General features: G+C 63.5%; 41 protein-coding genes, 1 tRNA gene and 6 pseudogenes. 18 read left to right on the top strand and 30 right to left on the bottom strand.

Translation table 11 applies throughout. From position 1 onward, the window contains the following. Nucleotides 1–1,306: 1,306 nt before the first annotated feature. The gene (locus QZT63_RS09210) at nucleotides 1,307–1,879 is read right to left on the bottom strand and encodes a Fic family protein (protein ID WP_290650531.1); all 573 of its coding nucleotides are present in this window, start codon (nucleotides 1,877–1,879) and stop codon (nucleotides 1,307–1,309) included. A gap of 709 nt (nucleotides 1,880–2,588) precedes the next feature. Between QZT63_RS09210 and QZT63_RS09205 the strand changes: the two genes are divergently transcribed. Continuing rightward, nucleotides 2,589–3,278 carry a restriction endonuclease gene (locus tag QZT63_RS09205; RefSeq protein ID WP_290650529.1) on the top strand — a complete coding sequence of 230 codons (690 nt, stop codon included), beginning with the start codon at nucleotides 2,589–2,591 and terminating at the stop codon, nucleotides 3,276–3,278. Between the two features lie 11 nt (nucleotides 3,279–3,289). Here QZT63_RS09205 and QZT63_RS09200 read toward each other — a convergent pair whose 3' ends face one another. The 3 genes from QZT63_RS09200 to QZT63_RS09190 form a co-directional block, all read right to left on the bottom strand. Beyond that, complete coding sequence (locus tag QZT63_RS09200; protein WP_290650527.1) at nucleotides 3,290–3,514, bottom strand: hypothetical protein; 225 nt, start codon at nucleotides 3,512–3,514, stop codon at nucleotides 3,290–3,292. Nucleotides 3,515–4,864: 1,350 nt separating this feature from the next. Next, complete coding sequence (locus QZT63_RS09195) at nucleotides 4,865–6,193, bottom strand: hypothetical protein (protein ID WP_290650525.1); 1,329 nt, start codon at nucleotides 6,191–6,193, stop codon at nucleotides 4,865–4,867. Between the two features lie 58 nt (nucleotides 6,194–6,251). Beyond that, nucleotides 6,252–7,031 (bottom strand): alpha/beta fold hydrolase, encoded by a 780-nt coding sequence (locus QZT63_RS09190; RefSeq protein WP_290650524.1) that lies wholly within the window; start codon nucleotides 7,029–7,031, stop codon nucleotides 6,252–6,254. Nucleotides 7,032–7,291: 260 nt separating this feature from the next. On the opposite strand from QZT63_RS09190, the gene QZT63_RS09185 reads away from it, so the two are divergent. Beyond that, nucleotides 7,292–8,242: a calcium/sodium antiporter gene (locus tag QZT63_RS09185; protein WP_290650522.1), complete on the top strand. Its 951-nt coding sequence runs from the start codon at nucleotides 7,292–7,294 to the stop codon at nucleotides 8,240–8,242. Nucleotides 8,243–8,823: 581 nt separating this feature from the next. Next, the gene (locus QZT63_RS09180) at nucleotides 8,824–8,973 is read left to right on the top strand and encodes a DUF1328 family protein (protein ID WP_290650542.1); all 150 of its coding nucleotides are present in this window, start codon (nucleotides 8,824–8,826) and stop codon (nucleotides 8,971–8,973) included. A gap of 13 nt (nucleotides 8,974–8,986) precedes the next feature. Here QZT63_RS09180 and QZT63_RS09175 read toward each other — a convergent pair whose 3' ends face one another. The 5 genes and pseudogenes from QZT63_RS09175 to QZT63_RS09155 form a co-directional block, all read right to left on the bottom strand. Further along, nucleotides 8,987–10,399: a DUF2254 domain-containing protein gene (locus QZT63_RS09175; protein ID WP_290650520.1), complete on the bottom strand. Its 1,413-nt coding sequence runs from the start codon at nucleotides 10,397–10,399 to the stop codon at nucleotides 8,987–8,989. A gap of 49 nt (nucleotides 10,400–10,448) precedes the next feature. Next, a pseudogene (locus tag QZT63_RS09170) lies at nucleotides 10,449–10,664 on the bottom strand (energy-dependent translational throttle protein EttA); the annotation flags it as partial. A gap of 78 nt (nucleotides 10,665–10,742) precedes the next feature. Further along, on the bottom strand, nucleotides 10,743–11,189 hold the full coding sequence (locus tag QZT63_RS09165; RefSeq protein ID WP_290650518.1) for a hypothetical protein: 447 nt from the start codon (nucleotides 11,187–11,189) through the stop codon (nucleotides 10,743–10,745). 172 nt (nucleotides 11,190–11,361) lie between these two features. Further along, nucleotides 11,362–11,664 (bottom strand): annotated as a pseudogene (locus QZT63_RS09160) (helix-turn-helix domain-containing protein); the annotation flags it as partial. Nucleotides 11,665–11,733: 69 nt separating this feature from the next. Then, nucleotides 11,734–12,360 (bottom strand): DJ-1/PfpI family protein, encoded by a 627-nt coding sequence (locus QZT63_RS09155; RefSeq protein WP_290650516.1) that lies wholly within the window; start codon nucleotides 12,358–12,360, stop codon nucleotides 11,734–11,736. Here QZT63_RS09155 and QZT63_RS09150 point away from each other — a divergent pair. From QZT63_RS09150 to QZT63_RS09130, 5 genes are all read left to right on the top strand, one after another. After that, nucleotides 12,353–12,733: a hypothetical protein gene (locus tag QZT63_RS09150; protein WP_290650514.1), complete on the top strand. Its 381-nt coding sequence runs from the start codon at nucleotides 12,353–12,355 to the stop codon at nucleotides 12,731–12,733. The two genes, QZT63_RS09155 and QZT63_RS09150, sit on opposite strands and share 8 nt — an antisense overlap. Nucleotides 12,734–12,744: 11 nt before the next feature. Continuing rightward, nucleotides 12,745–12,936, top strand: coding sequence for a hypothetical protein (locus QZT63_RS09145; RefSeq protein ID WP_290650512.1), 192 nt, complete (start codon nucleotides 12,745–12,747; stop codon nucleotides 12,934–12,936). 3 nt (nucleotides 12,937–12,939) lie between these two features. Beyond that, nucleotides 12,940–13,638 carry an alpha/beta hydrolase gene (locus QZT63_RS09140; RefSeq protein ID WP_366636535.1) on the top strand — a complete coding sequence of 233 codons (699 nt, stop codon included), beginning with the start codon at nucleotides 12,940–12,942 and terminating at the stop codon, nucleotides 13,636–13,638. Nucleotides 13,639–13,844: 206 nt separating this feature from the next. Continuing rightward, nucleotides 13,845–14,732, top strand: a complete 888-nt coding sequence (locus QZT63_RS09135; protein WP_290650539.1) for an FAD-binding protein — start codon at nucleotides 13,845–13,847, stop codon at nucleotides 14,730–14,732. A gap of 3 nt (nucleotides 14,733–14,735) precedes the next feature. After that, nucleotides 14,736–16,694, top strand: coding sequence for a primary-amine oxidase (locus QZT63_RS09130; RefSeq protein WP_290650510.1), 1,959 nt, complete (start codon nucleotides 14,736–14,738; stop codon nucleotides 16,692–16,694). A 227-nt stretch (nucleotides 16,695–16,921) separates the two neighbouring features. Here QZT63_RS09130 and QZT63_RS09125 read toward each other — a convergent pair whose 3' ends face one another. The 3 genes from QZT63_RS09125 to QZT63_RS09115 form a co-directional block, all read right to left on the bottom strand. Further along, a complete protein-coding gene (locus QZT63_RS09125; RefSeq protein WP_290650496.1) occupies nucleotides 16,922–17,326 on the bottom strand; it encodes a type II toxin-antitoxin system VapC family toxin in 405 nt (134 codons plus the stop codon). Further along, the gene (locus QZT63_RS09120) at nucleotides 17,323–17,565 is read right to left on the bottom strand and encodes an Arc family DNA-binding protein (RefSeq protein ID WP_290650494.1); all 243 of its coding nucleotides are present in this window, start codon (nucleotides 17,563–17,565) and stop codon (nucleotides 17,323–17,325) included. The genes QZT63_RS09125 and QZT63_RS09120 overlap by 4 nt, the downstream gene beginning before the upstream one ends. 494 nt (nucleotides 17,566–18,059) lie before the next feature. Continuing rightward, the gene (locus tag QZT63_RS09115) at nucleotides 18,060–18,275 is read right to left on the bottom strand and encodes a type II toxin-antitoxin system HicB family antitoxin (protein WP_290650537.1); all 216 of its coding nucleotides are present in this window, start codon (nucleotides 18,273–18,275) and stop codon (nucleotides 18,060–18,062) included. A 258-nt stretch (nucleotides 18,276–18,533) separates the two neighbouring features. Between QZT63_RS09115 and QZT63_RS09110 the strand changes: the two are divergent. Continuing rightward, nucleotides 18,534–18,827: pseudogene (locus QZT63_RS09110) on the top strand (ISNCY family transposase); the annotation flags it as partial. A 463-nt stretch (nucleotides 18,828–19,290) separates the two neighbouring features. On the opposite strand, the gene QZT63_RS09105 reads toward QZT63_RS09110, so the two are convergent. Both QZT63_RS09105 and QZT63_RS09100 read right to left on the bottom strand, forming a co-directional pair. Beyond that, nucleotides 19,291–19,899: an SEC-C metal-binding domain-containing protein gene (locus QZT63_RS09105; RefSeq protein WP_290650492.1), complete on the bottom strand. Its 609-nt coding sequence runs from the start codon at nucleotides 19,897–19,899 to the stop codon at nucleotides 19,291–19,293. 458 nt (nucleotides 19,900–20,357) lie between these two features. Further along, nucleotides 20,358–20,651 (bottom strand): annotated as a pseudogene (locus QZT63_RS09100) (transposase); the annotation flags it as partial. 27 nt (nucleotides 20,652–20,678) lie between these two features. On the opposite strand from QZT63_RS09100, the gene trxA reads away from it, so the two are divergent. The 4 genes from trxA to QZT63_RS09080 all read left to right on the top strand — a co-directional run bounded on the left by trxA (nucleotide 20,679) and on the right by QZT63_RS09080 (nucleotide 28,393). After that, nucleotides 20,679–21,005 carry a thioredoxin gene (gene trxA / locus QZT63_RS09095; RefSeq protein ID WP_290650490.1) on the top strand — a complete coding sequence of 109 codons (327 nt, stop codon included), beginning with the start codon at nucleotides 20,679–20,681 and terminating at the stop codon, nucleotides 21,003–21,005. A gap of 131 nt (nucleotides 21,006–21,136) precedes the next feature. Next, complete coding sequence (locus QZT63_RS09090) at nucleotides 21,137–21,997, top strand: DUF547 domain-containing protein (protein WP_290650489.1); 861 nt, start codon at nucleotides 21,137–21,139, stop codon at nucleotides 21,995–21,997. Between the two features lie 372 nt (nucleotides 21,998–22,369). Then, nucleotides 22,370–27,508: a RecQ family ATP-dependent DNA helicase gene (locus tag QZT63_RS09085; RefSeq protein WP_290650488.1), complete on the top strand. Its 5,139-nt coding sequence runs from the start codon at nucleotides 22,370–22,372 to the stop codon at nucleotides 27,506–27,508. A gap of 24 nt (nucleotides 27,509–27,532) precedes the next feature. Next, nucleotides 27,533–28,393 carry an aldo/keto reductase gene (locus tag QZT63_RS09080; RefSeq protein ID WP_290650486.1) on the top strand — a complete coding sequence of 287 codons (861 nt, stop codon included), beginning with the start codon at nucleotides 27,533–27,535 and terminating at the stop codon, nucleotides 28,391–28,393. Between the two features lie 197 nt (nucleotides 28,394–28,590). Here the strand turns inward: QZT63_RS09080 and QZT63_RS09075 are convergent, their stop codons facing one another. From QZT63_RS09075 to QZT63_RS09055, 5 genes and pseudogenes are all read right to left on the bottom strand, one after another. Further along, the gene (locus tag QZT63_RS09075; protein ID WP_290650485.1) at nucleotides 28,591–29,718 is read right to left on the bottom strand and encodes an aminotransferase class V-fold PLP-dependent enzyme; all 1,128 of its coding nucleotides are present in this window, start codon (nucleotides 29,716–29,718) and stop codon (nucleotides 28,591–28,593) included. A 101-nt stretch (nucleotides 29,719–29,819) separates the two neighbouring features. After that, entirely contained in the window at nucleotides 29,820–30,824 is a 1,005-nt protein-coding gene (locus QZT63_RS09070; protein ID WP_366636531.1) for an AI-2E family transporter, read from the bottom strand. A gap of 354 nt (nucleotides 30,825–31,178) precedes the next feature. Continuing rightward, nucleotides 31,179–32,492, bottom strand: coding sequence for a type II toxin-antitoxin system HipA family toxin (locus QZT63_RS09065; RefSeq protein ID WP_290650484.1), 1,314 nt, complete (start codon nucleotides 32,490–32,492; stop codon nucleotides 31,179–31,181). After that, nucleotides 32,492–32,743, bottom strand: a complete 252-nt coding sequence (locus QZT63_RS09060; protein WP_290650483.1) for a helix-turn-helix domain-containing protein — start codon at nucleotides 32,741–32,743, stop codon at nucleotides 32,492–32,494. The genes QZT63_RS09065 and QZT63_RS09060 overlap by 1 nt, the downstream gene beginning before the upstream one ends. Before the next feature lie 304 nt (nucleotides 32,744–33,047). Beyond that, a pseudogene (locus QZT63_RS09055) lies at nucleotides 33,048–33,320 on the bottom strand (nucleotidyltransferase family protein). Between the two features lie 83 nt (nucleotides 33,321–33,403). Here QZT63_RS09055 and QZT63_RS09050 point away from each other — a divergent pair. The 5 genes and pseudogenes from QZT63_RS09050 (at nucleotide 33,404) to QZT63_RS09025 (ending at nucleotide 35,770) form a co-directional block, all read left to right on the top strand. Then, nucleotides 33,404–33,649 (top strand): type II toxin-antitoxin system CcdA family antitoxin, encoded by a 246-nt coding sequence (locus QZT63_RS09050; RefSeq protein WP_290650482.1) that lies wholly within the window; start codon nucleotides 33,404–33,406, stop codon nucleotides 33,647–33,649. Next, nucleotides 33,649–33,947, top strand: a pseudogene (locus tag QZT63_RS20055) (CcdB family protein). The gene QZT63_RS09050 and the pseudogene QZT63_RS20055 overlap by 1 nt, the downstream one beginning before the upstream one ends. Before the next feature lie 862 nt (nucleotides 33,948–34,809). Then, nucleotides 34,810–35,148: a hypothetical protein gene (locus QZT63_RS09035; protein ID WP_290650477.1), complete on the top strand. Its 339-nt coding sequence runs from the start codon at nucleotides 34,810–34,812 to the stop codon at nucleotides 35,146–35,148. A 67-nt stretch (nucleotides 35,149–35,215) separates the two neighbouring features. Beyond that, nucleotides 35,216–35,350, top strand: a complete 135-nt coding sequence (locus QZT63_RS09030) for a hypothetical protein (RefSeq protein ID WP_290650475.1) — start codon at nucleotides 35,216–35,218, stop codon at nucleotides 35,348–35,350. Nucleotides 35,351–35,380: 30 nt separating this feature from the next. After that, complete coding sequence (locus QZT63_RS09025; RefSeq protein ID WP_366636516.1) at nucleotides 35,381–35,770, top strand: hypothetical protein; 390 nt, start codon at nucleotides 35,381–35,383, stop codon at nucleotides 35,768–35,770. Nucleotides 35,771–36,123: 353 nt separating this feature from the next. Here the strand turns inward: QZT63_RS09025 and QZT63_RS09020 are convergent, their stop codons facing one another. From QZT63_RS09020 to QZT63_RS08970, 11 genes are all read right to left on the bottom strand, one after another. Then, nucleotides 36,124–37,350 (bottom strand): DUF418 domain-containing protein, encoded by a 1,227-nt coding sequence (locus QZT63_RS09020; protein WP_290650474.1) that lies wholly within the window; start codon nucleotides 37,348–37,350, stop codon nucleotides 36,124–36,126. A gap of 917 nt (nucleotides 37,351–38,267) precedes the next feature. After that, nucleotides 38,268–38,344 (bottom strand) — tRNA-Pro (locus QZT63_RS09015). Nucleotides 38,345–38,401: 57 nt separating this feature from the next. Then, nucleotides 38,402–38,758 carry a MerR family transcriptional regulator gene (locus tag QZT63_RS09010; RefSeq protein ID WP_290650472.1) on the bottom strand — a complete coding sequence of 119 codons (357 nt, stop codon included), beginning with the start codon at nucleotides 38,756–38,758 and terminating at the stop codon, nucleotides 38,402–38,404. Then, entirely contained in the window at nucleotides 38,739–39,038 is a 300-nt protein-coding gene (ihfA, locus tag QZT63_RS09005) for an integration host factor subunit alpha (RefSeq protein WP_290650470.1), read from the bottom strand. Before ihfA ends, QZT63_RS09010 begins: the two co-directional genes overlap by 20 nt. 4 nt (nucleotides 39,039–39,042) lie before the next feature. After that, nucleotides 39,043–41,421 carry a phenylalanine--tRNA ligase subunit beta gene (pheT, locus tag QZT63_RS09000; RefSeq protein WP_290650468.1) on the bottom strand — a complete coding sequence of 793 codons (2,379 nt, stop codon included), beginning with the start codon at nucleotides 41,419–41,421 and terminating at the stop codon, nucleotides 39,043–39,045. A 113-nt stretch (nucleotides 41,422–41,534) separates the two neighbouring features. After that, nucleotides 41,535–42,566, bottom strand: a complete 1,032-nt coding sequence (gene pheS / locus QZT63_RS08995) for a phenylalanine--tRNA ligase subunit alpha (RefSeq protein WP_290650466.1) — start codon at nucleotides 42,564–42,566, stop codon at nucleotides 41,535–41,537. Between the two features lie 131 nt (nucleotides 42,567–42,697). After that, the gene (rplT, locus tag QZT63_RS08990) at nucleotides 42,698–43,057 is read right to left on the bottom strand and encodes a 50S ribosomal protein L20 (RefSeq protein ID WP_290650464.1); all 360 of its coding nucleotides are present in this window, start codon (nucleotides 43,055–43,057) and stop codon (nucleotides 42,698–42,700) included. A 23-nt stretch (nucleotides 43,058–43,080) separates the two neighbouring features. Beyond that, the gene (gene rpmI, locus QZT63_RS08985; RefSeq protein ID WP_290650534.1) at nucleotides 43,081–43,278 is read right to left on the bottom strand and encodes a 50S ribosomal protein L35; all 198 of its coding nucleotides are present in this window, start codon (nucleotides 43,276–43,278) and stop codon (nucleotides 43,081–43,083) included. Nucleotides 43,279–43,349: 71 nt separating this feature from the next. Further along, the gene (gene infC, locus QZT63_RS08980; protein WP_290650533.1) at nucleotides 43,350–43,892 is read right to left on the bottom strand and encodes a translation initiation factor IF-3; all 543 of its coding nucleotides are present in this window, start codon (nucleotides 43,890–43,892) and stop codon (nucleotides 43,350–43,352) included. A 9-nt stretch (nucleotides 43,893–43,901) separates the two neighbouring features. Further along, entirely contained in the window at nucleotides 43,902–45,827 is a 1,926-nt protein-coding gene (thrS, locus tag QZT63_RS08975) for a threonine--tRNA ligase (RefSeq protein WP_290650463.1), read from the bottom strand. 135 nt (nucleotides 45,828–45,962) lie between these two features. Then, nucleotides 45,963–47,557 (bottom strand): sensor domain-containing diguanylate cyclase (locus QZT63_RS08970; RefSeq protein WP_290650461.1); only part of this gene is annotated, 1,595 nt, incomplete at its 5' end.

Here is a 47,557-nt window from a genome sequence, read left to right as displayed (position 1 = left end):
GTGACGGTCTCCGCCGGCAGTCGGTCAGCCATGTGTTGCGCCACCGTGGCCAGGACGGGGCGATGCGGGTATGCGGTATCGGCCGTTGTCCGCCGCGCAGTTCACGGGGCAGAATTTCGTGATCGACGGTGGCATGACGCGCAAGATGATCTATGACGAATGGGTATATTCCGTCATTGCGTACCTCGCCCGCTACCCCCGACCATCGCCATCACCGATGCCCGCACCTTGTCCATCGGCGAGGAGGCAATTCACCCCGCGCAACACCGACTACCACACCTATAGTCGACACCTCCGCATACCCCTGGCGGGTGGGGAGTTCTTGCGGCGTGTTCTGCTGCCCATGCTCATCCGCGTTGATGCGCGTGCGCCACTGCGGCGATCTCGCCAATCGCTGCCGGCGGAACTGCCTGGAGCAGTTCGAGTCGCACTGGCTGCCAGAGAGACACAGGCCACGGCCGCCGGCCACACCGCCCCTGTGTGGAGGAAGGCCCTGCCCCGGTGTGCGTGTACCCGCGTTGCCGCCGAGGGAAGATGGCGTTGATCTGCCTCATTGCACCGAGCCAAGTGTTGCGAGGCACACTGCAGGAGAGGGGTAGAAAGCGATAGCGACGATGACGTGAAGCCAAATCACCCCCTGTCTGCGTTGCCCTGGCCGAGGCAGCACGGGGGAGCGCGCATGCGCTGTGCCCGAGTTGGAATTACTCGGCGACAGGCGCTATCTGGGGTGCAAGGCATTGGCGCGAGGATCCCGTCCGTGGAGCCCACGACCCTCCACGCGGCGAGTCCTGATCGTCATCACACGCTGCGACCATGCGCAGCACAGGCCTCATCCTCCTTGAGGCTCTGGCCTGCATCCCGACCGGCACGCCCCTCGGGGACCTTCCGGTCGGAAATTCTCCCGGATTGTGACCTCCCCCGTCGTGGGTGGTGGCACCTCCCGCGCGTCCAGCGCGGCCGTCTCTACCCAGGTGGTGATAGCCGCCGATGGCGCTGACGCGGGTCCGCGGGTATGCGAGACTGTAGGCATCAGATCGAGCACCAACCGAGTAACAGCCATGGGCGTGCCAACGACATCAACGCGGAAGAAGGTGAAAGTGCGCTCGAGTGCGCACAAGGCCGCCGTGCGTCGTTACTTGACGCAGGCGTCCCGGGAGTCGTTGGCGGCCGAAGGCATTGTGTACAGCGATCGGCAATGGAAACGGGTGGTCTCGGCTGCACGCAAGGGGCAGCCACCGCGCTCGGCCAATAAGGCAGACACGGCAATGACGGATCGCAAGGCGGTCTCCCAATCCCTTACCCAGGCTTACCGCCGCGTCAGCGCTCGCTCAAGCAAGCGGTCGAGGAAATAACGGCGCTCATCGTGGACGGCCTTGCGAACCGCGTAGTGATACCGCTTCCGCGCGCCGGAGCGTTGCAGGTGCCAATTCAGCCCGTACCCACGCTGTAAGGCGATCACCTCACACAGCTTCCGAATGATCCGGCCGTTACCGTCCGGAAAGGGATGGATGCGTGCCAGCTCGCAGTGTAGCTCACTCAGGGCCGCGAGCAGGGAGCGCCGTTCTTCCCGGGCCCTGCGAAGAAGCGGGTTGGCGAAACCCCGAAAGAACCTTTCCACTTGATGAGGGACTGCCTCGTGGGGCGGAGTCGGGAAATCCCTGCGTCCTACCCAGACATCCTCCCTCCTGAGTTCTCCTGCCCAGGGGAAGACATGGACCAGTAGCCGTGCGTGGAAGTCCTGCATGGTGTGTATGCTGATGCGCAGGGTTGGGTAGTGCTCCTCGATGTACTCATCGAGCCAAATCTGCCCTACCGACTCCAGGTGAGCTTGCTCGACCGTCCAGATGGCGCCGGCGATGTTCGGGTGAGCAGGCTGCATCCCGGGGCCACCGGCTACGTTTGCGGAGACGAACGCAAGCTCCCTACGCGGGAATTCTGTGTCATAGCCGCCCAAGCGGATGTGGACTTCAGCGGTGGCACGGTCGAGGAGCCAAGTGATGTCGCACAATCGTGCTGATGGTTCATGCCATACCACGTCACCGACTTGATACTGGGAGCGCGACGGATCCAGAGCGTGCATAGCATAAGGTTGGCCGGTTCGCGATTTCACGCCTCTGCGGCCTGTCCTGACCACGGCTCGTAACCAGGCAGCCCTCCTCTGGATGCCAGTACCAGTACCGGTACTGTGGGCACGTCCCCGTGCGCTTGAGATAGACCACGCCGCTGGATCCCCCGCTCGCTGCCCCGGCGCTAATGTGCTGCAGCCGCCGTCGAGTATGCAGCCATAGGATAACTGTCTATAGATCTTGGTGTTGGCGTTGTTGTCGCCCCAGTTTGAGCGAATAACACAGTGCGCGAATCGAGCAATGAGTAGAGGAGTGGATACGCTTCTGCGCAAATGCACGTGGCTTAGTCGTCACCGCCAAGCCGTGGCTGCTGCTGCGGCCCAGGTCCCTCGTGTGGCCAGCGGTTGCGGGCCTGTTCCCTGGTGCCGCTCGAAGTGCCGTTTGAACGCCGAATACGGTAGAAGATCGCTATTCATAACAAGGCGGATGGGACCATTTTGGGTCGGCGTAAGAGAAGGAAATATGGTGACCTGGCGATGCCGGTTCTCGGACTTGGTGCGCTCTGGATTGTCGCCAATCCGTGGAATACGTCTGCCTTGTTTAAGCGAGGGAGGGGATGCCGGAATTTCAGGCGTTGAATTGCCCGGCGAGTGGTCGCTACAACTTTTGCAAGCGCTTGAGTGGAAACGCTTTGAAGAGCTGGGTGCTGCCTATTTCGAGATGAAAGGTCATGCCGTGCAAATGACTGGCCTCGGAGCGGACGGGGGTGTGGACTGCTACCTCTACGGTCGAGGCGGCGGAGTGTCCAAACCGCTTGGCGCAGTTCAATGCAAAGCTCGGAGGTCAAGCCGCATCGGCGTAAGGCCTGTGCGAGAGTTGCTGGGTATTATGACTGATGTAGGCTGCCCGCTGGGCATATTCATCACAACCACTACGTATACCGCGGAGGCTGAGCAATTCGCCGTCGGCAAGCATATCCAGTTGCTGGTCGGCAACCGGTTTTTGAGCCTTATCCAGTCGTTGCCAGCGGATGAGCAGGGCGAACTGCTCGCACGCGCGACCGCCGGCGACCACTGGACTCCCTCCAGTCCGCGCTGTGGAACCAAGCTCATCCTGCGGACGGCCCGTCGCGGCAAGCGCGTCGGCAGCCAGTTCTGGGGGTGCAAAAACTACCCCGGATGTCGCTATACCATGCAGGTAGGAGCGGCATGAGAGACTTTGGCTCAGCGGCTTCCGTCTTCGAGCTCGCCGATACCAAGGCTCCAATCCATCAAATCGGGAACGTGGCCTGCAAGTATCTCCGGGGTGATGTCCGTGCCCGGGTGCAGGGCCTCCAGTACGATCGTGTGGAGGGTGTCGAAATCACGCGCATCCAGCCTGCGGAGGCAAATACCGCTTGCCCAATGGGCAACGTGGGTGATGTTGCCACTCGCGGTGATCGCCTTCACTGGCTCGGAGGCCACCAACAGCACGAGCAGGCAGGGAAGGCCGCGTCGTGCCTGCGCCGGTGCCTGAGTGATTCGGCTACCACGTAAGCCAAGATCGACCGTCTCTACCCAGCGCAGAACGGATTCCTCGATCAGGAGCTGTGCGCTGAGCTGCTTTGTGATGCGCTTGTTGCTTCATCGCCTATGTCAAACGACCTCAGCCGCCTCAGCTGCACTCGGGCACAGCCGCGGGACTAGCGCGGCAAGTTACGGGCCAAGGGCGTATAGGCGGCATAAACCACCTTTTTGGCGGCCGACAGTCTCGCCTGACCCATGCGGGCAGCCGCGGCCGGCGGTCACACCGACTCGACAATCGCCGCAGGGTAGCGTCCCGGCGCCCGAATCCATCCCGTTGACGCACTTGCGGGGTACGGCTCCGCCTCCCGCCGGTCTTTTGGACAGGCGAGGCCATTGCCGCACCGCCAGCGTCGCTGCCCCAAGGAGGGTCATCGTTGGGTCATCCCCTCTCGTCGAACAGCCCCGCTAGGGCGGCGGCCGGCGAGGCGCTCGCCGCAATGCTTCGCGCTCAGCCGCGTTCGCGTCCAGGTGTGTGAGAATCTTCTCGATCACCTCGGGAGACTCGATGCAGGCGATGACCCGCACTGCCCCGCCACACCCCGGGCAGGTTTCATCGGGTACAACAACATCCCTGTACCCGACCGCCTCGCGGCAGCCCGCGGTTGTGCAAATCGGCACTCCTGCCGATTTGTCGATGTGGATGCCGATATCGCAGCGCACCCGAAGGAAGCCATGCTCGAGCCGCCCGCACTTGAGATAGTCTTCGAACTCCTGCTGCAGGTAATGCGGTAACGGCCGGCCCTGCCCGGCCAGGTGGTCAGACTATCTTGCTAGCTCCACCACCCACTATATATTGGGTTGATGCTTCGCTTTGATGGTTTCGTAGGTGGCGGGCGGATTGATCACGGCCTGCTCCAGGAGCCGGCAGAACAACAACCCCCGCGATCGTGCTGAGCGGCGGTTGAAGCGCAAAGCGAACTCATCGAGATAGTGGTCCAATTGGGCGGGGTGCACTGAGCCTTGGTGGGTGCTCAGCAGCCATCGCTTAAGCAGCGCGGAGATCCGATGCACACCGGGCATGGCAAGATGCGCGGGCTCCCGGGCCCCGAAAAGAACGGTGGCCCCGCGTTCGTAGCCATATTCGTGTGGCTGATTGCATCGACAATGAACGGCATAATGTGTTCGCGATCTTTCTTCTCGACCCGGGCGAGACGCACACGGCCAAAGCCCTTGGGTTCATGAACCTACACGGCGATCACCACGATCGACTTGGCGAGATGCCGCCGATGCGGTCTATGTGAGCTTCGAGGCCGACAGAGTCGAAGGTGGCTTCGTGTCTGGCAGCGGCTGGCCGCGGGACGGTGACTGCGCCTCGGACGAGGCGAGGAGGCGGCAGAGGATACGCAGGCGTTCAGCGGCGCCCGGATCGGCGAGGTGGTGGACGATCTCGTCGACTGCGGTCTTGGAATCCTCGCGCACGGCGAGATAGCGCTCGATGTCGCCGCGACCAAGCAAGCCGGTGGCGGCGCGAAAAGCCTCGTAGCCCTCGCCGCCGAGGCGCTCGCGCAGCCAGGCTTGACCGATCCAGGCATGGAGCTGGCCGTAGCCGAGCCCGGTGCGCACGGCGAGATCCAGCGCGTCGGCGCGTGCGAGGTTCTCCATATTGTCGTAGCCCTCGCGCACCAGGCGCATTTCGTGCGCGTAGCTCATGCCGTTCAGCTCGCCAAGCGAGGTGGCGCGGTAGCTCCGAGTCGTCATGGCGAGCAGGGAGCTTGCAGTCTTCTCAAGCAGCAACAACGCCCGACTCGGGAAATAGCCGAGGAAGAACGCGATCACCGGCAAGGCATGCACGGATTGGCGGTAGGCCGCCGGGTCGCCGGCGGGATCGGCGCGGAGGATCGCCGGAAGGAGGAAGCCGAGCACGACTGCCAACAAGCTGGCGGTTACCATGCGCACACTCCCCTCAACGAACGTACTCGGGCTCAGGTCAACGGTGAAATAACTGCGCATCAAGTGGGTGAGGAAATAGACATAGGCGCCGAGAAAACCGAACTGGAACGCGGTCAGACTAACCACGAGGCGATTCTGGTAAGTCGCTGAGTCAGGCGGCTCCAGGATGAACGGCCCGAGCAGCAGCAGATTGGCGCCGGTATCGTAGCTGACGCCGGCGACCTCGCCGTCCATGCTGGGCTTGAGCAGAAGGATCGCCGAGGCGCCGAGCAGCACCACCAGCATTAGCGCCGCGACGCTGCCGAGATAGCGCCGGAAACGGAAGTTCTCCTGCACCCTGCGATGCACCGTCAGCTCTACTTCCGGCCAGTCGCGCGCCGGAATCTCGCGCGCGAGGCGCTGCTCTTTCTCCGCTGCCATGACGGCGACATACCGCCACACGATCACCGGGACAAACAGCACCGCCGTCGTCAGCAAGAGGAGATTGTACTGGAAGAAGACCGGATCGTGCCATTCTATGACGCGGGTCAGCGCCAGCGGCTCGCTCGCCACCACCAGTGCGAGTGCCACCACCACCGGCGGCAGGGTCAGCAACAACAGCCAGCCGTATTCGGAGGCCGGTCGGGCGGGCCGAAGGACGCCGTCCTCGGTTTCGGAACGTCTACGCGCCATGAGCATCCTCCCGGCCGCGACGCACATCAGGCACACCGGTCATGCGAGAAGGTCGCTATTATACGCCCATAGCCTGCGCCAGCGCCTGACGCAGGCCGTTCAGGTGATCGAAGGGGCGGCCCAGCTCCTCGACCTGGGGCGGCAGGCTCCAGCCGGCCAGCTCGAGATGATCGGCGCGCACGGTGATCGGCCGCGTGCCCCAGGAAGCTGAGGCGACGCAGACCATACCGTCATTGGGGCCTTCCTCGGCCGTTAGCATGCGGCCATAGGGGACCAGGGTGCGCGCCAGTTCCACCTCCGGGCGCTGCGCCACCACCGCGGTGTAGTGCACGTCATCCCGATCGGGCACCCGTTGATTGAACGCCGCCGCCGCCTCCGGGGTCAGGTCGAACAGCGCCCCGCGATCGAACATGCGCGCGAGGCGGGCGAGGCCTCGGGGCGTATGTATCGCCCAGTGTGCCAGCGAGGAGCCGCGATGCGGCGTGCCGAGCGTGAGCACCGCGATCACGCGCCGGCCAGGATCGCGGTGCCTGGCGATGTCGCGGGCATCGAGTCCGCCCATGCTGTGCCCGACCAGCACGATCTGCTCCTCGGGCAGGCCGGCCATGACCTTCGCAGCCTTGCCGGCACGACGCGCAACGCTGCCGGTTACAGACACGCTCGGTACCACGATCCGAAAGCCCGCCGCCTGCAATTCCGCGAACAGCGCCCGGCAATGCCGCCAGTACAGCCATCGCGGAAACACCCCGAGATAGCCGTGCAGGAACAAAATCGCAGTGGAGCGGCCGTCAGGGAGCGTCAGCCGTCGGGTCATCTCGAGCCACCCTCCGTCGGTCATCAGCGGCACCGGAAACCATCGATGTGCCTGAACATGCTCACGGGTTGCAGCCCCGCCTACCGTTCCGGCTCGCTGCCCGTGTGCCGTCGCGCTTCCAGCAAGCTCGAGGCGTTACGGATCATAGCGTATCTTCCTCTATCCACTGCGCGCCGACGCCCGAGAGAGCCTGGCTTCAGCGCCAAAATTTAATTGCTGAGCCCAACCACCACCAGCAGCGTAATGCGACGGACCATGGCACCGTGCGCGGGGTGACTCCAGTCATGATCGTGACAGGACTACAACTCGTTGCAGGCCTGACGCTCCTATATTTCGGGGCGGAATGGCTGGTGCGCGGCGCGTCCGCACTCGGCCTGCGGCTCGGCCTCACGCCGCTCGTCATAGGCCTCACGGTCGTGGCGTTCGGCACCAGCGCGCCGGAACTCGCGGTCAGCCTCGAAGCGGGTCTCGCCGGGCGTGGCGCGATTGCGCTCGGCAACGTGATCGGCTCGAACATCGCCAACATCGCGCTCATCCTCGGCATCGCGGCGCTCGTGCGACCGTTGTCGGTCCAAGCGCAGGTCATCCGTATCGAAGTGCCGTTGATGATCGGCGCTTCGCTGCTGTTGTGTGCGCTGCTGTGGAACGGCGTACTCGGCCGCGTTGAGGGGGCGGGCCTGGTCCTCGCGCTGGTCACGTACGTCGTGTACAGCGTGCGCGCGGCCCGCGCGGAGACCAACGCGATCGTCACCGCCGAATACGCGGACCTGGTACCGGCGGCGGTCCGGCCGCTGTGGCATTACGCGCTGCTCGCGGTCGTCGGCCTCGCGCTGCTGGTCACAGGCGCGAACCTTCTGGTTGACGCCTCGGTGGAGATCGCGCGTCATTTCGGACTGCGGGAGGCACTGATCGGCCTCACGATCATCGCGGTCGGCACGAGCCTCCCCGAGCTCGCAACGTCCGCGGTCGCGTCCAGACGCGGCGAAGGCGACATCGCCGTCGGCAACGTGCTCGGCTCCAACCTGTTCAACATACTTTGCGTGCTCGGATTAGCCGCGTTCGTCGTGCCGCTCGCAGTCGGCGACGTCTCGTGGGTCGACCTCGGCGTAATGGTCGGTTTCGCGCTGGTCGCGTTGCCGGTGCTGCGCAGCGGTTTCGTCATCTCACGCATCGAAGGCGCGTTGCTCCTCACAGGCTACGCGGTCTACCTCGGCTGGCTGGTGGCGAACGCGTGAACCTCGCCCGCGAGTTCCCCTACGACGGCATTATCCACCTGAACCATGCGGGTGTCGGCCCGTGGCCACGCCGCTGCGCGGATGCGGTGCAGCGGTTCGCCGAGCAGATGTGCACGCGCAGCCATGGCGGCGCGTTCCCGGACTGGATGGAAACCGAGGCCCGGCCAGTCGCCCGGAGACGCGCTCGAGGCGGCGTGCGACGAGCGCACCCGCCTCTTCACGGGGAGCACCGTGTAGTACGGCACCGGCTATCGCATGGACTGCCCCCGTCTCGGGCGCTACTGCAGCGCGCGCGGCATCCTGTTCTTCATCCATGGTAAGCGTCTGAGGAGCCAATGTCCGTCGCCGCCAGCCCGAAACCCCAAGAACTCTCCCCCGCCACTGCCCTTTTTGCGATCAGTTTCAGCCGTCAGGTCAGCTGAGGGCCTGCCGTGCCCTCCGGTTGCCAGCATCCCGGGTTGAACGCGGGGAACGTCAGCCGAACAGACCAGGCGGTGCCCGCGCTGCGGGCGACAGGGCCAGCGGCTCCGGGGCCATTCTTCCTTGCGACCCTGCTGCCGCCCGACGGCAATGCGGTAGGCATCAACGCCCGGCTGTTGCTGATCAGTGCGACCATCGCCGGGGGGCTCGGCTTCACCGGCATCGCCGGGGTGGGTACCTCGATCGCCCACATCCTCTTGGTGCTGTTCCTGATCCTGTTCGTGGTGTCGCTGATCTTCGCTCGACGATAGCTCGGACAGCGACTCAACGATAAGGCCGGGTGCGGCCAGGAAGGGCTTCGGGCAGGGTGAGTCGATGCTCGCCACTGACCAGCCTCTGGGTCACGAACTCACGATCCAGGTCGTGCCTGGCGGCGTTGGTCAGTACGGTAATCACGCGGTTGGCATGGGCCTGCAACAGGACAAGGTCTCTACCTTCTGCGTAAAGCGATAGTGACTTCAGTGCCTTGAGCAGGCTAAGGCCTATGGAGATATCGTCGCGGCCGTAGTGCAGTATGGGGGAGAAAACCCTGTAAAGCAGGCTGTCGAAGCCTTCGACGGGCCAGGTTACCCGAAGGGTGTCCCGGATATCCACCCAGGCATTGCCTGGGTGGCAATCGAGCCTCTGCCTCAGCAGGTCGGTCAATTGATTGATACAAAGTCGTGCGGTGCCGGGATCGTTGACGCCGGGAGAGAGCGCCTTGACGGCCACTTCCATGAGTTGTGTCATGCCGTGTAGATGAATGTCCTCTACCGATTCTCCGTCGCCGTAGACAAGCTGCGCGCGCAGTGATTCCTGCCATTCATCGCCTGGAGCGTGCATGCTCTCGACGTAGAACAATGGGAAGTTTGAGAGCGTGAAGTCGCCCGGTGAAAAGTTGAGATGGATGCTCCCGTCCAGCTGTTCAGCCAGTTCCGCAAGGTTGTCGAGATCGGCATGCTGGATAAAGCCGGTCCTTTGTGAGCGAACCACGAAGGCCTTGTCAGAAATGGTCGGTGGCCTGTCCAGCAGGCGATAGCGCTCGCTCTCTTGTTGTTCCTCCAGGTGCAACAGGGAGGCGTTCGTGGCCTGGTGAAGTCCCGTGACTACCGAGTTGATCTGCACGGTCTGAGACGCCTTGTGAATGAAGTAGACGAAAAGTCCCAGACAATGGATGACCATCCCCGCTCCCAGGTAGGTCCACAGGGAACGACCCAGGCTCGGCTCGTCGCCTATCGGCACCACCAGCAGCATCAGGATATACAGAATGGTGCCGAGATAGTTGCCTAGCACCCACTGGTGATGGCGTTCGGTTACGAGTCCGAAGACCAGCTTGTGTGAGAAGTTGCCGCCGGCCTGGGAAAGAACGGACATGACCATCGAGAAACTGAATACCACCAGCGATATCATCCCGGCGATCAGAGTCGAGAGCAGGATTCGCGGTGTATCGCTGTCGTCGAATCCCAGAAAATCAAGGGAAGCCGGTAGTGAGAACATCTGCGCCCAAGGCAGCACAGCCAGCAGCCCGAGCAGGAAATACCCCAGCGCCAGCATGCTGGGAAGGTAGGCGATGCTCTGGCGGAAAGCCTTGGTCACCTGCAAGGGGTAACGAAGCAGGCCGATATTCATGATGTCGGATACGCTTTTGGTGAAGAGCTTGTTTGCACAGTGAGGCAGGATCCGCCGGCTGGCAAGCAAAAGGCCCCACCTCGGTTGGGCCTTTTCTGCAGCGGCACGAGACGCCGCATCAGGCGTCGATGTGCTTGTACTTCATGCGGTGTGGGGTGTCGTCGCCCCCGCGCTTCTTGTGGTCGGCCTCATGCTCGGCGTCGTTGCTCTCGAAGAACTCCACGTGGGAGTCGCCCTCGAAGGCCCGGATATGCGTGGCGACGCGGTCCAAGAATCAGCGGTCGTGGGAGATGATCATGGCGCAGCCGGGGACGGTCAGCGAGGCCTCCTCCAGCACGTCGGCGATGTCGACGGTGGCGCCGATCACCACCTCGCCCGCCTTGCTCTTGGCCGGGCGGTCCTTCGAGCGCACTCACTGCAGCTCATGCTTGATCACCTTCTGCCGTGAGGCCTCTTGCTTGGCCTCCCGCTGCCGAGAAAGCCACCGCCCCCGAGAGTTCCTTCTCTGAGGAGCCGGTAACCGTGAGCGTGCCGCTCTCGCTGAAAAACAATCCGCCCCATCAGTGAGAAACACACTGCACCAGAACCCGTCGGACCCAAACATTGCAGCCTGGAAGTCCATGACGGGATGGCTTCCGGGAGATGGCCGTCCTGCCCCGTGGCGGTGGAGATTGATACCGTCGGGGCCGAGCGCGGCCAGGGACAGGACGAATCCACCCTCGTCCTCTGACGAGGAGAATGAGGCCACGCCTTCGAGGACGGTCGTGACCGTCCCGGTGAACTCGGCACGAAAGGTGCCGGGGCTGAGCCCCTCCACGGGTGATTCACCTTTGGGCTCACCGCGCTCGAAGTTGAACATAGGCCGACATCCTATAGGCACCGAGGGTAGCGCACGCGCGCTCTTACACCCGCAGGCCCGTCGTCCGCGGGTATCACGGTGACGGCATTCACCCGCCTTTGGATACAATGGTCCGACTCCCCTTTTCCGGGGGTTACAGGCCGTGGGAGCAGGTTATCTGCCCCGCCGTAATTCAGGGATCGCTATGGAGCGGCGCGGGTGGATTCACACCGGGAAACGCCGCCCAATCTGACTCGGGGCCCGGCAGGGCCCCTGACAACCGTTGCGACTGCCGACGGTACGCGCTGGGACTGACCCCGGTCATGCGCTTGAAGAGCCGGCGGAAGAACGCCGGCTCGACATACCCGACCTTCCAGGCGATTTCATCCACGGACAGGCGACTGCACGTTAGCAGGGTGCGCGCGGCGTCCACTCGCAGTTCCTGCACGTCGTGAATCGGTGTGTAGCCGGTCGCGTTTACAAAGCGGCGCTTGAACGTGCTCTGCGAAAAAAGCCGGACCGCAGGCTCGCGGTCTCCACCGGCGAGACCGCGTCAAAATGCCGGTCAAGCCAGTCCTGGGCGACATGGATCACCGCATCCCGGTGATGCCGGGGCGGGGTGAAGAGCACGAACGGCGCCAGCCCGTCTACCGGCCACTCTCAGTAGCAGAAAACGCGCAACCCGTTCCGCCGCGGCGTAACCCGCATGCCGAACAACCAGATACAGTGCCAGGTCATTCCAGGAACCATAGGCACCGGTCATGATGATCGTGCCTGTACCGCCGTACAGAAGCAGCAAGTGGTCCGGCCGCAACCGAACCCCCGGAAAGCGGCGATGGAAGAGATCCGCGTACGCCCAGTGCGTGGTCGCCTCGTGTCCGTCGAGGAGCCCGGTTTCCGCAAGGAGTAATACCCCCGAGCCGATAGCGCACAACATCGCCCCGAGGCCGTTCATCCGACGCACCCAGGCCAGCAGCTGCGGGTGCCCGCCGGGTCGCCAGTCAACCGGACTCACCGCCAGAGACGGCAAAATCACGATACTGACGCGGTCCACCGCGGTGATGGTCCCGTCCACCCGGAAGGGCAGGCTGTCACCGGCAGGCTGACTCAGGTCCGTAAGGATCCGTACGTCGAATGACGGGACTCCCGGCGTGTCGCCAACCCAGCCCGGACGCGAAGCGCTGTTGATCACGTCCGCAACACCGGCAACCGAGGAGTGCAGCGCCTCCGCGACCCCGACGATAGCGACCGAGCGTGAGCAAGGGCACATCGAGGCCCTCAGCGCACGCTACACAAAGGAGCCCCGAACCGACCGCTCGGAACTCGACCAGGCGCACGCCGACGCCATGCGCGAACTGGCGGACGCCTATCCCGACGACCTTGACGCCGCAACCCTGTTCGCGGAATCACTCATGAACCTGGTCCTCTGGGATTACTGGGATGAAAACGGCCAGCCACGAGCGGGGACCGCCGAGCGATACGCAGCTCAATGGAACCGGCCCCTTGGGGCCGCACCTACGTCAACCCTGACGATGACCGCAGGAATCAGTGAGCGGTTGGATTGAGGAGAAAAGGCATGCGTACATTAATCAAGATTCTGGCGATTCTCGCCATCGCCGCTCTGACCAGTCAGGTGATGGCACAGGAGACCCGCACGGTCGAGGTCAATGGCGTCACGTTGCATTATGTCGACGAAGGGCAGGGCAAGCCCGTTGTGTTCGCCCCCGCAGCCCTCGTCGACCACCGGGTGTGGGAACCCTACCGCTAAGCCATCGCCCGCGAGCACCGATTCATCACCTATACCAAACGCTATTTCGGCACCTATCCCTGGCCGGATGACGGCGAGCAGTTCTCCAGCGAAACCCATGCCGCCGATCTGGCCACTTTCATCCGGGCACTGGATGTCGGCCCGGTCTATCTGGTCACCTGGTCGTACAGCGGCGAGCTGGCCTCTATGGTGGCGCTGGAGCGCCCGGAACTGGTGCTCGGCATGGTGCACAACGGACCGCATGTCCCCTCGCTGGTCGCCGGGATGCCAGAGGAACTCCAGGCCGCCATCGCGGAGGAGCGCGAGAAGTACGCCCCGGGCATCGAGGCGCTGGAGGCCGGTGATGCGGTACAGGCCACCAGGCTGTTCGTCGAGGCTGTATTGATTCGTCCACCGGGCGGTTTCGAACAGGAACCCAAACACATGCGCACCATCTGGCTGGACAACGCCCGCACGCTGCCACCCTGGATGAACATGTCGCGACCTCCCATTACCTGCGATGATCTTGCGACCATCGAGCAGCCCACCCTGATCCTCAAGGGTGAGCACGCCGACCTCTTCTTCGAGTCGGTCGTCGACACCATGGCGCAATGCCAGCCGCAGACCGAGGTGCAGGTGCTGCCCGGGGTCAACCATGACGGGACGTTCAACGCCGTCGAGGCCTTCACAGCAGCCATTCTCGATTTCCTGGCCGAGCATTGAACCGAACGAGTACCACAATGAGCACCGCCACCACGCTGGACACCTTCCGAGCCGCCTTGCGCGGCAGCCTGATCCGGGGCCGGCGACCCCGACTATGATCAGGCCCGCCGGCTCTACAACGGCATGACAGCCAAGCGGCCGCGCTTGATCGTCCGCTGTGCCAATGCCGCTGACGTGATCGGCGCGGTGAACTACGCGATCAGGGCCTGACCGTGGCGGTGCGCGGCGGCGCCTACAGCGGCGCCGGGCTGGGTGGCTGCGACGACGGCCTGGTGATCGATCTGTCGGCGATGCACGGCGTCCGGGTCGATCCGACGATGCGCACCGCGCGGGTCGAAGGCGGCTGCACCTGGGGCGATGTGGATCACGCCAGCCATGCTTTCGGCCTAGCTACAGTCAGCGGCATCATTTCCACCACCGGGGTGGGCGGGCTCACCACCGGTGGCGGCCACGGCCATCTGACCCGCCAGTGCGGGCTGAACATCGACAATCTGCTGGAAGCCGATCTGGTGCTAGCCGACGGGCGCTTCGTCACCGTCAGCGACCCCCAGTACCCGGACCTGTTCTGGGCGATCCGCGGCGGCGGCGGCAATTTCGGCGTGGCGACCTCGTTTCTGTTCCAGCTGCATCCGGTGCGCCTGGTCAACGCCGGCCCGACGCTGTGGGAGCTGGAGCACTCGGCGGCCGTGCTGCGCTGGTACCGCGATTTCCTTACCGCCGCGCCTGAGTCGCTGAACGGCTTCTTCGCCTCCCTCAGCGTGCCGCCGGGGTCGCCGTTTCCCGAGCACCTGCACAACCGAATGATGTGCGGGGTGGTCTGGTGCCACAACGGGCCGGAACAGGAGGCCCGAGAGCTGCTCGCGGCGGTCCATGACGCGGCTGAAACATTGCCCGAAGCAAGCGGATCAGCGCGGACGATCCGCGATGGCGGGCTGAAAGGTGTCAATTTTCGACGATACTTGCAGAAAGGCCCGGTGGACGATCTACCGGTGACGGGGACGACCGGCCGGGTCAGTTCAGTTCAGCGCCGGACCCAAGGTACCCGCAGAACCAACGCGAACCACGCGGCCTGGAGCCGCATGCCGGAGAAGTGAACCATGGCGATTGCGAACGACCCCACGACCACCACCGAAGCCACGGGCGCCAACACCTTTCACCCACTGGACCCGTTGGGCCCGGAAGAAATGCGCGCCGCCGCGGCGCTGCTGCGCGAGACGTTCGGGCCCGAGGAGCTACGGTTCGAGCGCCTGGTCCTGGAGGAGCCGGACAAGGCAACGGTGCACGGCTGGCAACGGGGGCAGGCGGTGGATCGCCAAGTGCGGTTCGTGGTGTCCCGTCCCGGGAGCATCGGTGTCACCCTGGGGATTCTCTCCCTGACCGAGCATCGCATCCTGTCGCAGGAGCACCTCCCCGAGGCGCGCCCCATGATCATGCTGGAGGAGTTTATGAACGTGGAGGATACGGTCAAGGCCGATCCCGCGTTCGTGGAGGCCTGCCGACGCCGCGGCATTGAGGACATGTCGCTGGTGTGCGTGGATCCCTGGTCGGCGGGCAATTTCGGCGTCCCCGGCGAGGAGGGACGCCGGCTTTCCCACACCTTCGCCTGGGTGCGCAACCACCCCCGGGACAACTTTTACGCCCACCCCATCGAGGGCGTGAACGCCGTGGTGGACATCGACACCATGGAGGTGATCCGCGTGGACGATCACTACGCAGAGCGTGACCCCGTGCCAGTGCCTCGGGGCGAGTCCAACTACGAGGCGGACCTGGTAGGCCCCGCCCGCACGGGCATCAAGCCCCTGGACGTGGTGCAAAGCGACGGCCCCAGCTTCACCCTCGAGGGCAACCTGCTGCGCTGGCAGGGCTGGGACGTGCGCATCGGCTTCAACGCCCGTGAGGGCCTCACCCTGCATACCCTGGGCTACACCGAGGACGGTGGCGAGCGCCGCGCGGTGCTCTACCGCGCCTCCCTGGCGGAAATGGTGGTGCCCTACGGCACCCCGGAACCGGGCCACCGGCGCAAGAACGTCTTCGACATCGGCGAGTACGGCCTGGGCAAGCTGGCCAACTCCCTGACTCTCGGCTGCGACTGCCTGGGCGCGATCCGCTACCTGGACGCCTACGTCAACGGCATCGACGGCGAGCCCATGCAGATCGAAAACGCCATCTGCATCCACGAGGAGGACAGCGGCATCGCCTGGAAACACTGGGACTTCCGCACCGACCACACCGAGGTGCGCCGCCTGCGCCGGCTGGTGATCTCATCAATCTCCACCGTGGGCAACTACGAGTACGCCTCCTACTGGTACCTCTACCAGACCGGCATGGTGGAGTTCGAAATAAAGGCCACGGGCATCATCAACACCGTGGCCTGCGAGCCAGGCAAGCCCTCGAAGTACTCGAACGAGGTGGCTCCGGGGGTCGCCGGCCAGATCCACCAGCACCTGTTTTGCGCGCGGCTGGACACAGAGGTGGACGGGCCGGAGAACACGGTGGTGGAGTACAACACCAGCGCCGTGCCCCCCGGCCCCGACAACCCCTGTGGCAACGCCTTCTACGAGGAGGCGACGCCCCTGGTTTCGGAGCAGCGGGCACAGCGGCGCGCCAACGCCGAGACCATGCGCTACTGGAAAGTGGTCAATCGCAAACGGCGCAACGCCGTGGGTCAGCCCACTGCATTCAAGCTGCAGCCAACCGACACGGTCACTCCCTTCACCTACCCGGATTCGCCCTCCGGACAGCGCGGGGGCTTCATCCAGAATCACCTGTGGGTCACGCCCTTCCACAAGGACGAGCGCTACCCGGTGGGAGAGTTCGTCAATCACTCGCCGCCGGGCCAAGGCCTGCCCGCCTGGACCGCCGCCGACCGCACCGTCGAGGACACCGACGTGGTGCTATGGCACGTGTTCGGCCTGCACCACCCGGTGCGCCCGGAGGACTACCCCGTGCAGCCTTGTGTCAGCTGCGGTTTCAAACTGATGCCCTCCGGCTTCTTCGACCGTAATCCGGCCATCAACCTGCCGGCGGGGAAGAACGAAGCCAGTTGCTGCGTCTAGCAGGCTGCAAAAATTCCGAATTCAGCAGCCTGCTAGACGCTGAGCGGGGAGGCAGACTCCCCCGGGGTGCACGGTCAGGCCCCCGTGAGAGGATCGGGCTGCCGGATCTCCGGCCAGTGCTTACGCACGTAACCGGCCAGCGCATTGACACGCATGCCGCTGATACCCGCCACACACGCGAAGCTCAGCCGCCGCTTTCAGCGGTCGGTTGGTGCGCGTGGTTCGGGCTATTTGCGTCCGAAATCCTCTGGCGAAACAGCCAAACTCGGAAACGTTGCAATGACCTTTCGATCCGATGTGACCAGCGGGACCTTCAGCTCATGAGCGAGGCTGACGAACTCACAGTCGTACGCCGAGCAGCTGGACTCGCTGACGCATGCCATGACCTGAGCCGTATCCACCTCGTACTCGCGCCCCTGCACAAGCAGCTCGGCCTGCTGAAAGACTTCTAGTGCGGCCTCATAGGCGAGCAGCCCACGCCGCAGGTAAAGCGCCAGCACGTTGCGGAGCTCGCTCCGCCAAAGCAGCGGAACCGCCCATTCAGCATCTTGCTCCAAGACCCGTTCGGCGGCAGCGGTGTGCTCACCGGTGAGTAGGAGATACACCAGCAAGTTGGTATCGGCGGCGATCACGGCCGCCCTTCATCCCGCGCGGCACGAAGATCGTCGTCCGTGACGTACACGTTGGCCCCACGCGCCCGGACCTTTCTAACCTGCGCTAGCAGACGCTTCGGGTCAACCGGGCCGCTCTCCAGCGCCTGCTCAAGGCAGACGATCGCCTCGTTGTTCAAGCTGCGCCGATGGCGAGAGGCAGCTTCCTTTAGCCGCTCGTACAGCTCGTCAGGAACATTCTTCAGCGTCATAGTCGCCATGACACAACCTCCGCAGATCCAAAATGGATCCAATGTGGAAGCTGCACTCGAAACCGACAGAAGTCAAGCAGCTCGGCTACGTGACGACCTAAGGAAGCGCTGACCAATTCGGCCGGCGTGCTGTGAGTGCCGTCTGTGGCCCATTCACTGCCTCGGTAGCCGACTGCTGACCACGTCAGGTGGATCAGATAACGACCGCTGAGACGATGAGCCGGCCATATGGCGCTTTCCCTGCCCAGCGCGGAATTGTTCAGCGGTTCCCTAACGGCCAGGCTCAGGCGCGTGAGGCACGAATGCCGCCTTGGAGCCTATGGCATATCGTTACACACGACTCACGGCCCGGAGGCCTCATAGGCGACAAGTGCGAGGACGAAGTCGCGTGTGCGTTGGAGGCCGATACAGATACTCTCATTGCCGGGCGGGCCATCGTGCTTGCGGTTGAGGAAGCCGGCGAGCATGCGCACGATAGTGTCGAGCGGCGGCACTTCATGGGGTTATGCGGCATGGACCTCGACTACTTCTCCGTAAGAATGAGGCTCGGGGATTGGCTCTCCTTGTTCCTTGAGCTCCTGCAAATGGAATTCGATTGCCTCCTGGATCAGCCGCAGCGCCTCTTCCCGGGTTTCGGCTGCGGCAACACACCCCGGCAGATCAGGGACATAAGCTCCCCAGCTCGTAGAACCTTCCTCTACAACGACCGTATAGCGCATAAGAATCACCCACTTCTTGAGGCCAGCCTGCTTGAGCACATTATTCAGGGTGCCGGGCGGCACATCAATGCTGGGCTTTCCCGAGATCGTGACGGTTCCCGGCCTTGGTTGTATGTCTGAACTGCCGGTGGCTTCCACGTTGCCTCGTTTGGGGTTTGGGTCCAGCCATCCGCCTCGATCCGCTTGATCAGTGCCTTGACCTTCATTCATCCAGGTCCGTTGGCGCTCTGATTCATGCCACATAACGTTTGCCTTAACAGCAAAGACAACGTGCTTAAAGTAAAGGAGCGTGGCGTAAAGGATGTCGCTTTTCACAAGAAGCGCGGCCTGGACATTGAACAGATTCTCAAGAGCACCTGGGTGTACCGCAAGCTGCGCAACTTCCGCGCCGGGGTCGACGCGGGCATCTCCTGGCTCAAGCGTTGCTTTGCGCTTGCCCGCTGCACCTGGAAGGGCATCGACCACTTCAAAGCCTACGTATGGTCGAGTGTGGTAGCGGCGCACAACCTCGCGCTGTTCGCCCGAATGGGTGCAGCGCTCGCAATCAACTGATGCTCTGCAGGCCCGCGACAAACCATAACGGCCTCACGGCCTAGACTTGCCCTTGCGCCACCGCGCCGAGAATCGGCGCCGCGCGCGAGAACACCACGCGGATGCCCCTCTCAGCGCTCGCAGAAGCAGGCATAGGACTGAGCTTGTCGAAGCTGTACCAGCTTCTCAGGGTGCGCGACCACCCCTGCGGCCTAGAGAATTCTCTGTCTACGCTCAACCTGCTTTCTGCTTTGTCCGTGATCCTCCACTCCGCCACAGGTCCTAAACTCGATACGGGTGGGTGGCAGCCCTTTCCTGGTGGGCCCTTTCACCCCGCAAGATACGCCGAGCTTTGCTCGGCGCGATAACGCTGCACATCACCGCTGACAAAAAACAGAGCGGCGAAGGAGTTGCGCTCTTTGGAGTTCGAGGGCATTCGGCTTGTCATGCCACACTTTTGCTGCCGTGTTTTCAGAATCAACGATCATTCAATCTCTCCATATTGTGGTGGAGGTGTGCCTATTTCGCTTACTACTGTCGGAAGTTTTTTATCTCCATCATCTCTATCGCGTATTTTTTCAACTACAACTTCGTGAACCAACTCATCTCCGTAATCGAAAAGATACAAAAATGTTGAACCCGCCGCGAGGCCTAAATCTCTAATTTGAGTTTTTTCTGCCGACTTGGATGGCGCCCCCATGTCTGATACGAAGTGGTCGCCTACTGGACTACATGAATACTCATTCTCTGTGTCAAATAATTTCCCTCCAAAATAGAATGAGAACAGATGATCATTGTCCCAATCAAATGCATATTGAATATCCATATGAAGATTAAATAATGTATGGTTACCTTCTATTTCAAATGTTCTTGAGATTTCTTCCGACATCCCACGTAACCCCATTCGAATCAAGATCACCTTTACTCTATATACTTCCATTGGTTTTGATAGTAGTTCAACCAATTCAGCCCAAGTCGCTGACATAGATGCTGCTCTGGTTATTTCTGCATTCTTAGCTGGATCAAGATAACAGCATTTCTTGTATTTTTTTTCACTACCGCAGGGACACTTATCGTTTCGTTGTACTTTCATATGTCGTTGTGACTACCTTCTGATATATTTTGGCGCATAACGCCCGCCACACGGGCAAAGTTGAAGCGCAGCGTACACTTTGTCCCTGTGCTGGCGATTGTTATGCATCTCCATCGTAATCTCGAACATTCAAGTTTACTGAAGAAGGAGTATATTTTTCCACTCAAGCTCGGATAGTTCGTCCCACTCGACTAAGTTCTCGTCAACTTTAAGATCTGGCATCTATGCTCCTTTCTCAGAAACCTTGAAATGCATAACAGTTACTAGACGGGCATTCGCCGTGTTTAAACGCGGATGGTTGCCGCCTATCTCCAGCACCTAAATTCCGGCCGGAACAGGTCGGACTCCGATGGAGTCGAAAAGACCCATTTGCCGGCATGTTGCCACCCTTCCCTGCCCCCCGCAATCTCCCGCATGCCACTGACACGCCGGAGATAGGCGGCAATTTTCGGTCTATGCCGCTTGTGCTCGGTGATCCACTTGAAGAACAGCTCCACTTGCCATCGGTTGCGGTACAGCTCGGCGACCGTCAGCGCCGGCAGCGTGAAGTTGTTGGTCAAAAACACCAAGACCTTTCCGGTCTCGGAGTCGAGGAACTTGATGCGCCGAAGTTTCTCCGGATAGTAATCCGGCGTATGCACGCCGGTAAGCACCACGGTCTGATCGCAGCGCAGGCCGGTGCTCTTGTCCACCTCTGCGCAGTCGAGCCGGCGCAGCCGGGTATTCGATCTGGGCCGGATGACGAAGAAGGCAGCGCTGCTGTGCAACGCGAGGTTGTCATGGTAAACGAAGTCGACGGGCAGACCCTACGCCAGGACGTTCTGGAGAGTGATGAGCCGGTTCTGGTCGATTTCTGGGCGCCCTGGTGCGGCCCCTGCAAGGTGGTTTCACCGGTAATTGAGGCGATCGAAAGGGAGATGGTCGGGGAACTCCGCGTCGTGAAGATCAATGTTGACGAGAACATACACGTGGCGCGTGAGTACGGAATTCGCAGCATACCCACAATCATGCTGTTTCGCGACGGGCAGCCCGTGTCCCAACGGACCGGAGCGGCGGATCGATCCACGATCACCTCTTGGATCAATGAGACCCTGGCGACCTCGTGAGGTTCGACCGCGAAACGCCACCAGCATATGGCTGAATTCCGTAGAAATCCTACTACTGTCGGACGGCGGTGAGGTGGCACCCTGCGAAACCTAAACCCATGACTGGCATGACACGCAACCGAGACTGTCCAATGGTAGATGCACGCAAACTGATCCCGGGACTCTCTGCCCTTTTTCTGGCGGCCTGGACTCCTCAGGCATTCGGCGACGGTGTGGCGGCGGACGCCTTCGGCGACTACCAGGAACTACTGGACCGTTATCTGACCGAACGTCCCCTGGAAGATGGCGGTCTCGTCTCAGCCTTTGACTACCGGGCAGCTCTTGAAGATGACGACACCATGGAGTTGCTGGAACGGCAACGGGAACGCCTTGCCGGGTTCGACACCTCCGACATCGACAATCGTAAGACTGCCAACGCCTTCTGGCTGAATGCATACAACTTCTTCATGATCGCCCACATTCTCGAGGAGCGGCCGAACGGCGAACTGGTGGATTCGGTCTGGGATTACGGCGGGCGCATTAATCCGTTCCGCGACAACGTGTTCGAACGGGAGCTGTTCGAGGTGGGCGGCGAGACGTACAGCCTGGACGACATGGAGAAAGGGATTCTTCTCGGAGATGCGTACTGGGAACGCGGATGGGCCGAGGCTCGCGTTCACTTCGCGGTGAACTGCGCCTCGGTCGGTTGCCCTCCGCTCCGCACGGACATCTACACTGCGGAGAACGTGGATGATCTACTGACCGAGAACACGCGCATGGCCTTCAACACCCACTATCATCTGAGGGTGGAGGGGGAGACGCTGTATCTCACGGAACTCTTTGACTGGTACGAGGAAGACTACGTGCGCGAAGAGGGCTCGGTTCGCGACTTCATTCGCGCCTACGCAGACGACCACGTCATCGACGCGATGGAGGACACGACCCGGATCCGTCACATCGACTACGACTGGACCCTGAACGCCCCAGAGAACTTCCCCGAGTTCGACCGATAGTCGCCATCACTACATCCATTAGGCCCTCAAAGTGCGCGGTGTCCAGATCCAAGACACCGCCGCAGGATCGCCAGCACGTCGTCCCGCTGGATTGCTTGACTCATGGCATCCCTTAGACATTGTCATCGGTGACTCGTCGTTTGTTCATGCATGAACATACCCGAAACTCCCCCACGTCCAGCCTGCGGTAGCTGTTACTGCTTCCCTGCCCATCGCAACCCGCGCAGCATAGCGCTTGTTGGGGTGTGAGGTGCCGACTTCCGCTGTCGGACAGGTAGCAGGCATACTCCCTCACATGCAGCGCACACAGCAGACCGGTACTCTGAGTAAGCGCAGTCGGGACTGCAGAATTGGCAGGCCATGGAAGATGTAATGGCAAAGATCGCCTCCGACACGGAAGCCGGCAAGCGCCTGGCGCCCCGGGCGCTGTCGATCGATCTTGAGGTCGGCATCAAGGATCGCCGAATCCACAAGCTTGCCGCCGTGCGGGGCGACGGTGGCGAGGCGTTGACTGCCACCGGAGCGAAACAGGTTCGCGACGCGCTGCAGCAGCTGGATGCATTCGCCGAGGGCGTACGGTTTCTGCTCGGCCACAACCTGGTTGCTTTCGACCTTCCGCATCTACGTGCCGCCCGTGCCGACCTGGGCATCCTCGCCCTGCCCTGTGTCGACACGCTCCGGCTCAACCCGCTCGCCTTTCCGAAGAACCCCTATCACCGGCTGGTCAAGCATTACCAGGACGGCCAGATCCAGGGCGGCCAGCGGAACAATCCCGAACTCGACGCGCGCCTGGTGCTGGAGCTGTTCTCGGACCAGTGGGCGGCGCTGCGCGATCTCGCCCGGGCCGATCCCGTCCTGGTGTCGGGCTGGCACTGGCTGACCACCCAGGAGGATCCACGCAGGGGAATGGATTCATTCTTCACGACCATTCGGGGAACACGGCGCCCGGGCGACGAGGAAGCAGCCCGGGCGATCCGCCGGTTTCTTGATGGCCGGGCCTGTGTCACCCACGTGCACGAGATGCTGGCGAACGCGCATGATCAGGGCTGGCCGTTCGCCTTCGCTCTCGCCTGGCTGTCCGTGGCCGGGGGCAACTCGGTGATGCCGCCCTGGGTGCTCCACCAGTTCACGGATGCCGGCCGGATCGTGCGCGCACTTCGCGACCAGCCCTGTGGCAACCCTGAATGCGCCTGGTGCCGCGAGCGCCATGATCCCCGGCGGGAGCTGACACGCTGGTTCGGCTTCGCCGAGTTTCGGCCGGAACCGGCCGACGCCAGCGGCCAACCGCTGCAGGCGGAGATTGTGAAGGCCGCGATGGCCCGCGAGCACCTCCTCGGGATTCTGCCTACCGGGACGGGCAAGTCACTGTGTTACCAGATCCCGGCGCTGTCGCGGTTCGACAAGACCGGCGCGCTAACGGTGGTGATCTCACCGCTCGTCGCCTTAATGTCGGATCAGGTCTCGGGGCTCGAGGCCCGCGGGATCGGCTGCTGCGTAACCATCAACGGCATGCTGTCGATGCCGGAGCGCGCCGATGCCCTGCAACGTATCCGCATGGGTGACGCCGGTATCGTCATCGTCTCGCCCGAGCAACTGCGCAATCGGACGTTTCGCCGGGCACTCGAACAGCGCGCGATCGGTGCCTGGGTACTCGACGAAGCGCACTGCCTGTCCAAATGGGGCCATGATTTTCGCCCGGACTACCGCTACATCGGACGCTTCATCCGCGAGCGCGCGGGTAACCACGAGATCCCGCCGGTGATGTGCCTGACGGCGACGGCAAAGCCGGACGTGGTCGATGACATCGTTGACCATTTCCGGCACCACATCGGACTCGAACTGCACGTATTCGATGGTGGTGCGAATCGGAAAAACCTCGACTTCTCGGTCATCCCCACGAGCCGCGAGCACAAGCTCCCCCACATTCACGAGGTCCTGCGCCAGGAGATGCCTGAGCCTGTCGACGGCGGAGCAATTGTCTACTGCTCGACGCGCAGGAACACCGAGGAGATCGCCGATTACCTGCGCAACCAGGGGCTGGTGGCGGCACACTTTCATGCGGGCATGCCTCCGGAGGCAAGACAGGACACCCAGACACGCTTCATCGCCGGCGAGATCCAGGTCATCGCGGCCACCAACGCCTTCGGTATGGGCATCGACAAACCGGATGTCCGCCTGGTGATCCATGCCGACATTCCCGGCTCGCTGGAGAACTATCTGCAGGAAGCGGGACGCGCCGGCCGTGACCAGCGGCCTGCGCAGTGCATCCTCATGGAGACGGAACCGGACATCGAGCGCCAGTTCTCCATGTCCGCGCGCTCGCGGCTGACGCGGCGGGAGATCAATGCGGTATTGCGCTCGCTGCGCCGGTTGAAGCGCTGGAAGGGTGCCGAGGAGGACATCGTCGCGACGACCGGGGAGATCCTCGTCGAAGAGGATAGCGGCGCCTTCGAACGCGACACGGCGACCGACGATACCCGCGTCCGCACGGCGGTGGCGTGGCTCGAGGAAACCGCGCTGCTGTCGCGCGAGGAGAACTACGTCCAGGTGTTCCCGTCGTCGCTGCGCATTGGCTCGGCCGCCGAGGCGCACCGTCTAATCGCAAAGCGCATCGAACATGATGACTACCGCAAACAGCTGATGCACATCGTCGACGCCCTGCTGACTGCCGATGCGGACGAGGGGATTTCCACGGACGAACTCATGGCAGCCTCCGGGCTGTCCTCCCAGGGTGTTCGCACCGCACTCCATGATCTTGAGAGCCTTGGGGTCGCGAGCAATGACACAGCGCTGACCGCCTACATGCACGTCGCCGTGGAGGATTCCTCGCGCCGGCGACTTGAACAGGTCGTGGGGCTGGAGAAGGCGCTGATCGACGAGATGGTCGAACATGCGCCGGAGCTGACGCGAGGGGAAGCCTCCGTCCTGCATCTGCGTCATGCGAATCAGCGACTGAAGGATGCAGGCCATGAGCACTCGCTCCCGGACAAGCTGCATCGGCTGCTGAAGAGCCTCAGTGCCGATGGGCGCGGCGAGGATGGCGGTGGTGGCAGCATCGGCCTGCGCAGCTTCGATGCCGAGTCCGTGCAGGTCACCCTGAACCGGGAATGGGCAGCGCTGCGCCAGACGGCCGAGCTACGCCGCGATGCCGCCGCAGTCCTGCTCGCGCACCTGGAGGGCGCGTTGCCTGAAGGCACGCGCGGCAAGGACAAGCTTGCCGAGACGACCCTCGGCCAACTGGTGGCGGCCGTCAACGGCGACATTGCGCTGCAGGGCCGGATGAAACGACCGGAGCGACTCGTCGACCATGCCCTGCTCTGGCTGCATGAGCAGAATGTCATTCGCCTGAATAAGGGGCTGGCGGTGTTCCGGCCGGCGATGACCATTCGCCTGTCAGCCGAAAAGCGGCGTTTCAACAGGACCGACTTTCAGCCGCTATCCATTCATTACCAGAATCAGTCCACCCAGATCCACATCATGGCCGAGTACGCGCAGCGCGGGCGCGAGAAGATGGCCGAGGCGCTGCAGCTTGCCTTTGATTACTTCCGCCTGCGGCGCGACGAGTTCATTACGCACTGGATGCCCGGACGCGAACCGGAGCTGAAGCGCCAGACCACGCCGACTTCCTGGCGCGAGATCGTGGAGTCGCTGCGCAACCGCCAGCAGCAGGAAATCGTCACCGACGAACGCCAGCAGACCAACGTGCTGATTCTCGCTGGGCCGGGCTCCGGCAAGACGCGCGTGCTGGTCCATCGCATTGCCTATCTGATTCGAGTCCAGCGCGAACGCCCGCAACGCATCCTGGCCCTGGCCTACAACCGGCACGCCGCAGTCGAGATCCGCCAGCGCCTGCACGCCCTGGTCGCGGAGGAGGCTTCCGGGGTGACGATACTGACCTGCCATGCACTGGCGCTGCGGCTGACCGGCGAAAGCCTGTTCGCACGGCGCGACGTCGTCGACAAGGACTACTTCCGTGACATCCTTGCGCGCGCCACGAGCCTACTCCGGGGCGATGGCCTGCCGCCCGGGGAGGCGGACGCCCAGCGCGAGCAACTGCTGCGCGGGTTCCGCTGGATCCTGGTCGACGAATACCAGGACATCGGTCGCGAACAGTACGAGCTGATCTCCGCGCTGGCCGGGCGCACGCTGGAGGACGCCGACGGCAAACTCTCCCTGTTCGCGGTGGGCGATGACGATCAGAACATCTACGGCTTCGCCGGTGCTTCAGTGGAGTTCATCCGCCGCTTCGAGAGCGATTTTTCGGCCAAGCCGGCCTACCTGATCGAAAACTATCGGGCGACACGTCATCTCATCACGATGAGCAACGCACTGATCCAGCCGGCGCAGCAGCGGATGAAGGCGAAACATCCGATCGTGATTAACGCTGGCCGCCGGAACGAGCCCCCAGGCGGGCGCTGGGAGAAACTGGATCCGGTCGGCGGCGGGCGCGTGCAGTGCCTGCCACCGGTGGACGATCCGCGCCTGCAGGCGGTCGCGGTCATGAACGAGCTGGAGCGCCTGGCCGAGCTGGATCCCGACTGGGAGTGGACGCAGACCGCCGTCATCGCCCGGGAATGGAAATTCCTTGATCCCGTACGCGCCTGGTGCGAGCACCACGGCATCCCGGTGCAGCTCGCCCGTGATGAGGCGGCACCCTTCTGGCGGTTGCGCGAAACGCAGGCACTGATCCACTGGCTCGAGACACACGGCGACGATGAACCATTGATCGCTGCCAGCCAGGTTCGCACGTGGCTTGCGGACAAACCGGGAACGCACTGGTGGGACGTACTGCGGGAGGCGATCGATGGTTATGCGCTGCAGGTGACCGAGGCCGAGATGCCGTGGAAGAACCTGGTCGAATGGCTGGTCGAGTGGGGCCGTGAGCTGCGCCGCAAGCAACACGGCCTGCTGCTGTTGACCGCCCACCGGGCAAAAGGCCTGGAGTTTGCTCACGTCGCCATCCTCGACGGTAACTGGGATCGCCACGACCGCGGCGAAGATCCGGATGCACCACGGCGCCTTTACTACGTGGCCATGACACGGGCCATGGAGACACTGACGCTCGGCCGGCTGAATAGCGCGAACCCGCTGATCGCATCCCTGCCCGCGCTCGAGGCTTTGCAGATCCGCGACGACGCCTTGAGCGGCGAACCACAGCCATGGCTCGATCGCGAGTACACCCAGCTCAATCCCCGCGATGTCGATCTGAGCTACGCAGGCCGCCATGCACCCCGGCATCCGGTACACCACGCGCTCGCGGCACTGGAGCCGGGAGATACGTTGCATCTGCGCGAGGTCGATGGCCGCTGGGCGCTCTTTGATGACCGCGATCAGCAAATCGGGCGCATGGCACAACGATTCAGCATCCGACCGGGCCGGCGCCCGGCTGAAGTTCGAGTCGCCGCTGTTATCGTTCGCCGGCGCGAGGGCTCAGACGCGAATTACCAGCGCATGCTGCGGTGTGACCACTGGGAAGTGGCGCTACCCGAAGTCGTGTTCTTGCCTGAGTGATCCCCCTGCCACCGGAGACTGCAGATGATCGACATCGTCGAGGCCAACGGTGCACGCGTCGTCGAGGCCAACGGCGTACACATCCCGAAAATCGGGTTCGGTACGTTCCAGTTGGAGCCCGCTGTGGCGCGGGCACGGGTCCGCGATGCGCTTGTCACCGGCTACCGCCACATCGACACGGCGCAGATCTACGACAACGAGGAAGCCGTCGGCGCCGGCATTCGTGACAGCGGCGTGCCGCGCGAGGAGATCCTCGTTACCACCAAGGTGTGGGTCGACCGCTTCCGCGACGGTGACCTGCAGCGCTCGGCCGAGGAGAGCCTGAAGCGGCTCGGCCTGGATGACGTCGATCTGCTGCTCCTGCACTGGCCGAACCCGGATGTGCCATTGGCGGAGAGCGTGGGCGCGCTCAACGACGCCCGCCGGCGCGGCCTGACGCGGCACATCGGGGTGAGCAATTTCACCGTCGCGCTGGTGCGCGAGGCGGTGGCCGAATCCGATGCCCCGCTGGTCACCAACCAGGTGGAGTACCACCCCTACCTCGCGCAGGATGCGCTGCGCGAAGAGCTGGCGCGCCAGGACATGGCGCTGACTGCCTATTGCCCACTGGGCCAGGGGCGGATATTCCACGAGGGGGTGATCCGCCGCATCGCCAGGACCCACGGCAAGGAGCCAGGGCAGGTGGTCCTGCGCTGGCAATACGAGCAACCCGGTGTGGCTGCCATTCCACGCACGTCGAAGGCCGAACGGGTACACAGTAACTTCGACATCTTCGACTTCGAGCTGAGCGACTCCGAAATGGGGGAGATCGCCTGCCTCGCGCGCGCCGACGGCCGCATCATCAACCCGGCGGGCCGGGCGCCCGCCTGGGACAACCCCGGCTGAGGCGGGCTTGCCGGCTGAAGACATCGCAGACAGCATGCCGGGCGGTCGGATCAGGGCGGCCGACACCTTGCTGCCGGATCCGCCGCGCAAAATCGACGGCCTCAATCCCCCTGGCGAGCGTGATCGCCGCCCCCGGCGTGGCCCGCCTCTGAGGCTGCAAACGCAAGCCCTGCGGCGCCGGGAGGTGGGCAGCTCGGCTACACTACCCGGTCTAGGACTCCGCCCAGGCGCGCCAATGTGCCAGGCACGTCAGTCAGCTTATCGAGGCCGAACAAACCGAGCCGGAACGTCCGGAACCCCAGGCCTTCGCCCACCTGCAGCGGCACGCCAGGGGAAATCTGCATTCCCGCAGCCTGGAACCTCCGGCCATTGTGTAGATCGGGATCGTCGGTATAGCCGACCACCACCCCCGGCGCACCGAAGCCGTCGGCCGCCACGGAGACAATGCCCTTGGCGGCGAGCAGAGAGCGGGCGCCATCGCCCAGTTCCCACTGCGCTGCCTGCACCTGCGCAAGTCCGCGGGACTTGGTTTCCACCATGGAGTCGCGCAGCCCGGCCAGGGCATCGGTCGGCATGGTGGCGTGATAGGCGTGACCGCCATCCTCATAGGCCTTCATGATCGCGCGCCATTTCTTCAGGTCCATGGCAAACGAGTCCGAGCTGGTTTCGGCCAACAGAGCCTCGGCGCGCCGCGAGAACATCACCATGCCGGCCGACGGCGAGGCCGACCAGCCCTTCTGCGGCGCGGAGATCAGGATGTCGACCCCGGTCTCGGCCATGTTCACCCAGACACAGCCGCTCGCGATGCAGTCCAGCACCATCAGGGCGTCGACCTCGCGGGCGGCCTCGGCCAGGCCGCGGACATAGTCCTCGGGCAGAATCACCCCAGCCGAGGTCTCGACATGCGGCGCGAAGACCAGGTGCGGGCGCGTCTCGCGGATCCGGGTAACGACCTCGGCCAGCGGCGGCGGGGCGTAGGGACTGGGCACCGCATTGCCGGTCGGCCGTGCCATGACGACGGTAGCGTCGGCCGCCAGCGCTGAGGCCTCCAGGATCTGCGACCAGCGATAGGAGAACAGGCCGTTGCGCACGATCAGCGCCCGCTTGCCAACCGCATACTGCCGGACCACCGCCTCCATGGCGTAGGTTCCGCCCCCGGGAACCAGTGCGACGGCGGCAGCCCCGTAGACCTCGCGCAGCATGGCGTCGATATCGCGCATGACACGTTGAAAGGCCGCCGACATGTGATTCAGGGATCGATCGGTGAACACCACCGAAAATTCCATCAAGCCGTCGGGATCGATATGTGGGTGCAGGGCAGGCATCTAGGTACCTCCGTTGTTGAGTCCGAGGCAGGGTAGCGGTCGGAGACCGTGGAGACCAGCACGATCCCGCCGAGCAGCGGTCGCGCCGGCCCTGGGTCAGCTCAGCCCTTATGCTCCTCGTCCGGCAGGGGAACACCATCGCGCGAGAGCAACACGGCCACTGGGTGCAGAGACGGCACGTGCGCGCAGACGATCAGCAGCATGACCATGATCGGCACGGCCAGGAACATGCCGATGATGCCCCAGACTGCTCCCCAGAACGTCAGCGATAGGATGATGACGAAGGGGCTGAGATTGAGCGAACGGCCCATCAGGTTGGGCTCGAGGATGTTGCCCACGGCGAACTGGATCAGTCCAATGGTCGCGAAGAGCAGAACGACGAGCGTCCAGCTCTCAAATTGCACCAGCGCAACCAGCGTCGGGATCGCTGTGGCGATGATCGAGCCGATGTTGGGAATGAAATTCAGCAGCATGGTCAGCAGGGCCCAGGTTTCGGCGAATTGCAGGCCGAAGGCGCGCATGACCAGATAGACCACCAGTCCGGTTATCACGCTGACCGCGCTCTTGACCAGAATGTAGCGATGAACGCTGCGGGTGATCGAGCGGAACATACGCAGCAGATTGTCGGCCCGGGCCGGGTCGGGTTGCAGGCGGGCCAGCTTTTCGTGGAACCGGGCGCGCTCGGCGAACAGAAAGCCGATATAGAGCACGATCAGCACGGCGGCCGACAGGGCATAGCCCGCCGACCCGGCAAAGGCGCGAATATAGGCACCGAAATCAACCGCCTCGAAAGCCTGGCGAATGCCGGCGGCAGCGTCGTCGCCCAACCAGGCGGCCATGGTTGCGACCAACTGCTGGCCGCGCTCGATGTAGAGCGGTCCGGCGTCGATAACCGCTTCGATCTGGTCGGCGAGGATGCGCAGGACCACGAGCATCGCCGCGAGCACCAGCAAGATACTGATCAGGCTTGCCAGCCAGTTCGGCAATGCAATCGGCCCGAGCCGCAGGCGGGTCAGCCGGTCAACGGCGGCGCTGGTCAGGCTGAACAGCAGCACGGCGATGGCCAGCGGGATGAGGAAGTAGCGGCCCTGGACGAGGACCACCAGAACGATCGCGGCCGTCGCTACGGCCGCGAACCAGGAGGGCCAATTGATGTCGCGCCCTGGGGAAATGGTGCGCCTCCGGCTGTGGGGTCGGCGTCAAGGCCTATATCGGGGCTTGGACAGACAACGGTATGTCAGCCCGCAACCGAGCATGAGGGACTCCGTCCGCCGCTCAGGCGACCGGCTGGCCGATCCGGAGCCGATGCCGATAGCGATGCCGGGCGCCCAGTCGAGATCGAGGGTATCACCCGGCTTCGCCGCCATCCAACAGCGGCCCGCTGCACCGCAAGCCGGTGCCAACGATGAACCCCATGCCGAGGGGGAAGACCTCCTTAATGACGCGCGATGCGGACGCGCTTACGCGACTTCTTCCAGTTTGCGCACGCGCGCCGTAACCGCCTCCTTCACGGCGTCATGAATCGCAGGCGGGAAATCCGCCGGCAGTTCGCCTTCGACTGTCTCGATGGCCCCTGCAGCGGCAGCGGCCATTTCCGCGAGCGCATCGCGCACAAGTGCTTTAGGCAGCCCCGTCTTCTCACCTGTCTGTATGAAATGCCGCGCCTGGATTTCACTGATCTTGTAATGGCGGCGCGTGCCGACCGACATGGCAAGCCGCATTTGCTTGCGCTCAATTTGGCGGGCATCGAGGCTTGGCTGTGCCGTGAGCACATCGTAAAGGGGCGTGAGGTGATAGCTGCCACCGGGGGTCAGGAAAATGCTGAAATTCTTGGCGTGCCCATCGGTGGCACCGATCAGCCAGAACAATATCTGCGCCTTGAACACCGTGACCTGATCCGCGGCCGGGTTATCGCTGCCTTTCAGCAAATCCAGCACCTGGACCAGACCCGGGCCACCGTCGTTTTGATATTTTAGGGTCGGCGGTACCGAGAGGGCCTGGCAGCAGTCCTCCTGCGGCAGACGAAGCAAGCGTCCGTCCTTAGCCCAGCGCCGGTCGAACCGTTCGATCACAAGCGCCCTTGTCGCTCCAAACGTTCGAATCCCGGCATTGTTGACGGGTAGACCGAAGGCGGCGGCGAGCCTCAGGCAGTAATACTCGTTGTCGACGCTGTCCGAGAGATCTATGCCGTTAGGCAGCCGTCCGATCTGCGTCTTGAAAATGTGCGTGGTCGCCGTCGTGCCGTGCGGCTTGAGCCAGCGCCCCCCATGCCATAGCAGCGCGGTCTTTTCCTGGGCACCGGCGACAGAGATACGGAACGCATCCTCCCGGTCCAGACCCAGCGGTGCCTGCGCGAGGCCCATGAGCAGTTTCTCGATCGCGGCATCGTCCACGGGCTCGCCTGCAATGGCCGCGGTATCCGTGGCAATGTCGTCGTCGGGACTGATGAACTGCAGGGCGCCGACGCAGTCATGCCCGATGGCGGCGAGTAGACTGTAGGCGTCGGTGCCGGCGGCGCCGACCTTCTCGGCGACGCGCCGGCGGAGCGCACCTGAGTCCGGCAGTAGGTTGTCGAACACGGCGACAACCGGCTCGCCCCGGTAGGCATCCTCGCGCAAGGGCAGGGAGAGCGAGACCGGAAGCGCATGCTCCCAGTCCAGCCAGCTTTGATCATAGTGAAAGGCGATGGCGCCACTCGCCGCCTTGCTCAGGTGACCGACAAGACGGTTATTCAGGAGGACCCGCAGGGGCTCATGGCGCCGGCGGCGCGGCATCAGAAAATATCCTCGATATCGGCACCCCCGCCTTTCGATCGCGGCATAATCCGGAACTCCAGATCCAGCGCCGCGAGTACCGCCAGCATGGTCTCGAGCTTCGTAGCCGGATTGCCGGTCTCGATAAGCGAGATGGTCTCTTGGCGCAGTCCGGCCATCGCGCCAAGCTCTGACTGTGTAAGGCGACGCATCTTCCGCGCCCGGCGAACCAGGTTGCCGATTTGTTTCGGTGTGCGTGCGAGGTCGGCCATGATGTTCACCCCGACCGTATTATGTGCCGTATCCGATAAACTAGCAATATCGGGTATGGCGCATATGCTTTGTTTATGTGCCATACGCTATAAAATGACTTTATGCGGTAATCACCCCCAAATTACGGGTGCGAGTTGACATCGAGTCACTGTCCACCCTGCTTGGCGCGCACCACCAGATCCACCGCGGGCGTCCCGAACGAAGTCGGCCTGAACCAGGCCGGCGGTATAGGCCTGGACTTTCTCAGCGAAGGCAATCATGCCATCAAGGTGAAAGACCCATTCGCGTTGGGACGATTTGCTCTCAGACATGAATCGCTTCGCGTTCGACGTACGGCCGCAGCTCCGGGCGGGGCGCTTTGTCCGACACCAGGTCTACAGGGCAGCCCAGCAGGTCCTCCTGGTAGAACTACACGCCGAAGTACCGCTTTGCAGTCGCCGTGCCATCGAACTGCACAAGCACGTCGATGTCGCTCGTGTCCGTTGCGTCATCCCGCGCCACCGAACCAATCAGCGCCAGCTCTCTAACGCCATACTCGTGCGCCAGGCGAGTCTTGTGTGCGTGTCGCTGCCGCATTGGCGTGCGGAGTTTTGATGCGCATCGACATGCCCATACCTTATGTTCGGTATATTGGCGGAAAGTCAGTGCAGAGAGGACCAATGGCTCAAAAAACCCGCCCCAAGCCCCGCAAGCGCGCCACCAACGTATCGCTTCGTGAGGACTTGTTGGCAGAGGCGCGAGAACTTGGGGTGAACGTGTCGACGGCGGCAGAAATCGGGCTTGCACGGGCGATCGCGACCGAGCGCGAAGCGCGTTGGCTGCGCGAGAACCGGCAGGCGATCGAAAGCGCCAACGCCTATGTGGAGCGGCATGGATTGCCGCTCGGGCACTACCGTCAGTTCTGATGGGCCACTTCGGCGTTCATGCCAATCCGGATGAACGCGGCTATCTGCTCGATCTGCAGGCAAACCTCTTGGCGGATTACAACACGCGCGTCGTCGTTCCGCTGATGCCTCTCGATCATTCGCCCACGCCGGCTGCAGGCTGAACCCAGTTTTTCGTCTGGGACCTCAAGAATTTGCCATGCTGACTCAGTTCCTTTCGGCCGTGCCCGGCTCGGCCTTGGGCAAGCCAGTCGCCACTCTTGAAGACCGTCATACGGAAATCGTCGGCGCGTTAGACTTCTTGTTGCAAGACTTCTGAACAGGTTGGACCGGCCACCTCTGGCCGTACGTCGGCGCGTACGAGGCGTCGGGAATCCCCCGCCCTGCGGATCGCGGCAACCGCGCCGGGTATGGTGGGGCTTCGCCGGATCGTGGTCCGGGTTCCGTTGCCGGGTGAGGATTGATGCCGGTTGCTGCCGCATTGCCGATGTAGTGATGAAGGCCACCGTAGTCCCGCGGCGCACGATATTGAAAGTCGGGCAGCCTCCTGCATACCGAAACAGCGATGAACCAGCCTGCATGGAATCAGGATGAATTCAGGCTCCCCCACGTTCCGCTCGCGCCTGCAAAGCGGCGTGAATAGGAAGGCTTCACGAGGGGTTGCGCCCGGGAGCGTGAAACAGTATAGTTCTGCGCACTTAAAGGACCCGTAGCGAGGCAACAGAAAGACACGATGGACGATCCTTGTAGTCGATGTTGGAATTCCGGGGATATCCGCCTGAGCGGACCACGCCCGGCCGTCCTGCCCGCCTGAAGTCCTCGCCGCACCCGCGGCGCTTCTTCCAGGCCGGCACGGCCTGGTTCTCCTCAGAAAAGAAATATCAGCAACCGATTGCGGCAGCGCAAGCGCGGCTTTATCCCACGCGTCATCTGCGTTCGTCTGCGAGGAAATGCGGTTTTTTGACCGGCTGATGGGGTGCTTTTCTCTGAAAACACTGTTTCGGTATTTTCAGAGAAAGGCAGTGCGCGTCGGCCATGAGAAAATGTGTTTAATGGGAGCAACAATTCAGCAGCCTGGCCGTCTACTTCATGATCGCCGCCTGGCTGCTGCCGGTCAGCCTGTGAAACCATACACCCGGTCCGGGCGTGGAACGCCCGGACCACTGCCGGGAGGATGCACCATGACGGAAATCAACCGCGCCAACCTGGAATCCACGCTGCCCCGTGTCATGGCCCGTGAACTTGCAACGCTACCGGCCCAATCCTGCGTTGAAACGATCCGTGCCCTGCCCCGCTGGCGCGCCGCAGTCGTGTTCCTGGAAAGTCGGCCGGCGGACCGCTGCCGCCTGCTCGGCGCACTGGAGCAAGACGACCGCCAACGGCTGCTGGACTCGGTGTCGGACCAGGTGATCCGGGAAGTCCTGGCGCATGCCGATCCGGCGCTGGCCGCGGGACTGCTGGACGCCGTGGGTACCGACCGGCGCATTCGCCTTGAGCGAGGCCGCCGGCCCGCAGCCTAGATGGCTCCCCAGGCAGCCGACCGGCTCTCTGCGGCTTCCTGACATTCGCTATCAGACGGAGGTCACCATGGCCCGAAACCACGGCAACATCATCACCACGTGCGCGGGCACCGTCGCGCTGCTTGCCGCAACAGGTACCGCGCAGACCCAGGGCGAGTTCAGCGTTGGCGTGTTCAGCGACTACATCGACAACGGCGAGTAGCGCTCCGGCAACAACGCGGTGGTTCAAGGCGTGTTTGAACACGGTCATCACAGCGGGCTGTTCGTGGGTACGGCAGTCTCCAACCTGAGCAATGACAGCGCCGATGAATTCCACGGCTCCGAGATCATTCCGTATGTTGGCTACGGGTTGAGCGCCGGGCCGGCAAACCTGGAACTGGCCTACGAGTACATCGCCACCCCAGACACCTCCGGGGCACGCTATGAGGGCGAGACCATTCTCGGTGCCAGTATCGGGCGAGTGGACGCCGAGGTCGGCTATATCACCAACGCCCATGACCGTGATGCCGAAGGCAGTGTGGTTTACGCCATCGGCACCGGCTACGAGTTCATGCCTGGCACCAGCCTCGATGGCACCATCGGCTACGACGATCCGGACGACGAGAGCGGCGCGGCGTTCTGAGAAGTGGGCCTGACCCGCTCGGTGCAGCAGGGCGACATCTCCCTGACCTACGCCTCGCGGGATGAGAGCGATGCTCAAAACCTTTTCGTGGCGGGCTTCAGCACGAGCTTCTGATTCCACCCCGGCCGTGTAGGCCGCGGCGCGGGTGCGCTGTTACGGGCCTTCTGCGTCACAGCGCCGTAACGGGTCGCTGGCACCCTTCGCGGCTGGATGGCGATGACCCCGCCGCGAGAGGTGCCTCAATGGATCTGCTCAATCCTTTTCCTGGCGCTCACCCCGTGCATTGACCTCGTCCATCAGGCCTTCCATCGATTCATGCGCTCGCTTCATGCAACGGAACGCCACGTGGTCGGTTACGCGGCGATCTGGCGCCGTAGCGCCGGCCTCTCCCCTCTCACGCCCCACCGCCACAGCCACTCCACCGGGCCCATGTGGAAACGGCGAAGCCATGCCGGCGCCACGATCAGCAGAACCGCCCAGACGGCGAGTACGATCAAGAACTGGAGGATGCGGTCGGCCTGCCCGAACAGGCCCAGCCCGTGACCGTAGAACACGGCGACGCAGAGCACGCTGGTGAGGAGATAACAGCTCAGGGCGGTCTGGCCGACGGCGCGCAGCCGCCCCAGCAGCGGCGCCCAAAGACCGCGTTTGAGCGCCATCAGCACGCCACAAACCCAGGCCAGGGTGACCAGGGGCGCGCCGATGTGGTTGAACATGGCACCGAGATACAGTGAGGTCTTCATCTCCCAGCCTGTCGCCTGGTTGAAGACCACGCCCGCAATGACAATCGGCGGCCCGACAGCGGCGCCGAGCAGGCCCGTGCGGGCGTAGCGGCGCACCGACCAGGCGCCGGTGAGCAGCCCGCTTTTCAGCGCCGCCATCCCGGCGAGCATCAACCCGAGCACCCGCCAGCCCTCCTCCATCGGCAGGACCAGTAAATGCATGGTGGCTGCATCCGGGACGCGCTGGGCCATCTGACCAAGCCAGCCGCTGCGGTAGGCCTCCTGCTGCGCTGCGATGGCTTCGGCCGAAGGCTGCCAGTACGCCGCGACCGTGGCGTCGTACTCCGGTCCCGGCATGGCGTAGAGAAGCCCTGTCATCCCCAGCGCGACGACAAGGGGCACGGTGTAGAAGAGCGCGGCGAAGACCAGCAGGCGTCGGATCGACGCGTTGCGGAAGGCGAAGGCGATCATGCCGATCGCCGCATAGATGAACAGGATGTCCCCGTACCAGATGCCGTAGGCGTGGATCAGCCCGATCAGCGCCAAAATCCCCATCCGTCGCCTGTGCTGACGCCATGGCACTGCTCCGGCCGCCTCTGCCCGTTCCGCCATGACAACGATTCCCGCCCCGAAAAGCCCTGCGAAGAGCGCGAGGAATTTGGAGTCGAAAGCAATGTGGGACAGTGCCCACAGCCAAAAATCCACGCCTTCGAAGGTCCCTCCTAGCGTCGGGTTGATATAGGCTTGGCTGATCATCGAGAAGGCCTGGATGTTCATGACCAGAATGCCGAGTATCGCAAAGCCTCTAAGGACATCGAGACTGTCGATTCGATCGGTGCCTTGTCGTGATGCTGGCATGGGGGCAGCTCCAAGGTAGCGCGGTCTCACTCCTGCCGATCGACAAGCTAAAGATTGAGTGTAGCCAAGGACCTTTCGATCCGATGTGACCAGCAGGACCTGCAGCGCGCAAGCGAGGCTGACGAACTCACAGTCGTACGCCAAGCAGGTGACTCGCCGACGGATGCCATAACCTGAGCCGTATCCACCTCATACTCGCGCCCCTGCACAAGCAGCTGCGCCTGGCGGCGCTCGACCAGGCGGCGCGCGCGAGCGCTACGCATATGAGGTATCTCGCGTAAAGCTCGCTGGAGAAGGTCTATCCCCGCATGCGCAGGGCAACCGGTGCCATGCCCCCCAGGAGATGTTGCGCCGCATGGGACCCGCCGGAGATGCTCAACGCCACCTATCGGCTGGACCACACCATGGTGTCGATCCACCGCCTGCCGTCGCGGTAACATCAGGCGATTAAGTTCGAGCCCTTGACGTGGAGCTGAGTGGCAGCGAGACGGAGCCCTATGCGGCCCCGTCTCTCCTGCGGACATGCACCGTAGCGAACAGATGGTCTCTTTAATGCCGCCGCCGCGCTATGGTCGGGGGGCCACGCCGCGGGTGCTTCCGCATGAGGGGATCTATGGCGGGCGCTAGTCCGCATAATGGCCTTATGCCAACGTCCGGCTCGATGGGCCGTACCCTGAGCGATGGTCGATGTATGCAAATGGTTTCTCCCTGGAGCGTTTTCAGCGCCTCAAGGTAGCGGTAGCAATCCGCCTGCGCCTGTTACCTGCCCAGGTCATAGCCGTCGTGCTCGCAGAACTTTTCGTAGGTCGACATCGCCTGCTCCCCTGTCTTGGTAGGTGACAGGACCAGGCTGTGACTCTGGCGTGATTCGAAGAGGGAACCCGCTTCCTTGCGGTTTCCTAGCCTCTTGATTCGAATGGTCGGGGTGGCAGGATTTGAACCTGCGACCACCTGCACCCCATGCAGGTGCGCTACCAGGCTGCGCTACACCCCGAGAACGGATCGCAATGTTACACAAAAGCGTCGGGGTGGCCAAGCCTTGCGGATGTGACTACCGCTTGAGGGCCTGCGCGATCGCCTCCAGCTCCAACCTCACCTGGTGGATCACCTGCTGGCTCTGGTTGAGATCTTCCTTGGCATCATCGCCGGAGAGCCGCTGGCGCGCCCCGCCGATGGTGAAGCCTTCCTCGTAGAGGAGGGAGCGGATCTGTCGGATCAGAATGACGTCCTGACGCTGGTAATAGCGCCGATTTCCGCGGCGCTTCACCGGCTTGACCTGCGGAAACTCTTGCTCCCAGTAGCGGAGCACGTGGGGTTTGACGGCGCACAATTCGCTCACCTCACCGATGGTGAAGTAGCGCTTCGCCGGGATCGGCGGCAGTTCGTGGTTATTCGCCGGTTCCAGCATAGGCTTCCACTCGTGACTTGAGTTTCTGACCCGGCCGGAAAGTCACCACGCGCCGGGCAGAGATCGGAATCTCGTCGCCGGTCTTGGGGTTGCGTCCTGGCCGCTCGCTCTTATCGCGCAGGTCAAAGTTACCGAATCCAGACAGCTTCACTGCAGTGCCCTCTTCGAGGCACATACGGATTTCCTCGAAAAAGCACTCGACCAGCTCTTTCGCTTCGCGCTTGTTCAGCCCCAGCTCTTCGAACAGACGTTCAGCCATGTCGGCTTTGGTCAATGCCATGCGATCACCCTCTCAACTCTGCGTCAAGCTCGCTGCGCAGTTGGTCGACCACACGAGCCAGCAGCGCGTCCACATCGGTATCTGTAAGCGTGCGCGATAAATCCTGCAAAATCAAGCCTATACCCACACTTTTCGAGCCTTCCGGCACACCCTTGCCCTGGTAGATGTCAAAAAGCACAATATCCCGAAGCAACTCGCCCGCCGCAGCGCGTACGCAATCGCTCAGCGAGGCCGCGGAAATGGACGCGTCAACCACGATGGCCAGATCCCGCCGAATGGAGGGGAAGCGTGAGAGTGGCTGGAACGCCGGCAGGATCGCCTGCTGCATGGCTTCCAGGCGCAGCTCGAAGACAAACGCCGCCCCGTCGAGTTCCAGCGCCTCATGCAACGCCGGGTGGATGGCGCCCAGCCAACCCACAGCCTCTCCGTCGAGTTCGATGCGCGCAGCCTGCCCCGGATGCAACGCCGGGTGACGATCCGCCACAAAACCCACGGCCTCAGTGCGACCGGTCAAGGCGAACAGCGCCTCCACATCACCCTTGAGGTCGAAGAAATCCATGGGCCGGACCGGTTCCGCCCATTGCTCCGGCTGCGCCGGCCCCATGGCGATTGCCGAGAGCACCGGTTCCTGATGCAGGTCATCCAGTCGTCCGCGGAAGCGCAATCCGGTCTCGAACAGCCGCAGGCGCACATGCTGGCGGTGCCGGTTGTGCACCGCCGCTTTTACGAGCCCTGGCCACAATGAAGTCCGCATCACCGCCATGTCGGCCGAGATGGGGTTAGCGAGCGGCACGGGGGCGTGCTGCGGATCCAGCAGCTCCTGCAGCCGCGGTTCCACAAAGCTGAAGGTCACGGCCTCCTGATAGCCGCGGTCAACCAACACATGGCGCAGACGCGCGAGCGGCAGCACCCGCTCAGAGCGCGACTGAATCGTGACCGGCGTCGCTGGCCGGGTCTCCGGGATGCGCTCGTAACCGTAGACCCGCGCCAGCTCCTCGATGAGATCGGCCTCGATGCCGATATCAAACCGGTACGCCGGCACCGTAACCTGCCACTGCTCGCCCTCGGCGACGACCGTCATACCCAGCCGCTCGAGGATATCGGCGACCTGCTCCGGCGGCATGTCCATGCCGAGCAGCTGGCGGATGCGCCCCGCCCGCAGCAGGATTTCCCGGGCCGGCGGAATATGCGCGGGATCAGCCTGTTCGATCACCGGCCCGGGATCGCCGCCGGCGATGGCGCACAGCAGTGTGGTCGCCCGCTCCACGGCCGGGACCTGCCCGTGCGGGTCGACGCCGCGCTCGAAGCGATGGGAGGAGTCGGTCTGCAAGCCGTACTGCCGGGCGCGCCCGGCAAGCGCCTCTGGGGCGAAGAACGCGCTCTCGAAGAGGATGTCGACGGTGCCATCAGTAACCGCCGAGTCGGCCCCGCCCATGATGCCGGCCATTGCAAGCGGGCCACGGTGATCGGCAATCACCAGCGTCCCCTCGCGCAGTTCGACGACCTCTTCGCCAATCAGCTTGAGCCGTTCCCCGGCCACCGCCTGCCGCACGACGATACCGCCGTTGATCCGCGCCAGGTCGAAGGCATGCATGGGCTGGCCCAACTCCACCATGACGTAGTTGGTGACATCGACCACGGGTCCGAGGCTGCGCACACCGGCCCGGCGCAGGCGCTCCTGCAACCACAGGGGTGTCGCCGCGGTGACGTCCACGCCGCGAACCACCCGCCCGACATAGCGCGGGCAGGCTTGCGCGTCCTGAAGCGCGATAGGCACTGTGGTGTCGACCGCCGCAGGTACGGGGTCTGCATCCCGGGCGATGAGGTCGCCGCCGGTGAGCGCCGAGACCTCGCGGGCAACACCGTTCATGCCCAGGCAGTCGCCGCGATTCGGGGTAAGATCCACCTCGATGACGGCGTCATCGAGCTGCAACCACTCCCGCAGGTCACGGCCGAGGGGTGCATCGCCGGGCAGCTCCATGAGCCCGGCGGCGTCCTCGCTCAACCCGAGCTCCCGGGCGGAACAGAGCATCCCGCAGGATTCCACACCGCGGAGCTTTGCCTGCGTGATGCGCACCCCCCCGGGAAGCTCACCGCCAACCCGTGCCAACGGCGCCTTGAGGCCGGCCCGCGCATTGGGCGCCCCACAGACGATCTGCACGGACTCGCCGCTGCCATCATCCACCCGGCACACGGACAACTTGCCGGCATCCGGGTGCGGCTCGCAGCCCAGAATCTCCGCCACCACCACTCCGCGAAACGGCGGCGCGGCGCGCTCAATGCCGTCGACTTCGAGCCCCGCCATGGTCAGCCGGTGCGCCAGGGTCTGGGTGTCCAGGTCCAGGGGCAGCCACTCGCGTAACCAGGATTCGCTGATTTTCATCCAGACTCCTTGGGACCTGTTAACGCTTCTGCAATCACCCTACGACCAGGGATGCGCCAACAACGCCCTAGCTCAATCGCACATTCCGCGCGCCACCGATGCCCCGGAGCGCGCTAGCGAAACTGCCGCAGGAAGCGCAGATCGTTCTCAAAGAACATGCGCAGGTCGTTGACCCCGTAGCGGAGCATGGCCAGCCGCTCGACGCCCATGCCGAACGCCCAGCCGCTGTAGCGCTCGGCGTCAATGCCACAGTATTCGAACACCTTGGGGTGGACCATGCCCGAGCCCAGCACCTCAAGCCAGCCGCTGCCGCCGCAAACGCGGCAACCGCCGCCGCCGCAATGCACACAGCGAACGTCCACTTCAGCGGATGGCTCCGTGAACGGGAAGTACGATGGCCGGAAGCGAACTTCGAGCCGTTGCTCAAAGAAGGCCTCGAGAAAGTCGTGTAACGCGCCCTTGAGATCCGCGAAGCTAATGCCCCGATCCACCAGCAACCCCTCGACCTGGTGAAACATGGGCGAGTGGGTCAGGTCGGAGTCGCAGCGGTACACGCGCCCCGGGGCGATAATCCGCGCGGGCGCCCCTTCGTTTTCCATCACGCGGATCTGCACCGGCGAGGTATGGGTGCGCAGCAGCCGCGTGGCATCAAAGTAGAAGGTGTCGTGCATGGCCCGGGCGGGATGGTGCTCCGGGATGTTGAGGGCCTCGAAGTTGTGGTAGTCGTCTTCGATTTCCGGGCCTTCCACGACCCGAAAGCCCATGCTGGCGAACAATGCCTCGATGCGGTCCAGGGTCCGGGTCACCGGGTGCAGGCCGCCGGTTTCCTGGCCGCGCCCGGGCAGGGTGACGTCCACCGCCTCGCGCGCCAGCTGCGTCTCAAGGCCGGCCGTCTCCAGCTCGCGGCGGCGGGCGTCCAGCGCGGACTGGACTTCTTCCTTGGCCGCATTGATCGCCTGCCCCGCCGCCGGGCGATCCGCGGCCGGAAGCCGCCCGAGCTGCTTGAGTTGCCCTGTGAGCTGCCCTTTCTTGCCCAGGTAGGCCACGCGCACGGCATCGAGCTCCTGGCGCGTGCCCGCATCCCGAATGGCGGCGACGGCGTGCTGCACCAGCGTGTTGAGTTCCTCGAATCGTTGCGCGCTCATGGTCTTCCGCCGTCACGGCAGCGGCTCGGCACGCGAGCCACGGCACCATCACAAAAAAAGGGAAAGGTCTGGCCCACCTTTCCCTTCCTCCTCGGCTCCCGAATGGGGGCGGGATCCGGAGACGAGCCCGATCAGCCGTTCAGCGCGGCTTTGGCCCGCTCGGCCACGGCCGAGAAACCGCTCTTGTCGAACACGGCCATATCCGCAAGGACCTTGCGGTCCAGCTCGATGTCGGCCTTGTTCAGGCCGTCAATCAGGCGGCTGTAGGACAGCCCGTTGATGCGCGCGGCCGCGTTGATGCGCGTGATCCATAGGGCTCGGAACTGACGCTTGCGCTGGCGACGATCGCGGTATTGGTACTGGCCAGCCTTGATCACGGCCTGGTTGGCGACCCGCCAGCTGCGGCTACGGGCACCGTAATAGCCCTTGGCGCGGGCAAGCACCTTATTGTGCTTGGCGCGGGCGGTCACGCCCCGTTTTACTCGTGCCATTGTTCACACTCCCCGATGGACGATCAGCTGTACGGCAGAAGACGCCGCACGCCGGCGTGATCCTGCGGTGCGACCAAAGTAAATCCGCGCAGATTGCGTTTCCGCTTCTGCGCCTTCTTGGTCAAAATATGGTTGGCAAACGCCTTCTTGCGCTTGAACCGGCCCGTGGCCGTCCTCGCAAAGCGCTTCGCGGCGCCGCGGTTGGTCTTCATCTTTGGCATTGCCAGTCTCCAGTCAAAAAACAGCAGGCCAGCCCATTGGCTGGCCATGCGGTATTCCACCACTTGATGAATCAGCTCTTCTTGCGCGGAGCGAGCATCATGACCATGGTGCGCCCTTCCATCTTCGGGCGCTGCTCCACGGTGGCGATGTCTTCGAGGTCCGCCTCGACCCGCTCAAGGAGCTTCAGCCCCAGTTCCTGGTGGGCCATCTCGCGGCCGCGGAAGCGAAGCGTCACCTTGCCGCGGTCGCCGTCCTCCAGAAAACGCCGCAGATTTCTAACCTTCACGGAGTAGTCGCCCTCGTCAGTGCCGGGGCGGAACTTGATCTCCTTGAGCTGAACCTGCTTCTGCTTTTTCTTGGCGGCCTGCTGCTTCTTGCTCGTCTCGAACTTGTGTTTGCCGTAATCCATGATTCGGCAAACTGCCGTTTCCGGATGCGGCACCATCTCGACAAGGTCCAGACCGGCCTGTTCCGCCCGCTCGAGCGCCTCTTCGAGAGAGACAATCCCGGCCTGTTCGCCGTCCTGGTCGATCAGACGGACCTGCTCCGTACGAATCTTGTCATTGATGGGTTTTTCATCAACCGGTGCAGACCGCTTCCGCTTGTTCTTCAGAGCGATGCCTTATTCCTCCGCTGTACGACGAATACGCCGCGCCACTTCCGCTTCGAGCATATCGATCGCGGCCTCGAGCTTCATCGAGCCAAGATCCTCACCCGAGCGGGTCCGCACGGCAACAGAACCGGATTCCAGTTCACGGTCCCCGATGACGAGCATGTAGGGAACCTTCTGCAATGTGTGCTCGCGGATTTTAAAGCCGATCTTCTCGTTTCTCAAGTCGGCAGAGGCTCGAAATCCCCGAGTGCGAAGGGTTTTTTCCACCTCGCGGGCAAAATCCGCCTGACGATCAGTGATATTGAGCACCACCGCCTGTTCCGGAGCCAGCCACAGCGGCAGCGCTCCGGCGTGCTCCTCGATCAGGATACCGATGAAGCGCTCGAACGAACCGAGGATCGCCCGATGCAGCATCACGGGTTCGCGCCGGCTGCCGTCCTCGGCCACATAATGGGCGCCCAGGCGTCCGGGCAGCGCGAAGTCGACCTGGATGGTACCGCACTGCCAGACGCGGCCGAGGCAGTCCTTCAGCGAGAACTCGACCTTGGGGCCATAGAACGCGCCCTCGCCCGGCTGCAGCGTGTAGTCGAGCTCGGCATTCGCAAGCGCGGTCTCCAGCGCGGCTTCGGCCTTGTCCCAGACCGCATCGGCGCCCACGCGCTTCGGCGGGCGCGTCGACAGCGCAATGAGGATATCATCGAAGCCCAGCTCCCGATACGCACGGAAGACCATGTCGATGAAGGCGGCCACTTCCGACTGCACCTGCTCCTCGGTGCAGAAGATATGGGCATCGTCCTGGACGAAGTGGCGTACGCGCATCAGCCCATGCAAGGTCCCGGAGGGCTCGTTGCGGTGGCAGGAGCCGAACTCGGCCATGCGCAGGGGCAGATCCCGGTAGCTCTTCAGCCCTTGATTGAAGATCTGCACATGGCACGGGCAGTTCATGGGCTTCACGGCGTAAGTCCGGTTCTCGGATTCGGTGTAGAACATGTCGTCACCGAACTTCTCCCAGTGGCCGGATTTCTCCCACAGGCTGCGATCGACGAGCTGCGGTGTGCGCACCTCCTGGTAGTCGTGCTCGCGCAGCAGGTTGCGAATATAGTCCTCGAGCACGCGATAGATGCGCCAGCCCTTGTCGTGCCAGAACACCATGCCCGGCGCCTCTTCCTGCACATGGAAGAGATCCTGGGCCTTGGCAATGCGCCGGTGATCGCGCCGCTGGGCTTCCTCAAGCCGCTTGAGATAGGCCTTCAACGCCTTGCGGTCGCCCCAGGCGGTCCCGTAGATGCGCTGGAGCATCTCGTTGGAGGCATCCGCGCGCCAGTAGGCACCCGCCAGCTTGGTTAGCTTGAACGCCTTGCAAAAGCGCGTGTTGGGCACGTGCGGACCCAGGCACATGTCGACGTATTCCTGGTGGTAGTACAGGGCCATGCGCTCGACATCGGGCATGTCCTCAACCAGCTGGGCCTTGTAGTCCTCGCCGCGCTCCCGGAAGATGCGCAGGACCTCGTCGCGCGGCGTGACCTCCTTGATCACGTCGTATTCCTGGTCGATCAGCTCGGCCATCCGCTGCTCGATCTTCTCCAGATCGTCCGGGCCGAAGCCGGCGTCGTAGCGGATGTCGTAATAGAAGCCGTCCTGGACGACGGGCCCGATCGCCATCTGTGCTTCGGGATAGAGCTGTTTCACCGCCTGGCCGAGCATGTGGGCGCAGGAATGGCGGATGATGTCAAGGCCCTCGGCGTCCTTCGGGGTGATGACCTGAAGCTCGGCATCGTCACGGATGAGATCACAGGCATCGCACAGCTCGCCGTTGACTCGCCCGGCCAGGGTGGCCTTGGCCAGCCCGCTGCCGATATCGGCGGCAACCCGGGAAATGGTGACCGGTTCGTGGTACTCGCGGCGACTGCCGTCCGGAAGGGTGATGACTGGCATCGCTGATGTCCTGACAGTGGTGACCCATACGAGAGGCCACGTGTATTCGCGTGCGCTGGCGTGGAGTAAGCCACCGGGCATGCCCGACGCCAGCCTCCTGATGGGGCCGGGAGTATACCCGCCGGGGCCGAACGATCAAAGGGAGCCACCGTGCTCCATTACTCGTTCGACGCGGTTGCGGCCGAGGCGTTTCGCCCGATACACGCCCGCGTCCGCTCGGGCGAGCAACGATGCGGGCTCGACATTCGGGCCGGTGGCCGTCGCGCAGCCGATGCTCATCGTGACGATGGGGCACCCCGCCTCGCGTGTCTGCGGGATGGCTGCCGCTTCCACCGCCGCGCGGATGCGCTCCGCCACCAGTGCGGCTGCATCCGCATCGGCAAGGGGCAGAATGATGGCGAACTCCTCGCCACCATACCGGCAGATCAGGTCTTCCGCTCGCGTGACGCTGCCTTGCAAGAGTGCCGCGATCCGTCGCAGCGTGTCGTCGCCCGCAGGATGACCGAAGGTGTCGTTGAGCAGCTTGAAGTTGTCGACATCGAGCATCAGCAGTGACAACGAAGTCCGCGCGCGTCGCGCACGCGTGCTCTCCCGTTGCAGGCTGGCATCGAACATGCGCCGGTTGCCGAGCCCGGTGAGGGGATCGCGCGCCGCCTGCTCTTTCAGCGACGAGAGTTCGCGCGCGCGCTCGGCGATGTCCTGGAACACGGCGACGACCCCGTGCTCGACACCCCGCAGCGGCGCCACCGTGAGCGACACCGGCAAGCTGGTGCCATTGCGCCGGCGCAGCTCATGGCGGTCACTGCGGTACGTGCCCCCGGTGCGCAACACCTCCCAGCCGGGGATTTGGCTGGGCTGGCCTTTCACGCCCCCGGAGTCCCAGAACAGCGCGTTGGCCTTCGCACCAGTAATCTCGTCCGGCCGGTAACCCAGGAGCTCGCTTGCGGCTTGATTTACATAGCGAACGCGCCCGGAACCGTCGAGCACATAAACGCCCTCACCCATGCTCTCGGTGATGGCATTGATCTGCTCCCTCAAGGCACGCGCGCCCCGCCTGGAGCGCACCATCATCAGGCCCACATGGCCCAAAGCGCCGACCAAAAGAAACACCAGCGCCGCTGAAGCGGCAAGCTGGCGGCGCCACGCAATGATGGGGGCCGCATCACTCTCGGCGGCGGTATAACCGAGGGGCTCACCGCCAATACCCACCACTGGCGCCATGACCACCGCCACATGGCGGCCGTAGGCGTCGCGCACCAGGGCGGTCACCGGTTCGTTGCTGGGCAAACCTTCGGCCAGCGCCCGGCGCAGCGTCGTCGACTGTTCCAGCCAGTGCGGCAGGCGCGACCCAAGACTGCCTCTCTGGACAGGCTCGAGGAGCTCGGGATGGAGTGCGGTCGGCCGAAGGAACTGAGCGCGCGTTCCGGTACTCAGCGCCTCGGGAACGGCATCGGCGCGCAGAAGCACGTGATACAGCAATGCGTCGCCACCGATCCGCCGCAGCAGTGTCACTAGATCGCCGGGTTGCAGCACGGCCTCCACGGCACCCACCGGCTGCCGATCATTCCATACGGGTAGAATGCGGCGATAGGCAAGACCGGTGCTGGTCACCTCAAATCCTTGAGTCCCCATCCGCGTCTCCATCGCTCGCGGAATGTTCGCGCGGTCACTGGCACTGTCAGTTTGCGACTGCCGCAAGCGCGCGTCGAAGTGAACGATGGACGCACCAT

Origin of the sequence: Aquisalimonas sp. (assembly GCF_007120195.1) — a bacterium.
GTDB lineage: Bacteria > Pseudomonadota > Gammaproteobacteria > Nitrococcales > Aquisalimonadaceae > Aquisalimonas.
The sequence above is the reverse complement of the archived record's forward strand: the minus strand, read 5'-3'. Positions and strand labels throughout refer to the sequence as shown.

Excerpts from the sequence above, each read along its gene's own strand:
- QZT63_RS09210 (WP_290650531.1), bottom strand. The coding sequence starts at position 1,879 with ATGCAGCCTGCTCACCCGAACATCGCCGGCGCCATCTGGACGGTCGAG.
- QZT63_RS09205 (WP_290650529.1), top strand. The coding sequence starts at position 2,589 with ATGGTGACCTGGCGATGCCGGTTCTCGGACTTGGTGCGCTCTGGATTG.
- QZT63_RS09195 (WP_290650525.1), bottom strand. The coding sequence starts at position 6,193 with ATGGCGCGTAGACGTTCCGAAACCGAGGACGGCGTCCTTCGGCCCGCC.
- QZT63_RS09190 (WP_290650524.1), bottom strand. The coding sequence starts at position 7,031 with ATGACCGACGGAGGGTGGCTCGAGATGACCCGACGGCTGACGCTCCCT.
- QZT63_RS09185 (WP_290650522.1), top strand. The coding sequence starts at position 7,292 with ATGATCGTGACAGGACTACAACTCGTTGCAGGCCTGACGCTCCTATAT.
- QZT63_RS09165 (WP_290650518.1), bottom strand. The coding sequence starts at position 11,189 with ATGTTCAACTTCGAGCGCGGTGAGCCCAAAGGTGAATCACCCGTGGAG.
- QZT63_RS09145 (WP_290650512.1), top strand. The coding sequence starts at position 12,745 with ATGCGTACATTAATCAAGATTCTGGCGATTCTCGCCATCGCCGCTCTG.
- QZT63_RS09130 (WP_290650510.1), top strand. The coding sequence starts at position 14,736 with ATGGCGATTGCGAACGACCCCACGACCACCACCGAAGCCACGGGCGCC.
- QZT63_RS09120 (WP_290650494.1), bottom strand. The coding sequence starts at position 17,565 with ATGGCGACTATGACGCTGAAGAATGTTCCTGACGAGCTGTACGAGCGG.
- QZT63_RS09115 (WP_290650537.1), bottom strand. The coding sequence starts at position 18,275 with ATGCGCTATACGGTCGTTGTAGAGGAAGGTTCTACGAGCTGGGGAGCT.
- QZT63_RS09105 (WP_290650492.1), bottom strand. The coding sequence starts at position 19,899 with ATGAAAGTACAACGAAACGATAAGTGTCCCTGCGGTAGTGAAAAAAAA.
- trxA (WP_290650490.1), top strand. The coding sequence starts at position 20,679 with ATGGTAAACGAAGTCGACGGGCAGACCCTACGCCAGGACGTTCTGGAG.
- QZT63_RS09090 (WP_290650489.1), top strand. The coding sequence starts at position 21,137 with ATGGTAGATGCACGCAAACTGATCCCGGGACTCTCTGCCCTTTTTCTG.
- QZT63_RS09085 (WP_290650488.1), top strand. The coding sequence starts at position 22,370 with ATGGCAAAGATCGCCTCCGACACGGAAGCCGGCAAGCGCCTGGCGCCC.
- QZT63_RS09080 (WP_290650486.1), top strand. The coding sequence starts at position 27,533 with ATGATCGACATCGTCGAGGCCAACGGTGCACGCGTCGTCGAGGCCAAC.
- QZT63_RS09075 (WP_290650485.1), bottom strand. The coding sequence starts at position 29,718 with ATGCCTGCCCTGCACCCACATATCGATCCCGACGGCTTGATGGAATTT.
- QZT63_RS09065 (WP_290650484.1), bottom strand. The coding sequence starts at position 32,492 with ATGCCGCGCCGCCGGCGCCATGAGCCCCTGCGGGTCCTCCTGAATAAC.
- QZT63_RS09060 (WP_290650483.1), bottom strand. The coding sequence starts at position 32,743 with ATGGCCGACCTCGCACGCACACCGAAACAAATCGGCAACCTGGTTCGC.
- QZT63_RS09050 (WP_290650482.1), top strand. The coding sequence starts at position 33,404 with ATGGCTCAAAAAACCCGCCCCAAGCCCCGCAAGCGCGCCACCAACGTA.
- QZT63_RS09035 (WP_290650477.1), top strand. The coding sequence starts at position 34,810 with ATGACGGAAATCAACCGCGCCAACCTGGAATCCACGCTGCCCCGTGTC.
- QZT63_RS09030 (WP_290650475.1), top strand. The coding sequence starts at position 35,216 with ATGGCCCGAAACCACGGCAACATCATCACCACGTGCGCGGGCACCGTC.
- QZT63_RS09020 (WP_290650474.1), bottom strand. The coding sequence starts at position 37,350 with ATGCCAGCATCACGACAAGGCACCGATCGAATCGACAGTCTCGATGTC.
- QZT63_RS09010 (WP_290650472.1), bottom strand. The coding sequence starts at position 38,758 with ATGCTGGAACCGGCGAATAACCACGAACTGCCGCCGATCCCGGCGAAG.
- ihfA (WP_290650470.1), bottom strand. The coding sequence starts at position 39,038 with ATGGCATTGACCAAAGCCGACATGGCTGAACGTCTGTTCGAAGAGCTG.
- pheT (WP_290650468.1), bottom strand. The coding sequence starts at position 41,421 with ATGAAAATCAGCGAATCCTGGTTACGCGAGTGGCTGCCCCTGGACCTG.
- pheS (WP_290650466.1), bottom strand. The coding sequence starts at position 42,566 with ATGAGCGCGCAACGATTCGAGGAACTCAACACGCTGGTGCAGCACGCC.
- rplT (WP_290650464.1), bottom strand. The coding sequence starts at position 43,057 with ATGGCACGAGTAAAACGGGGCGTGACCGCCCGCGCCAAGCACAATAAG.
- rpmI (WP_290650534.1), bottom strand. The coding sequence starts at position 43,278 with ATGCCAAAGATGAAGACCAACCGCGGCGCCGCGAAGCGCTTTGCGAGG.
- thrS (WP_290650463.1), bottom strand. The coding sequence starts at position 45,827 with ATGCCAGTCATCACCCTTCCGGACGGCAGTCGCCGCGAGTACCACGAA.